The following is a 57,671-nucleotide window of genomic DNA, read 5'->3' as shown; positions in this document are numbered from 1 at the left end:
TCGCTGCGAACAGTTTGCCGACGCCGTTGCGCTTCTGCGTCGTTTTCTCGAACAGGAAAATATCGGTACGCCTGCCGGCTAAGCGGCGTTGCCGAATCATTGTCTGCTTCGTTGAAGCGTCGCGGCATCACTGCTCGCACCGCTCGTGGTGGTACTGAGAGCGGCGAAAAACCCAGCCGTCATCGCCAGGTCGTCGAGCGTCCCACGCGTCGCCAGCCGGTTTCGGCAAACTGCTTATCCGCTTCGAGCGGAGTGTCGATACTTATATGTCGCGTGCTCACATTGGCTTGTGCCGTTATTTGCTCGCGCTTTATGCAGCAGTCTTGTCAGCGAATCCAGGTAGCTCGTTCAAGTACGCCGCCCCTTGCCGCAGCGTGGGTCTTCATTCCCACGACTCATTTCCGGCTTGCGCACCTATCACGACGCGTAGCCCGGCCGACCCAGTTCGACCGGCGGCACCACACCGTTGAGCGGCACGTCCGGCAACTCGCCGGACGCCTCAACGGGCTCGGTGCCCGAGACCACATCGTTCTGCTGCCACAGCAGTTCGAGCGTGCGCCGCAACCGCGCCGGCGTGACCGGCTTGTGCAGCACCGGAATGCCCTGCGCCGCGAGCGCTTCCAGTTCGAGCGACGACATGTCGCCGGTAATCAGCAGCGTAACGACGTTCACGCGACCGCGCCGGGCCATCGCATCTCGCACCGCTGCAAGCGCCTGCGCGCCGGTCCGGTGATTCGCGAGCTGGTAGTCGCACAGCACCGCATCGGGTTCGAAGCCGGACTCGAGCACGCGCAGCGCATCCGCCTCGTCGCGCACGCCGCGCACGACGCAGCCCCAGCGACCGAGCAGGCTCGCGAGGCCATCGAGTATCGACGGTTCGTCGTCGATACACAGGATGTGCCGCCCCTGCGTGGACGACACGACCGGCGGCACATCGCCGAGCCCCGCGACGATCCGCGACACGTCGCCCAGCTGCACGCCGAAGCGGAACACCGAGCCGCGTCCCGGTGTCGAGCGCAGTTGCACTTCGCTGCCGAGCAGGCCGATCAGCCGCTTCACGGTCGGCAGGCCGAGCCCGTGTCCCTGGCGCGCATCGCGCTGCGGATTCGCGACCTGATAGAACTCCTCGAAGATGTGGTCCCGCTCTTCCAGCGGAATGCCGATGCCCGAATCGCGCACCTCGATCACGCCGCCCGCGCGCCGGCCCGCCCGACGAAAGCCCATCCAGATCGCACCGTGTTCGGTGTAGCGCACCGCGTTCGACAGCAGGTTGCTCAGCACGCGCTCGAGCAGCACCGGATCGTCGTGCAGCACGATCGACGTCGGCGCGATCCGCAGCGCGAGCCCCTTCGCGGCGGCCTGCGGCCAGTACTGGTTGCCGACCCGCTCGAACAGCTCGGACAGCCGGAAGTGCATGCGGATCACCTGCGTGACGCCGCTCTCGATCCGCGCGAGGTCGAGCACCTGGTTGAACAGCTGGTTCAGCGCATCGACGTTGTTGACGATGTGCGCGGCCGTCTTCTCGTGCTGTTCGGTCGACGCGGCCGGATCGTTCAGCGATGCGGCGAGCAGCCCGATCGCGTGCAGCGGCTGGCGCAGGTCGTGGCTCGCGGCCGCGAAGAAGCGCGTCTTCGCGAGGCTCGCTTCTTCGGCGACCTGCTTCTGCTCGGCAAGCGATTCGGCGAGATGCTGCTGATCCACCCGCGCCTCGACCACCTGATGAAACAGCTTCCGGTAGCTGATCGCATACACGTTGATCGCGCAGAAGAAAAACGCGAGGACGATCGCGAGCACGGTGCGATCGAACGTGTGACTGCCGAAGTGCAGGACGATCGCCGGCACCAGCAGCAGCGGCACCGAGGTCGTGAAATTGAGCCGGTCGAAACCGTTCGACATGAACACGCCCGCCGCCAGCGTGACCAGCAGCACCGTGTGCAGCAGCGGCAGTTCGGGCTGGTGAGTCTGGAACGCGAACCAGATCGCGAAGCCCGGCGCGCTGTACAGCAGCACGCTGCGCAGCGCATGCAGCTGGATCCAGCCGCGCGACGTGAGCGCGAGCGGCTGGCGCCGGTTCCAGATCCACATCGCGAGGCCCGCGCAGTTCGCGAAGCCGTAGAACGTGAAGCACGCGGCGAACAGCCGAGGCTCGGGCATCTCGCGCCAGTAGACGGCGACGAAGACGGCAATCGAAAACCAGTGGCTGAAAAAGGCGATCGGGTCCTGCGCGTACAGCACGCGGACGAGATCTTCGTCGACCGCGCGCTGGATAGGATCGGCCCGCATCATGCGGTCTCCTTGTCGGGTCCGGCAGTGTTCATTGTTGGTCGTGGTAGCGCCGGACGGTGCGGCAGTGGGTCGACGGGAGCGGGCGCCGCCGCGCCGGATGACGTCGTGACCGACGGCGAGGCATGACAGCAAGGCCCGGCGGCGGGTAGGACGTCGAGGTACGACGGTTTACCCGACAGTTTACCCGTCAGCTATCACTTAATCCATATAGGCGCGGGCGCAACCAAAAACCATACTGGGTGCACTTTCAGCGCGGCATACGGCCCTTGGCGGGGCCGGTCTCCTGCCACCTCGCCTGCTTCCCGGCGACCGGCTCCCAGGCGGATTTTCCGCTCACCGCGCTCTTTGCCCTGACCAACACGGAGGTTTTTATGGGCGCAGTTCCGAGCCGCGAGTTCGCGCGCAATCTCGACGACGCAATCCTGCCCGAACTATGGCGACGCCGTACCCGCCTGTCGGACGACGAGATGGTGTCGATGGTCGAACTCGTGCAGCGCGCGCTGCGTGCGTACCACCCCCAGGAGCTGTCGGCGCTCGGCGAGGACAAGGACGAACTGGTTGCCCAGTTCATCTATACCAAGGTGCTGCGGCTCGCGCCGGGTCACACCGAATCCAACGCCTGCGCCGAAAGCGCACCGTCCAACGGCTATGCGCTGTGCGCTTACTTCAGACGTTATCTGATCGACTGCCTGCGCAGCGCGAGCCATCAGCGCAACGTATCGATGGAAGACGAAGGCATGGCGCAGGAAATCGACCTGCAGGCGCATGCGCTCGAAGACCCGGTGGAAAGCGTGCTGATGCAGTACGGCCTCGACGAACGGCGCGTGCGGCACGCCGCGCGGACGTTCATCGCCGGGCTCGACGAGCCGGAGCGCATCGTGCTGGGCGGCAGCCTCGGCTGGTGCTCGGGCTGCAAGGGCGGACTGTCGGCAGTGGCGGCTCGCCATCGGGTACCTTCGTATCATTACCGTGCCGTGAAACTCGGCGTTACGATGAAGAAGACGGCCGACGCCGACGATTTTTCCAACACCAAGATCGGGCGCTGGCTGATCGACGTGCTCGGCATCGACATCGACAGCGACAACCGGAAAGTCATTCTTATCGCGCTGAACCTGCTCGCCGCCGAATCAAGCGAAGACGAAATGATCGAAGCCGCTGCCTGAATGTCTGCACGGCGTGGCGGCACCGCACGACGGTTCGGCGACCAGGCCGTGATCCTGGCCAACGACGCCTGATTACCCACCGCCCGCCGTTCGTTGCACGCCCATCCGGATCCGCACGCGATACTTGCTTTTGCCCGGTCCCGCACGTCACGATAAGCAGATCAGACAGACTGCGGGGCGCCGCGTCTGTCCCATTCCAGGACTTTCAGGGTTTCCCCCGCCCTGACCTACTACAAAGGTGGTCGAATGAACCGCTTATCGAGTGCCGTCGATACGATGAAGCCTCACTACGAAATCGTCGTGGTCGGCTCGGGGTACGGAGGCGCCATCGCCGCGAGCCGGATGGCGCGCGCGGGGCGCGACGTGTGTCTGCTCGAACGCGGCCGCGAATTCATGGCCGGCGAGTATCCCGCGACGCCGCTCGAAGGCTTGACTCAGGTGCAGTACAACACCGGCCTCGCGCAGATCGGCTCGCCGCTCGCGCTGCTCGAGGTGCACGTCAATCCGGACGTGAACGTGGTGGTGGGCTGCGGACTCGGCGGCACGTCGCTGATCAATGCGAACGTCGCGCTGCCGCCCGATGCGCGGCTATGGGACGATCCGCGCTGGCCCGCCGCGCTGCGCGCCGACCAGGCGGGCCGCGACACGGGCTACGCGCGCGCGACCGCGATGCTGCAGCCGTCGCCGGTGCCCGCCGATTTTCCGCGTCTGCCGAAACTCGACGCGCTCGAATTCGCGGCGGCCAGGCTCGGCATGGAAGACCGCTTCTACCGGCCGCCCATCACCGTCACGTTCAAGGACGGCCCGAACGCGGCCGGCGTCGTGCAGAAAGCGTGCAATGGATGCGGCGACTGCAACTCCGGCTGCAATCACGATGCGAAGAACTCCACGCACATGAACTATCTGCCGGACGCCGTCTCGCACGGCGCGCAGATTTTCACGGGCGTCTCAGTGCATTCGGTCGTACGCGACGAAGCGACGCAGCGCTGGCGCATCCGCTATCAGCCGGTCGGGTTCGGCCGCGACATCTACGATGCGCCCGATCTGTTCGTCACCGCCGACGTCGTGATCCTGTCGGCGGGTACGCTCGGCTCGACCGCGATCCTGCTGCGTTCGCAGGAAGCCGGGTTGCCGGTCTCGACGCAGGTCGGCCAGCACCTCACCGGCAACGGCGACGTGCTCGCGTTCGCGGTCAACACCGATCACGATATCAACGGCGTCGGCTGGGGCAAGGAGACCGACATTCCGCCGGTCGGTCCGACCATCGCAGGCATCATCGATCATCGCAACACACCCAACGTGCGCGACGGTTTCGTGATCGAGGAAGGGACGCTCGCAGCGCCGATCGGCGCCGCGTTGATGGCGGTGCTCGGCATTGCTGCGCCGGTCGAAGGGATCGAGATTCCCCAACTGCGCGCGGCTGCGCCGGATGCGGACGCCGACGATAAAGCGCCGCTCGCACCCGAAGCGCGCATCGTCGACAGCGTGCTGCGCGGTCCGTATCGCGGCGCGATGCGCAACACGCAGACTTACCTCGTGATGGCGCACGACGACGAGAGCGGACAGATCGTCGTCGAGAACGAGCGGCCGCGCATTCACTGGCCGAACGCAGGCAAGCAGCCGATCTATGCGACCGTCGAGAAGACGCTCGATGCGGCATCGACCGCGCTCGGCGGCACCTACGTGCGCAATCCGATGTCGACCGAGCTGCTCGGCAACGGCCTCGTCACCGTGCATCCGCTCGGTGGCTGCGCGATGGCCGATGATGCCGCGCAAGGCGTCGTCGATCAGGCGGGTCGCGTGTTCTCGGGCACGTCGGGCAACGCGGTTCACACCGGCCTCTACGTGATGGACGGCGCGGTGATGCCGATCTCGCTCGGCGTGAATCCGCTGTTGACCATCTCCGCGCTCGCCGAACGCAACTGCGCGCTGCTCGCGGCTTCGCGCGGCTGGCAGATCGACTATGAATCGGCCGGACATGCGGACACGCCGCCCGCGCCGAAGATTGGCCTGCGTTTCACTGAAACGATGGTCGGCACCTACACGCCAGCAAACGGCGAGGCCGCCGCAAGCCCGATGAGCTTCACGCTGACCGTCGAGTCCGACGATCTCGAACACATGCTCGCCGATCCGCAGCACGAAGCGCGGATGGTCGGCACGCTCACGGCGCCCGCGCTGTCGGCGGAACCGATGATGATCGCTGACGGCCGCTTCAACCTGTTCGTCGACAACGAGGAAGAAGTCGACGTGCGCAACATGAACTACCGGATGACGCTCGTCACGGTCGAGGGCAAACAGTTCTATCTGTTCGGCCAGAAGATCGTCACGCATTCGTCGCCGCTCAACCTGTGGGCGCAGACGAATACGCTGTACGTGCAGCTGCGCGATTCGCCCGCAGCCGACGCGCAACCGATCGGCCTCGCCACGCTGATCATCACGCCGGAAAATTTCCTGCGACAGACGCGCACGATGGAAGTGACGAACGCGCCCGACCTCGAAACGCGTCTCGCGTGGCTGCTGAAGTTCGGGCGGTTTTTCGCGGGTGTGCTGTTCACCGAATACGGCGGTGTCGCGGCACCGTTGCAGTATTTCGACCCGGACGCGCCGCTGCGTGCGCGTCGCGCGTTACGCGCGCCCGCGCCGGAAATCGCGTTCTTCAAGACCGGCGACGACAAGACGCTGAAGCTCACGCGCTATCGTGGCGGCGACAAGGGACCAGTGCTGCTGATCCACGGCTCGGGTGTATCGAGCCGGATTTTCTCGACCGATCTCGTCGCGACGAATCTCGTCGAGTATCTGTGTGCCGCGAATTACGACGTATGGCTCGTCGATCTGCGCGTCAGCATCGAACTGCCGAGCGCGGCCGAGTCGACAACCGCCGACCTGGTCGCACGCGAGGACATTCCGGCCGCGGTCGCGAAGGTGCTCGAACTGACCGGCGCTCCTGACCTCCAGGTAGTCGCGCATTGCCTCGGCGCGCTGACTTTGTCGATGTCGCTGATGCTCGGATTGAGCGGCGTGCGCTCGGCGGTGCTGTCGCAGGTGTCGGCGCATCCGGTGCCCGGCGAGTTGCAGAAGGTCAAGGCGGGTTTGCACATGCCGGACATTCTCGGCCATCTCGGCGTGAAATCGCTGACTGCGTTCACGCGCAGCGAGAAGTGGCCGAAGAACCTGCTCGACGAAGCGCTGCGGCTGTTCCCGGTCGGACACGAGGAAGGCTGCAACAGCCCGGTCTGTCATCGCGCGACCTTCATGTACGGGCTGCTGTACGAACACTCGCAACTCGACGATCCGCTGCACGACAACCTGCACGAACTGTTCGGCGTGCACGACGTCGAGCTGTTCGATCAGTTGGCGGCGATGGTGCGTGTAGGTCACGTCGTCGATGCGCAGGGGCGCGACGCGTACCTGCCGAATCTCGACGCGCTGCAACTGCCGCTGACGTTCATCCACGGCAGCGAAAACCGCTGCTATCTGCCGACGAGTACCGAGCGCACGTTCGATCTGCTGGTCGAGCGGTTCGGTGCACAGCATTACGCGCGGCATGTGATCGATGGGTATGGGCATATCGACTGCATCTTCGGCAAGAATGCGGCACTCGATGTGTACCCGGCGATTGCGCGGCATCTGGACGCTTATTGAGGGGTTCGGTTTTCGGTGGACGCATGGCGTGCGCCGGTCACGCCGGCTTCCACCGATACATGATCACCTTCGCCCGCGCGTCCTCTTCGACGAAGATCAGATACTCGCCGTCCGCGCGCCGAAACGCGCTCACGCCGTTCGCCACATCGACCCAACCGGACGCGCGACCGACCTCGGGCCCCGGCTTCATCACGCCGATTTCCGCACCAGTGTTTTTGTCGTAGACGTGCACCGTACCCACCGGCTCCACCGCGAACACATATTTGCCTTCGACCGTCACGCCGATGATCGTCGCAATCGGCTTCGACGTCGTATTCCATGGCAACGCGATCACATAGCGTTGCACGGGCTTGCCGGTCGACCATCTGTCGTAGCGCACCAGCACGCGCCCCGCTTCCTTCCAGAAACTGCGGTCGGCCGCTGCCTGTGCGGTGTAGCCGGTCACGTAGAGCGTATCGGTCGACGGCTCGTAGATCGCGCGACGTGCATCGGTGAACGGCTGCGGCAATGTGTAAGCCGTCATGTTCGACCACGCGTAGACCGGATTGCCGCGCGCATCGAGCCCACCGAAACGCAGACGGTAGATGCCGTCCGAATTGTGCGTGCGCCAGATGTCGCCCGCGCTGTCGACCCAATAGCCCCAACCGCCAGCCAGCATCTTGCCGGTTGAGTTAACGGCAAATTCGTCGCCGTCAAATTTGCCGTTGCCGTTCGCGTCGCGCCAGATCCAGTCGCCGTCGGGTGGTGCGTTCGGTATCGTCTCGACTGCCCGTCCACTGCCCGCGATGAAGCCCGATGGAATCGCAGTCTCGCCGTCGTGCTGCGCGTCGAAGCGATAGATCTTCAGATGGTCCGCGTACATGTCGGTCGAGAACAGAAACGTTTTCCCCTTCAATCTGCGCGCGATCGGTAGACCCGGTGGCCAGCGGTCGGTGTGAAAGACCGGGTCGTCGGGATACTTGAAACGGTTCGACAGGAAACCCGCGTACGTCCACTGCTGCCCCGCCGGTTTCGACAGATCGAGCGTGAAGCGTTTGTTGCCGGTGTAGACGCTGTCCGGTCGCGACGGGTCCATCCATGCCCCGTCGACGAACAGCAGCCCTTGTACCTGCCAGAGTGGGTGGCCATCGGGTGCATAACTTTCCAGTGTTGCACCCATCGTCGCGCCGGCCGAGTCGTCGCGTGGACCGATGCCGTTGGTCGACACATAGACATTGCCGTGCGCATCGACACCGACGCCCGTTAGTCCGTTGAAGCGTTGCGGTCCCGGCCGGCCTGCGACGCCGGCAAAAATGCCACCGCGCTCGCCGAGTGTGCCGGATGCGACGTAGCGTCCATCTTTTCTGATGAAAGACAGTACCTGCTGACGCGGCCCGTTGTCGGCGATCAGCACACGCCCCTGCGGATCGACGGCGATGTCGGTCGCGATGGTATCGGGCGGTAGCGGCAACGTGTCGTCGAGGCGCTGACCGTTCGCCGCGTAGTGCGTAACGCGCGGCGTGCTGCCTGTACGGGTATCGGTGAGCACCCATAGCGTGCCGTCGGGCGCCAATGCGATGCGCCCAGGTTCGTGGACGGTCCACGTCGTCTTGCGCATCAGCGATTGCGCGTCGTAGACCTCGATGCGCTGTTGCGCGGGGTTCGACACGTACAGCAGCGTATCGCTCGCCGCGAGACCGCTGACCTCGGCACGCTTGCCGTCAGGCATGTCGTTGATCATCAGGAAACTCGCGGCGAGTCGCGCGCGTGGATCGGCGGCGTTCGCTGGAGGCTCGAACGGCGCGCTGCGTTTCGTATCGCCGATCTCGCGCCGCGACACGCCGAACCACTGATGCCCTTTCGCCGGCCAGATGCCCTGCGCGACCAGATGACCGCGTTCGTTATTGACCGACACCGCGATAAACGCGTAACGACGATTGATCGCGATCGCGTTACCGCCGCCGTTGCCCCAGCCGTGCGTGCCGCCCGCGAAGCCGAGCACCTTGCCGTCCTTGTAGACGCTCGCTTCCGCGCCGCTCTCGTCCCACGGCGCATTCGTATAGACGGTGCCGTCGGGTGCCACCGCCAGTGCGGTGATGTTGTTTTGCGTCCATGTTCCGTTGCTGAAACCGAAGGTGTTGCCGATCCACGATGTCTGCACGTTTAGCGCGGTTTCGGTTTCGGTTTTGGCTGACACAGCGGTGGTTGCAATGCAGGCAAGAACGCAGAGCATTCCGGCGAACGTGCGAGGGATCAAGATTTTTCTCCGGGCGAAGGCGCTATAAAGGCGCAATTCGATTTGCGCTTTTCATTAACGAATTTCGCTCTACGTTACGCGTTAAATTCGATCCGTCGAAAGCATAATTATTTCTAAAATATTCCGCGATTCCCGTTCCCCGATTAGACAATCCGCAATACCCGTCGGACCCTTTTCTTATCGATCGACACAGGTCAATCGTTCCACCTCTGTGGATAGATCGGACAATACGACCGGCATCCGGCGCGCGTTGCGGATGAACAACCGGCGGATCGCAACCGCAAGAAACGGACCTCGGAGGCTCAATCGGTTCATACAAAAATATAAAAAAAAGAAGTTGTTAGCAATTGATACAACTCTTCACGCACCCCGGGTAAACGCCCAATCATTTTGTGACCGAACCGATTGGCACAGCGCGGTGCTTCGCCCCGTCTCCGCTTGTGACGCTTGTCAATCATCAAGACTACGAGGCACTTATCGGATGAAAGAGCTGAGCGTTTCTCACGGCCAGTATTATCCGCAACTCGATGCACTGCGGGGCGTCGCGGCATTGATGGTGGTCATCAATCACTTTGTTCTGCTGGGTCCTTTAGCGTGGGTTCCTAAAACGCCTTTACGCGTTATTGCGCTAGGGCATGAAGCCGTTATCCTTTTCTTTGCATTAAGCGGATTCGTCCTGACGCTCCAGTTACGATCGCGCCGGGGAATTTCCTATCGGGACTATCTGGTCAAGCGGATTTGCCGGATTTACCTTCCGTATCTCGTGGTGCTGATCGCTACATTCTCGATCGTCAATGCACTGGTGATTCGCCCCGTGAATTGGGCTGGAGGGTGGTTCAATGCCGTATGGAGCGGGCCATTCACCGGCACTGAAATTGTCGACCATCTATTGTTTATCGGCCAGTACAAGGCCGGTCAGATGATCCCGGTGATCTGGTCGTTAATTTACGAAATGCGAATTTCGCTGATCATGCCGCTCGTCGTGTTCTGCATGGCCCGTGCGCCGGCTGCCGGATGCATCGCGTCGGCGCTGGCCGTGTCGATACTCGGCTTCGCGCTGGTGCCGGCGGGCACCGCAAGCAGCGCGAACTTCGAAGGCGACTGGGCGATGACCGCGCACTATCTGGGCATCTTCATCGCGGGCGCGACGCTGGCGATTCATCAGCGAGCGTGGCGGCAGTGGCTTGCGAAAGGCCGGCGCACCGAGGCCGTGCTGGCCGGCTCAGTGGTGCTCTACTTCGTGTCGCGCTCGACGATGTCGATCACGTCGGGCACCGTCGGCCAGTTTATTTTCGACTGGTGCGTCGCAGCCGGTTCAGCGGGCATCCTCTGCACAGCAATCGCTTCTTCGCGTTTCGCGGCGTTGCTGGCGATGCGTCCCATCGCGTTCCTCGGCACGATCTCGTACAGCCTCTACCTGACGCATGCGGTCGTGCTGATCGGCGTCATCCATCTGATGCCCGCGCAGGAATCGATGTGGCATGCGATCGTGCTGGCCGCTGTGCTTGTCATTCCTGTGGCGACCGTCGTTCACTTCGTGGTGGAACGGCGCACGATCGCGCTTGGGCAGTTCTTGACGGGACGTACGGACACGGCGGCGGCGCGTGCTAGGCAGCAGCCGTTCTGATTCGATGATTCGACGCGCGTTGTTTCGCGATGCGGCTACGCGGCTGTGACACCAGGAAGCCCGTGCGGATCGGGCGTGCCCGATCGTCGTCATCGCTGCGAGTTCGTATGTGTGACTGTTCGATCAGCGACGGTGGAATGCCGTGTGTGATCGGCTAGCGAACATAAGCCGATCACACACACCCGGATGGTGCCGAAGCACCATCCGGATCACCTGTCAGTCATCTTCTCTCTTCACGAAAACTCACGTCGCAGAGTTTGTCCGGACGATCGCCAGCGCTGGGCAATAATGCGTCGCGCTCAAGTACGGTGTTTGCTGCGAACGGACACCCGCAGCGCTCGACGTCGGCGGATCGATAAACACCGATGCATTGTTCGATCCAGCGGGCGCCGTGAAGGTCATCGTCACCTTCCACCAGTTGCCCGACTTCACCGCGCTCAGCGAGGTAGCCTGTCCACCGCCCCATGTCCCTCTGACGACAGCGCCCGTGTTCGTGTTGACCACCCAGCCGAACTCGGTGCCGCTCGAATCGTCGGTCTGGATCGATCCGCCCGGGAACGCAGTCGCGTTGGTGGTGGCAAGAACATAGTCGGTGAAGCTATACGACTGCCCGCCCTGGACTCTAATGACGCTGTGAATGTTCGACACGGCGGAACCGTTGGTGCTGGTCACCGCTGCGGCGCCCTTGTTGACCTTCGATATATCGGTTGCGGGCACGGCGGTACCGCCGTTTTGCTGGAACCATGCATCGGGGGCTGCGAGGCTCAGCGGCGAATTGACCAGATTGTTTGCGTAGCAGGCGGCTGCGGCTTTATCGGCCGGCGGTCCATAGAAGCCTGCGATGCTCGCCTGGATCGTGTTATCGGTTGCGTCGGACGTCGCCTTGGTAATCACCGCGCCTTCGAAGAACTGGATCGGCGCACCGCTACCATCGCCGCCTTCGCCAAGCGAAAGACCGCCTTGCCACTGACCGTTAAACGCATGCCCCGCATCGCGCCCGAAGATATAAGCCTCAGGAGGTGCGCCGTCATACGACGCGGTCAGGATCCCTTGCGAAGCAGAACCGCCTTTGACCGCAAAGATATTCGACGCATTCACCGGCGAGTATTTGGACAGCACCGTGACGAACTTCTCTTTAGCCGGCTGCTGTGGACCGTAGAGATACACACCCGCCTCTGCATCGACGCCCGGCCAGTTGGTATCGAGCGCAGCGCACACAGGATCTTTCACCGTGGGCGACTGGTTCGAATCGCCGTCGCAGTAACCAAAGGTGGCCGCGTTGCCGTTCGAGAATGCCAACGCGAACATCTCGCCTTCGATTTCTCCGTGCACATACGTGCCCGGGTCGGCGCTGCTTTCCATGTTGCCGTACGTACCGCAGCACGTCGACGACTGGCTATAGTGCGCACCCGCCACCATGTACTCGGCGATGTCGGTGTCGCCGATCGACTGATTCACCGTGCCGAAGCGATTGCGATACGCCTGTCCTGCAAGCGTGCCCAAAGCCGGAATCTGCACACCCTGCAGCGGCACGAAGGCCAGTTTCGCAGGCGTGCCGGGAAGCGCCGGCAGATCGTTGCCGATCGACAGCTGAAGCGTCGGTGCCTGCGCGGTCAGTTTGGTAGGCGGCTGGAGCAGCTGCACGGTCAGCACGTTACCGGCGCCGGGTAGCGTGATCGTCGCAAAGCCGTTGAGGACGGGAACCGTCGTTGTCTTATGCGATCCCGATGTACCGTTCGGCACGGTCAGCGATTCGGTCCCGTCCAGGTTGAGCGTGAGCGTAGCCGGCACATTGCCGAACGCACCACCCTTGAGCGCAGCGACGAGATCGATCTGGTCATAGATGTACGTGACGGAACAGGTCGTGTTGCGGCAGAACGCGTTCGCGCTCTTGACGTTGGTCGAGCCGATCATCGAACGGTCGGAGCCGTTCGGCAAGCTGCCCGATGTGTACGGATAGATATTTTGCGTGGTGTTGTCGGATGCGCGTTGAATCTGGAACAACGGTCCCCGATAGTTTTTCGTCAGCAGGCGCGTCACGCTGTGAGCTGCGGAGCACGGCGTGCTGGCTGCGGCGGCGGCATCGCATGGCAGAGGCGATGCCTTCGCGTCTACCGACGCGGCACTGTCGTTCGACTGTGCATTCGACTGCGCAGCGTCGTTTGACTGGGCTGCGGTATTCGCCGGTAACGCACTCGAGTTCGACACACCGGCCGCTTGAGCGCCTGGCGCGCCGCTGTCGCCATTGCACGCGGCAAGACCAACGGACATCGCCAGCAACACGGCGACGAAGCCAATTCCTCTGGACTTCATGACATCCTCCTGAGCGACCCCGCATCGGGTTCGCTGCAAATAATTTAGTTATCCAAATTGAACTACCGGGAATCGTCACGAGTCGAGCGGGTGTTTCCGGAACTATCGCTCACGCGCGACGTGCATGGAAAGCGCTACGGGGTAATACAACGTGCTTCGGTGATGCGACAGGCGAACGGCCGCAGCCAGGCAGCAAGCATCGACATGCTGCGCGGCGTCGGTTCATTGAACGGGATTGGCTGGCCGTCAGGGACGGCTTTGATGAGTAATAATATTACTCATTGGGAAGGATTTATCGCCTCGGGATAATCCCTTATATGCCCACGAAGGACGGGGCGCTCACGTCCACATAGTGGAGCGATCTGGTTGAGGCCAGCTACGTCACAGAATATTAACTAATATTACCTAACATGGGGCACGCCCGACCTTCGCCCGTTCGCTCGCCTCGCCTTGACCCGGACGCAACAACCGAAGGACGGACCGCACCACGCAATCCGTCCTTCATCACATCAGTGCTTCGGCTGAAACCCAGCCTCGCCCATCTGCCACAGCGCAAACGACCATTCATCCGCGAGCTGGTTTGCGCGTTGCGACACGCTGGAGCCGATACCGTGACCCGCGTCATAGTCGATGCGCAACAGCACCGGCCGGCCGCTGCTCGTCGCAGCCTGGACTCGCGCGGTCATCTTCAGCATGTGCCACGGCGCCACACGAGGATCGTTCGCACCGGTCGTGAACATCACTGCCGGGTACGGCGTGCCGTCGTGCACGTGTGCATACGCGCTCATCGCATAGAGGCCATGAAAGCCGGCTTCGTTCGAACTCGAACCCATCTCGGGCACGTTAGGAGGCCCGTTGGGTTCGGTTTCGAAACGCAGCGCATCGGACAGCCCGACGTCGTCGAGGATCACGCGGAACAACCCCGGATCGATCTCCATCGCGCCGCCCATCACGATGCCACCCGCGCTCGCGCTATTCGCCGCGAGGTATTTCGACTGCGTGTAGTGCTGGTCGATCATGTGCTGCGCGGACGCGACGAAGTCGAGCATCGTGTTGATCTTCGTGAGCTTCTGACCTGCGCGGTGCCAAGCGTCGCCGTATTCACCGCCGCCGCGCATGTGCGACATCGCAATGATGCCGCCATGATCGATCCACGCCTGCCACTGCGGACGATAGACAGGGTCCATCGAAAGGCCGTAGCTACCGTAGCCCATCACGATCACAGGATGCGATCCGTCGCGCGTCACGCCCTTCTTCGCGATGATCGACACGGGGATACGCGTGCCGTCGTAACTGGTCGCGAATTCATCGTGCGCTTCGACATCGTCGGATTCGGTTTTCGACGGCGGGACGAGGCCCGTGTCGGTCGCTGCGTTGGCGCCTGCACCGACAATCAGTTCGCGCGGCGCCTTGACCCAGCCCTGAAGGCTGAACAGCAGGCCCGGCGAACGCGGATCGGTCGTCAGATCGCGTACCGTGCCGGCAAACGGCAGCGCGATTGCTCCGCTATCCTTACCGTCGAACGACACGCGCTTCAACTGGAAGCTCGCACCCGCACGTTCGCCGATGTACATCCCGTCGCTCGCGACGTCGAATGAATCGATGACGTTCTCGCCCTCAGGCACGACCACGTCCGCATGCGCGACGTCGGGATTCGCAAGAGGCGTCGACAGGATCTGGAAGCGCGATGCGCCCTTGTCGGACAGCAGATAAAGACGATCGCCGCGCAGTTGCACGTCGGTCACACCATCGTCGGGCACGGCGATTTTCTTCCACGGCGTTTGCGCGCCGTGAATCCGGTTGAGCGGCACAACGTAGAAAGTGTTCGGGTTGTTGTCCATGTTGTGATTCGCAACCGCCACGGCAAACGGCGAGTCGGGTGCGAGCAGCACATAGGTGCCCTGCCCTTCGGGCACATCGAGCGACGCAGACACACCGCGCCCAAACACCGCTTCATCGCCTTCGCCGTCGGCATGCTCGCCCAGTACGTGCACGTAGGTGACCGCGTTGTACTCGCTTAGCGCGGGTGGCGTGTCGGGTCCGGCCTTCGGATAGCGCAGGTAGAAGAACGAGCGGTTGTCGTTGCGCCACGAGACGACGCAGTCGCTCGTGCGATCGATGGTTTCTTCGAGCTGCTTGCCGGTCTGCAGATCGACGACGTGCAGCACGCTCTTTTCCGAACCGCCTTCAGAAACGCCGTACGCGACATAACGGCCATCCCACGACGGCGAGTACCAGTCGAGTGCGAAATGATGCGCACTGTCGCTGGAGAGCTTCGCCGGGTCGACCAGCACATGCTCTTCGCCCTTCACGCCATCGCGATACGCAAGCTTCGGCAGATTCGTACCCGGCTCGAGCACGCGATAGAAAATCCGCTCGCCACGGCGCGTGAATTCATCGCGAACCAGATCGTTACCCATCAGCCCCTGGATGCGCTTCGCCATTGCAGCGCGGCCCGGAATACTGTCGAGGACCTTACGCGTGTAGCTGGCCTGCGCCTTCATCCAGCTCTGGACCTCTGGGTCGCCCAGCTTCTCCATGTAGCGATAGTTGTCGACCACCGGTGTGCCGAAGTACGTCGTGGTCACAGGACGCACAGGTGCCACCGGTTGACCATCAGCCGACCACGACACACCTGGAACGCCGGCGAAAATCAAAGCGAGTGTCGCAGCGAGTAAACCTTTTGTTGGTTTCATGAGGACTCTTCGAGTAACGAGGCGACGCAAGACTAACGCGACCGGCGTGCTCGCCACAAGAGAGTGCAGTTGAATTCAATGCGTGAAGACGCGGACTGCAGAGCGCAGTCGATGAGGATCATTGAGGATTGCCGTCGCCGTCTGCGCGAAAAGCGTGGACGGGCTACGTCCTTCGCTTTCTTTTAGCATTTCGAAGGAAGAAGCTGCGCATATCTCGCTTCGCGTCAGCCTCCCCCGTCAAACATTCCCCGCCAGATGAAACCGCGAAGCCGGATGCCACAACTGCACCGAAGTCGCGACCGCCTCGCCGACCCACGTCCGACGCCAAAGCATCAAGCAAGGCTCGCCGATCTCCATCATCAGATGCCGCCGCACATGCGCATCGGGCTTCTGCGCATAGATCCGGAACTCAGCGCGCTGAATGGGCGCGAGTCGCACCATGTAGTGATTCGGTGTCTCGACCGTGAAGTCCTGATCGAGGTAAGCGGGAAACACCTTCGGATTCACATACCGATCCTCGTATTGAATCGGTTCGCCCTCCTCGCTATGCACGATCCTCGAATGAAACGCGGGACCGGCTGCGAGCCCTAACGCATCGAGTGCGAGTGGATCGTCGCTGGGCTCGAGCGTCAGCACGTGAGCCGTATGCAGATGACCCCGCGCGGCGATTTCATCGGCGATATTGCGGATCTCGAGCACCGTCGATTCATAGCGTTGCGGCGCGACGAACGTGCCCGACCCTTGCACGCGTGTCAGCACGCGTTCGGCAGTCAGCTCGCGCAGCGCGCGCGACACGGTCATCCGCGCGACGCCGAATTCCTTGACCAGTTCGGTCTCCGATGGAATCAGACCGCCCGGCTTCCACACGCCCTCGCTAATCCGCTCGACCACGTAGCGCTTGATCTGCTCGTACGCCGGCACCGGCCGCACGAGCGTCTTCGCTGCGGGCGTTACAGTCGAAGTCGCAGTCGAAGTCGGCGTGGCGCCGTGCGTCGCATCGCTGCGCACAGCGGGCTTCGGATCGGTAATCGCATCAGTGTTCATGTTCGTGCCCAGACTTGTGTTCACGTCGACCTCGTGGGTGATGCACAACAACGCCGCAAGCCGGCGGATAAACCGGCCGCAGCCTATTCGTTCGACACGGCACGCAACGCGCCCGTCAGCGACCCGCCAGCGCAGCCGGTCGCGGATCGTTCGCAGCGGACCCCGTCGCGATCGGCACGCCGCCAGTCGTCGGGCTCTGCGCGTCAGCGTCGCGCAGCGGATGCACATTGCCCGGATTCGGCAGCGGCGGCGGCGCAGTGTCGGCGATCAAACGGAACGCGGTCGCCATGTCGTCCGCGAGCGGCCGGTCGTCGCGATACGTCGGCACGAGACCGCGCACACGACGCCACAGTTGCTCGGTGTGCGGCGCGCGCGTCGCATCGGCGGCCTGCAGGTCGTACGCCTGCGCAGCCGCCAGCAGTTCGATCGCGACGATACGCCCGGCATTATCGATGATTTCCAAAGCCTTCAATGCTGCCGGCGTTGCGTGACACAAATGGTCTTCCTGCAGACCCGACGTAATGCCGCCGTCGAGACTCGCGGGCGCCGCGAGCCGACGATTCTGTGCAACCAGCGACGCCGCCGTGTACTGCGCGATCATGAAACCGGAGCACGTGCCGCCCGGCTCCGCGAGAAACGCAGGCAGCCCGCTGACGAGCGGATTGACGAGCCGGTCGAGACGTCGCTCGGCCATCGCGGCAACCTGCGCGATCGCGTTCGCGAGGCTGTCCATCGCGAGCGCGATCGATGCGCCGACCGCGTGTGCCTGCGAATACACGCGCGGCGCGTCGGGCGTGCCGGCGACGATCGGGTTGTCGGTGATCGACGCGAGTTCGCGATTCACGACGTCGGCGGTTGCGGTCAACACGTCGCGCGCCGCGCCGTGTACATGCGGAATCGTGCGCATGCTGAGCGGATCCTGTGTGCGCTGTCCGACGAACGACGCGAGGATCCCGCTGTCCGCCAGCGACGCACGCAGTTTAGAACCGACCAGGTTCAGCCCCGGCGAGATGCGCAGCGCAAGCGATTCTTCGTCGAATGCGGCGAGCTGGCCATGCAGATTCTCGAAGCTCATCGCAGCGACCGCATCGGTCCAGTCGAGCCATCGTTCCGCACGCGCCAGCGCGAGTGCGGCGAGCCCAGTGACACACGGCGTACCGTTGATCAGACTCAAGCCTTCCTTCGCTTCGAGCACGAGCGGTTCGAGTCCGAGCCGTCGCAGCGCGTCGGCGCCGCTAAGGCGCTCGCCGCGATAACGTGCGTGCCCTTCGCCGATGCACACCAGCGCGATATGCGCCATGTGACTCAGATAGCCGACCGAGCCGAACGCCGGCACTTCCGGCAAGCAATCGGCAGCGAGCAACGCGACGAGGCGTTCGGCCACTTCGAGTCGAATGCCCGAATGGCCGTGCGCGAAATTGTTGACGGCAGCCGCGACGATCGCGCGCGTTTCGGCGGCACCGAGCGGCGCACCGACGCCGACCGCGTGACTCATCAGGATGTTGCGCGACAACGTGCGTTGCTCGGACGGCGACACGACGACGTCACACAGCGCACCCACGCCGGTATTCACGCCATACGCGCGAATCCCGCGTGCGACGATCTGTTCGACAAGCACGTGTGCCGCGTCGATACGCGCGGCTGCCCCTGCGGACAGTTCGAGTGTTTCGCCCGCGGCGACGGCCGCGACCTGGTGCCAGTCCAGAGGACGATCGGAACGGATGACGGCCATGATGGTGCTCGCTCGCCTGGTTGGCGGATTAGTTCGCGGTACGGTGGTGATGGCTCGACACGAACTGGCGGAAACGCTCCGACTTCAGTTCGCCGAACACTTCGTCGGGCGTGCCGTCCGCTTCGACCTGCCCTTGATGCAGAAACATCACGCGATTCGACACGTGTCGCGCGAAACCCATCTCATGCGTGACGACGAGCATCGTGCGTCCCTCTTCCGCGAGCGAGCGCATCACGCGCAGCACTTCGCCGACGAGTTCGGGATCGAGCGCGGAAGTGGGTTCGTCGAACAGCATCACTTTCGGATGCATCGCGAGCGCGCGCGCAATCGCCACGCGCTGCTGCTGACCGCCCGACAGATGCGCCGGATAGTGACCACGCTTCTCCGCGAGGCCGACCTTCGCGAGTAGCGCCTCGGCCTCTTCGACTGCTTCCGCGCGGCTGCGCTTCTGCACGCGCATCGGACCTTCGATCAGGTTTTCGATCACGGTCATGTGCGACCACAGGTTGAAGTTCTGGAAAACCATGCCGAGCTGCGAGCGGATGCGATCCACCTGACGACGATCGCCCGGCTGCAGCCTGCCGTCGCCGCGACGCTTCATCTTCAGTTCTTCGCCGGCGAGCGCGACGCTGCCGTCGTCAGGCGTTTCCAGCAGATTCAGGCAGCGCAGGAACGTGCTCTTGCCCGAGCCGCTCGCGCCGAGGATCGAGATCACGTCGCCCTCGTGCGCATCGAGCGAAATGCCTTTCAGGACGTGGTGGTCGCCGAACGACTTGTGGATGTTCTTGACCGACAGTGCGACTGGAGCCGTAGCGTTCATGAGGTTCTCCGCAACTCTATAAAGGGGTTCGCGTGGGGCGACGCTTAGGGTGCCGCGCGACGGGCTTCAGTACCCGCCGCATCGACAGGCGACGCAACCGCAACCGACGGTGCCGCACGCAGATGCCGCGACAGCCGCCATTCGAGCGCGCCCAGCACACGCACGACGACAAAATTCAGGAACAGATAGATCAGCGCCGCACAGATGAACACTTCGGTCGTGCGATACGTCTGCTGGATGATCTGCTGCGCGACACCGGTCACTTCCCACACGGTGACGAGACTCGCGAGCGCAGTGGACTTGACGAGCAGCACCGCTTCCGTCGAATACGCGGGCAGACATTGACGCAACGCGATCGGCCCGATCACGCGACGCAGCAGCGAGAAGCCCGACAGACCGATCGCATAACCCGCTTCGATCTGTCCGACCGGCACGGCCATCAGGCCGCCGCGAATGATCTCGGCGGTATAGCCCGCGGTACACAGCGCAAGCGACAGCACCGCGCACATATACGGCTCGCGCAGCAGCGGCCACATGAAGCTCTCGCGAATCACACCGAACTGGCCGAGCCCGTAGTACACGAGGAACATCTGGATCAGCAGCGGCGAGCCGCGAAACACGAGGATGTACGCGCGCGCGAAGCGGTTCGGCAACCAGTGCGACGACACGCGCATCGTCACGATCACGAGCGACAGCAAACCGCCCAGCACGATCGACGCGAAGAACAGCCCGAGCGTAGTCGGCACGGCGGCGATCAGTTGCCGCATCGTGTCGAGCAGAAAGTCGAAATCCAAATGCATGATGAAGGCGTCCTCGTCAGTTGCGCGCGAAGTTGCGCCGGAACGACCGCGCGATCCGCGCTTCGGCATGATTGAACACGCGGTTCGAAATGCCGGTCATCACGAGATACAGCGCGCCGCCCACGACGAAGAAAACGAAGTACTGATGCGTCGAACCGGCTGCGATCTGGCTCGTGCGCAGCAGTTCGGCGAGCCCGGTTACGGAGATCAGCGCGGAGTCCTTCAAGCTCAGCTGCCACACGTTGCCGATGCCCGGCAACGCGAAGCGCAGCACCTGCGGAATCAAAATACGTCGGAACATCGTGAAGGTCGGCATGCCGACCGAGCGTGCCGCTTCGAGTTCGCCACGCGACACCGCGAGCACCGCCGAGCGATACACCTCAGCCTGGTACGCGCCGGAGATCATCCCGACCGCGAGCGCGCCGACCACGAACGGCGGCACGCCGACGAAACCTTCGGCGCCGAACCACTGGCCGACGGTCGTCACGAGCGTCGAGCCGCCGAAGTAGAACAGATAGATGACGAGCAGTTCGGGCACGCCGCGAAACACCGTCGTGTACAGATCGCCGATCACGCGCGCCGCGCGCCAGCGCGACAGTTTCGCTGCGGCGATGAGCGCGCCGAACACCGCGCCTACGGCAAGCGCGGCGAGCGTCAGCGCCACCGTCATCAACGCCGCGAGCAGCAGCACGCCACCCCAGCCATCCGGCCCGAAGCCGAGTATTCCGATCAGACTCATGCGTGCTCCTCCTTCTACCTGTCCTGCCTGCGTTGCTTATTGCGGTGCTGCTGCGACGGCGACGAGCGCCGTCGTTACGTCACGTCACATCAAGGCGTCACGTCGGTCTTGAACCACTTGTCGGCGAGCTTCTTCACGGTGCCGTCGGCAAGCGCCGCGCCGATCGCGGTGTCGAACTTCGCCTTCAGGTCGGCGTCCTGCTTGCGGAACGCGAGCCCTTCGCCCGGGCCCCAGATCGGGCCGCCGATCTTCGGTCCGGCCAGCACGATCGACGCGTTCTCTTTCTTGTCCATGTTCGCGGCGTAGTACGTCACGTCGTCGAACGATGCGTCGATACGGCCCGCGACCAGATCGAGATCGCGTTCGGGCGACGTCTTGTACACGCGGATCGTCGCGATGTCCTTGAAGCTGTCGTTGATGAACTTCGTATAGACGGTGCCCGACTGGATGCCGATCGTCTTACCCTTCAGCTGCTTACGCAGTGCATCGACGGTCGGCTGGTCGGTCTTTGGATCGCCGGTCAGTTTGACGGCGGGTGCCGTCGGCGACGACTTCGGCAGGATCTTCGTGTCGGTGACCGCGAAGGTCGCCGGGGTCGCGGCGTAGGGTCGCGAGAACGCGATGATCTTTTCGCGCTCGGGCGTGATCGAGATCGCGTCCATCAACACGTCGAACTTGCCGGCCTGCAGACCCGGAATCATCCCGTCCCAGTCCTGCGCGACGAGATTGCATTGCAGCTTGATGCGCGTGCACAGGTTCGCGACCAGCTCCGGCTCGAAGCCGCCGAGCTTGCCGCCGGGCAGTGTCAGATTCCACGGCGCGTAACCGCCTTCGAGCGCGATCGTCACCGTCTTCCAGTCTTTCGCCTGCACCGGTGCCGAGAGAATTGCGACGGCGCCGACCATCGCGCCGATCCATGCCTTTGCCAACGTGCTGCGCTTGCCCATCGAACCTCTCCTTGAGATTGAGAATGCCGCTGCCGACACGTCGATCACTGTGTCGCTGAATTTGACTAGACAAGCTTGCCCGAGCTAAAAAATCGATGCAAGGGAAAACTGTTAAATTGGCGGTGAAGCTCGGGTAAGCCCTAAGAAACCCCTATAAATAAGGATGTTCGTGGAGCCTCGAATCTTTCCAAGAGGTTTCGGACAGGGACGATCGATGTGCACCAGCGGTGCATTTTGTCTAGACAGGTTAGAAGGTGGTGCGTCGTGCACCGATGCTGCGCGGAAATGCGGAAAGTGGGAAAGGAATCACCAGATACCGGGAATCAACCGGTAGCGGACGCGGGCTGCGTAGGCCGCATAGCCGTCGAGTTGCTCGATCAGCATCCGCTCTTCCAGCACCGCGCGCACGGCGAGCGCGGCGACGACAAACGGCATGCACGCGAAGCCCCACCACGAGCCGAGCAGCAGCGGCGTACCGGCGAGGAACGGAATCGCGCCGGCGTACATCGGATGACGCACGTACGCGTACGGCCCGGTGTCGGCGACCTTGTGACCGCGCTCGCTCTGCAGCTTCACGACCGGCGACGCGTAGCTGTTCGCGCGAAACACGAAACGCGTCACGACGATGCTGACAAGAATACCGAGCGACCCGAGCGCGGCCAGCGAACGCGGCATCGTCGACCAGTGGAAGCGCCGCGCATCGAGCGCGATCAGCACGAGCCACGCGCACCAGATCATCGCGGCACACAGCATGAAGACCCGGTCCCACGGCTTCTGCTGTTTCTGCACGAGCGAGCCGAGGCGTTCGGCGAGCAGCGCCGGATCGACACGCGCGAGCCAGAGGCCGAGCCACAAACCCAGCGCACCGAGCTCGATCAGAAAGCACCACGCCGCCGGCCACATGACCGTGCCCGCCGCGCCGAACAGCAGCACGCCCATCACGGCAAGCGAACCGAAGGTCTGGACGTACAGGCGGGTCTGCATCGTGGGCTCCATGGCATCAATGGTTTTACACGCCGGCCGCGACTTCGCTGACGCGCGCGTAGATCGACTCGACGTCGATGCCGGTGAGGTCGAGACCGAACGCATCGCGCAGACACAGCGCAAGTTCGCGCGCGTTGCCGAGCGTGCGCTCGGTGCCGTGGCCGTCCTGCCTGCGTTCGGTAAAGCGGTCGTTGAAGAGCGTCAGCCGCGCCTCCGGCGTCACGCGACACACCACCAGTTGCGTGACGAACAGCGACTCGGGATACGTCGACGTGTACCAGTTCGCCGCTTCGTAATCGGCAGGCTCGGCGCGCTGCAGATCGAAGCGATAGATCTTCTTTGACTTGTCCAGTGCATCGCCGGTCAGCACTTCGAGATCGAATGCGCCGTTCGGTGCATTCACGAGACGAAACGTTTCGTGCGGCGTCTGTTGAAGTTCGTCCGCGACGAGCCGCAGCGGCGCGGTGACCGTGACCACGCCAAAGCCGACGTCCGCCATCCATGAGCCGCCGTCGAGATCGATGCGCAGGATCATGTGCGTGCGCGCGCCGACGGTGCCGGGCTCGCGGTCCCACATCACGCGACCGATCAGCGGCGTCACGCGAAAACCGAGTTGCGTCAGCACCTGCGCGAACAGCGCGTTCTGCTCGAAGCAGTAGCCGCCGCGACGACGCGCGACCAGTTTGTCCGCGACCGCCGATGGCTCGAGCCGCACGCGTTGGCCGGTCAGCGGATCGAGGTTTTCGAAAGGGATCGTATAAGGATGCAGCTGGTGCAGTTCGCGCAGTACGTCGAGCGTCGGCGTACGCGGTCCCGAGTAACCGATACGTGCGAAGTAGGCATCCAGGTCAAACGTATAGGGCATCGAGGTGTCCGGTTCTGTCGATGCGCTTCGTCGGCATGACGCGCATCGCGATGATGAATCCGATGATAGCGCCGCGCCTTTGCGAGCGCCCCTTTCTGAGATGCATTTGTCTTACGTGAAGGCGTCTTTTCGGCGACTTTTAACGATGACCGACAGCCTTCCGTAATGCCCGAGTTTACACACAGTAAAGTTGTTGCGAATCGTTCTCATTTATATTGACTCGCATATTGGGCCTGCGTACGATGCGCCCATCGACGCCCCGGAAGTCGCCAACCCGGCGCGGCGATCCTGTACCGGACGACGGTGCCCGAACGCGGCGGATGCGGACCGGCACGGTCAATAAAACAACACAAGGATTCACATGACCTTCGCCCTCTTGACAGGACGCGCATCGACTCGCGCGCGGCACCTGCCGTCGTCGATGCGCAAGGCGGCGCTGTGTACCGCGCTGTACTCCGTCTTCGCGTGCACGGCCTTCACCGCGCAGACGTCGTTTGCCGAAACGAATCCCGACGCCGCACCCGAAGCGCCGGAAGCCGACCTGAAAATCCAGGCCCAGCAGACCAACCAGTGGACCGGTGTCATGACGCGGCAGAACCTGCTCGGCGATATCGGCGGGCTGCGTCCGTGGCTCGGCAAATACGGCGTCACGTTCAGCCTGACCGAGACCAGCGAGTACCTCGCGAACCTGCGCGGCGGTCTGCACACCGGCGGCGATTACGACGGTCTGACGACAGCGACCGTTCAGGTCGACACGCAGAAAGCGTTCGGTCTGCCCGGCGGTCTCTTCAACGTGAGCGCGCTGAACATTCACGGCCAGAACCTGAGCGCGAACAAGCTCGGTACGTTGAACACCGCGTCCGGCATCGAGGCACAGGACACGACGCGTCTGTGGGAGCTGTGGTACCAGCAGTCGTTCCTGAACAAACGGGTCGACGTGAAGGTCGGTCAGCAGAGCATCGATCAGGAATTCATCACGAGCCAGTACTCGGCCACGTTCATCAACACGATGTTCGGCTGGCCCGCGCTGCCGTCGTACGACATGCCGTCGGGTGGCCCCGCTTATCCGCTCGCGGATCTCGGCATCCGCGTGCGCGGCCAGATCACGCCGTCGTTGACTGCGCTCGCGGGCGTGTTCGACGGCGATCCGCTTGGCAACAATCCGAACAACATCAGCGGGACGAACTTCAACCTGCACACCGGCGCGCTGTATATCGGCGAGTTGCAGTACGCGATCAACCAGCCGGCCGACGGGGAAATGGTCGGCACGGGTTCGAACGGTCTGCCGGGCACCTACAAGATCGGCCTCTGGTACAACAACGGCCGCTTCGCCGATCAGCGTTACGACAACACAGGACTGTCGCTCGCGAACCCGGCCACGACCGGCAACGCGAGTCAGCATCACGGCGATTACAGCATCTATGCCGTCGCCGACCAGATGATCTGGCGTCCCGACCCCGACGAGCCGCGCAGCATCGGCGTGTTCGCGCGTGTGATGGGCGCACCGGGCGACCGCAATCTCGTGAGCCTGGCAGCGAACGTCGGCGTCGTGATGAAAGCGCCGTTCGCCGGACGCGACAACGACAGCGTCGGTCTCGCCGCGACCTACATCAAGGTCGGCAACGGCATTCACGGACTCGATCAGGACGCGGCTGCGGTTGCCGCCGGCCCGTACGGCATCCGCACGAGCGAAACGACGCTGGAAGCCACCTACATCTATCAGGCGACGCCTTGGTGGCAGATCCAGGCCGACGCGCAGTACACGTTCAACGCGGGCGCGGGCCAGAACCCGAGCGACGCGACGCAGCCGCTGCGCAACACGTTCGTTGTCGGCGTGCGGACCAACATCACGTTCTGAGCGCCCCGTCATCCGCTACTTCCATTCAGCCTCGATCATGACCGCACTCAACGCTTTGTGCGCAGGCACGGAGAATCACATGAAACATCTGACGCGCAGACTTTCGTCGCGCACCGTTCGCACCACGCTCGCTGTCGCAGCCGGCGCATTCGCGCTTGCCTCGGCCACCGTCGCGCAGGCCGAGCCGCAAGGCTTCCTCGAAACGCTGCACCATCACACCACCTTGATCAACACGGTGCCCGACAACGGCGACCAGAACCCGTACGCGATCGTCGTGGCGCCGGTGTCGTCGGGCACGGTGAAGCAAGGCGACGTGCTCGTCGACAACTTCAACAACTCGACCAACCTGCAAGGCACCGGCAGCACGATCGTCGACTACCACCCCGACACGAAGCAGATGTCGCTGTTCGCGTCGATCCCGCGCGACCTCAAGGAATGCCCGGGCGGCATCGGCCTGTCGACGGCGATGACGATGCTGAAGTCGGGCTGGGTGATCGTCGGCAGCACGCCGAGCAATGACGGCACGACCGGCACGAAAGGCGCCGGCTGTCTGATCGTGCTGGATAGCCAGGGCAAGATCGCGTCGACGATCGTCAGCCAGAACATCAACGACCCGTGGGGCAACATGGCGGTCGTCGACAACGGCACGAGCGCGACGCTGTTCGTCAGCAACGCGGGCTTCGGTGTCGGTTCGGCCGCGGGCGATCCGCCGGTCTTCAAGCAGGCCACCGTGCTGCGTCTCGACCTCGATATTCCGCAGGGCAAGCCGCCCGTCGTGAAGAAGGAAACCGTCGTGGGCAGCGGCTTCGGCGCGCAGGCCGACAAGGGCGTGTTCCTCGTCGGGCCGACCGGGCTCGCATTGTCCGCCGATCAGAAGCTGCTGTATGTGTCGGATGCGATCGGCAATCGCGTGAACGAAATCGACGATCCGATGACGCGCGACAGCAGCGCGGGCGTCGGCCGTCAACTGACCGCCGACGGGCTGCTGCATCGCCCACTCGCGATGGTCACCGCGCCGAACGGTCACCTGCTCGTGACCAACGCGCTGAACGGCCAGGTCGTCGAGATCGATCCGGCAACCAGCAAGCAGCTGTACGCGCGCTGGATCGACACCGACAAGGCACAATCGCCGCCGGGCAACGGCGATCTGTTCGGGATCGCGTTGACGCCCGAAGGCGACGGCTTCTATTACGTGCAGGACGACGTGAACACGCTGGTGCTCGCGAAATAACGGCAACGGCAACAGTAACGGTAACGGTGACAGTCATGGCCAACGATCCATCCTCTCCCTCGCAGCCCGCGCGGCGCGGTTTCCTGAAAGCGGGCGGCGCGGCAGTTGCAGCCGGCGCCGCAGCAGGACTCGCGCCCACCGCGCAGGCCGCGCTCGCTAAAACCGCGCATGCGCCGACGGACCCGACGCAAGCCGTCGAGCCGTTTTTCGGCGCGCATCAAGGCGGCATCGTCACGCCGCAGCAGAGCCACGCGTACGTCGCCGCGCTCGATCTTACGACCGAGAAACGCGACGACGTAATCGCGCTGCTGCGCGCGTGGACCGACGCCGCCGCGAAGATGACACAAGGCGCGACCGCGACTTCGCTGCAAACAGCAGACGACAAACCTGCAGGCGATTCCGGCGACGTGCTCGGCATCGGCGCATCGGGTTTGACGGTGACGTTCGGCTTCGGTCCGGGTCTCTTCACGCACGAAGGCAAGGACCGCTACGGCCTCGCACAGAAACGCCCCGCTGCGCTCGTCGATCTGCCGCGCTTCAACGGCGATCAACTGATCGCGGAGAAGACCGGCGGCGATCTGTTCATCCAGGCCTGCGCGAACGATCCACAGGTCGCGTTTCACGCGGTACGTCAGCTCGCGCGAATGGCGTACGGCAGCGCGCAGATGCGCTGGGGCCAGGCGGGCTTCCTGTCGGGCGCACGCGACCAGACGCCGCGCAATCTGATGGGCTTCAAGGACGGCACCAACAATCCGTCGACGAAGCAGCCGTCGCTGATGAACGAATTCGTCTGGGCGAATGCCGCCGACGCGCCGTGGATGCAAGGCGGTACATACACGGTCGTGCGCCGCATCCGTATCACGCTCGAACACTGGGACCAGATGGAACTCGGCTTCCAGGAGCAGGTGTTCGGCCGCCACAAGTACAGCGGCGCACCGATCGGCTCGAAGAACGAGTTCGACGCGGTCAATCTCGACGCGCAGGACAAGGACGGCAATCCGGTGATCCCGGACAATTCGCACGTCCGTCTGTCGAACCATGCATCGAACAACGGCTCGCAAATCTTGCGACGTTCGTATTCGTACAACGACGGCACGAACTTCTACATCGAGCGCTGGCCGCCATGGCGCCAGGAAACCGAGTACGACGCGGGGCTGATTTTTATCGCTCACCAGGGCGACCCGCGTACCGGCTTTATTCCGATCAACGAGAAGCTGTCGAAGTTCGACCTGATGAACCAGTTCACGACGCACGTCGGCAGCGCGATCTTCGCGTGTCCGCCGGGCACGCGACAAGGCTCGTTCATCGGTGCGGAACTGTTCGACGCCTGAGTCTCTGTCGATCCACGCTCATTCAACGGCTTAAAAGAAAGAAGGACACGCTACGACCATGACCCACTCCTCGTTCCGCACGCGTCTGCGCGTGCTCGGCGCTGCCGCCTCATTCGCTGTTGCGACGTTCGGCACGCTGCCGTCCGCGCACGCCGCGTCGATCGTGCTGTACAACGCGCAGCACGAGCAGGTCGTCAACATGCTGACGAAGGACTTCGAGAAGCAGACCGGCATCTCCGTGAAGGTCCGCAGCGGCGAAGGCCCGGCACTCGCCGCGCAGATCGTCGCGGAAGGCGCGGCGTCGCCGGCCGACGTCTACTTCACCGAGAACTCGCCCGAGCTGATGCTGCTCGAAGAAAAAGGCCTGCTCGGCAAGGTCGATCCGACGACGCTCGCCACCGTCCCCGCCCGCTTTAGTTCGCCGACCGGCGCATGGGTCGGCGTGACGGCGCGCGAGAACGTGCTCGCGTACAACACGGCAAAGGTGCAGCCGTCGCAACTGCCGCAGTCGCTGTTCGATCTCGCGAAGCCGGAATGGAAAGGCCGCGTCGGCATCGCGCCAAGCGACGGCGATTTTCTGCCGCTCGTGAGCGCCGTGCTCGCCTTGAAGGGCGAAGCGCAAACGCTCGAATGGCTCAAGGGATTGAAGACCAACGCGCAGATTTTCGACGACGACGAAGGCGTGGTGGCCGCGGTCAATCGCGGCGGGGTCGCGACCGGTCTGATCAATAACTACTACTGGGCGCGTCTGCACGCTGAAATCGGCGACAAGGCGACACGTAGCGCGATCTATCACTTCGGTCATGGCGATGCGGGCGCGCTCGTTAACGTGTCGGGTGCGGCCGTATTGAAGACTGCGCACAACGCTGACGGTGCGCAGAAATTCCTCGCATATCTGGTCAGTGAGCGTGCGCAGACGCTGGTTGCGCAAAGCCATGTCGAGTTCGAATATCCGCTGCACGCGGGCGTCGCACCGGACCCGATCCTGAAGCCGTTCAACGAACTGAACCCGCCGACGCTGACGATCCAGCAACTCGGCGACGACAGCCAGGCCGGCAAGCTGCTGCGCCAGGCAGGCCTGCTGTAAATGAGCGACGCGTCGTCAGCCGGTTTGCCCGTCGCGCTGCCTGGCGGCGCAGCGGCTGTGCGCACGCGCGTGCGCGCGCCGCGCGGGTTGCTGGCCACGGCTGCGTTGAGCGCGCTGCTGGTGCTGCTGCCGATTGCGCTGACGTTCTGGCGCGCAGCGAGCTTCGGCGCCGCCGACGCGGTCGACCTCGTGTTCCGGCCGCTGGTCGGCGAGTTGCTCGTCAACACGCTGATGATCACCGGTGCGGCGACGCTCGCGTCCGCCGTGATCGGCACGGCCGCCGCGTGGTTCGTCGAACGCACGCATCTGCCGGGACGCCGCGTGTGGGCCGTGCTCAGCGCGGCGCCGCTCGCGATGCCCGCGTTCATCACCAGCTATGCGTGGGTGTCGTTCAGTCTCGATCTGCAGGATTTCGCCGGCGCGCTGCTGGTGATCACATCGACGTATTTCCCGCTCGTCTATCTGCCGGTCGCTGCCGCGCTACGCAACATGGATCCGGCGCTTGAAGAAAGTGCGCGCGCGCTCGGCTGCGGCCGGCTCTCGACATTCGTGCGCGTCGTGCTGCCCCAGTTAAGACCTGCGCTGCTCGGCGGCATGCTGCTGGTCGCGCTCGGCGTGCTGTCCGAATTCGGCGCGTTCACGCTGCTGCGCTTTCACACGTTCACGACCGAAATCTACGCGGAGTACCGCACCAGTTTCGACGGCGGCGGCGCATCGCTGCTGGCGTGTCTGCTGATCGTGATGTGCCTCGTGTGTCTCGCGTTCGAATTCCGCGTGCGCGGTGCGGCGCGTTACGAGCGCGTCGATCGCGGCACGCGTCGCGCGGTGCTGCGCTACGACCTCGGCGCGTGGCGCTGGCTCGTCGTCGCGGGCTTCGCCGCGCTCGCGATTGCGACGCTCGGCGTGCCGCTCGGGATGATCGGCTTCTGGCTCACACAACCGGGCGCCGCTGCCGTCACGCCCGCCGACGTGTCGCCCGAACTGCTGCTGAACGCGACACTGTCGTCGCTTGGTTTCGGTGTCGCGGCCGCCGCGCTGACCACCGCGCTCGCGATTCCGCTCGCATTCCTGCTCGTGCGCTACCCCAGCCGTCTCGCGACGTTGTTCGAGCGCACCGTGTTCATCGCGCAGGGCGTGCCGGGTCTCGTGATCGCGCTCGCGATCGTGTCGCTCGCAGTGCACGCGTTGCAGCCGCTGTATCAGAGTGCGACGCTGCTCGTCATCGTGTATGCGATTTTATTTTTACCACTCGCGCTCGTCAGCGTGCGTGCGGCGCTGATGCAGGCGCAGCCGCGGCTCGAAGAAACTGCGCGCTCGCTCGGCCTCGGCTGGATGCAAACCCTGCTGCGCGTGTTGCTGCCGCTCGCCGGTCCGGGACTCGGTGCGGCGGCAGCGATGGTCTTCATCTCGGTCGTCACCGAACTCAACGCAACGCTGCTACTCTCGCCGATCGACACGCGTACGCTCGCCACTCAGGTCTGGGCCGACACATCGACGATGGCGTTCGCCGCCGCCGCGCCGTATGCCGCGCTGCTGACCGGCATCTCGCTGTGCGCGTCAGGGCTGCTGTTCGCGCTGCTTGGGCGCTCAGCGTTGCGCGGCGAGCGCACGTGAGCGTTCGACACGTGCGTTGAACGCGAGCGTTGAACGCGAGCGTTAAGTCTTCCACTGGAATTTCATGAGCGAATTACGTATCGGCGGTCTGCGCAAAGCGTTCGACGGTCATCCGGTGCTGCACGGCATCGATCTGTCGGTCGAGCGCGGCACGCTGCTCGCGCTGTTGGGCCCGTCGGGTAGTGGCAAGACAACGCTGCTGCGTGTGCTGTGCGGCTTCGAGCGCGCGGACGGAGGCACGGTCGAGATCGACGGGCGGCGCGTCGCGGGCGAAGGACTGCATCTGCCGTCCGAACAGCGACGCATCGGCTACGTACCGCAGGAAGGCGCGCTGTTTCCGCATCTGTCGGTCGCCGACAACATCGTGTTCGGGTTGCCGCGCGCGCAGCGGCGCGTACGCCATCGCGTCGCGGAACTGCTCGAACTGGTCGGCCTGCCCGCTGCGTTCGCGACGCGCGCGCCGCAGCAGTTGTCCGGCGGTCAGCAGCAGCGTGTTGCACTGGCGCGCGCGCTCGCGCCGTCGCCGACGCTCGTGATGCTCGACGAGCCGTTCTCGTCGCTCGATGCCGCACTGCGCATCGAAACGAGACAAGCGGTTGCGCAGGCGCTGGCGGCGGCAGGATCGACCGCTGTGCTCGTCACGCACGATCAATCGGAAGCGCTGTCGCTCGGTCATGAAGTCGCGGTGCTGTGGCAAGGCAAGCTGATCCAGACCGCGACGCCGCAGACGCTGTATCGCGAGCCGGCGACGCGCGAACTCGCGGCGTTCGTCGGTGAAGCGGTGCTGCTCGCGGGAGAAGTACGTGACGGGATTGCGACGTGCGAGCTAGGTGCATTGCGTCTGTGGAAACCGGTCGCCGATGGTCCCGTCGATGTGATGGTGCGGCCCGAACAGATCCGCGTGCTGCATGCGAACGAAGCTTCGCCGGTCGGTGCGCCGCTGCTTGAAGCAGTCGTGCAGGCGCGCGTGTTCCAGGGGCAGGACGCGACCGTCGATCTGCAATTGCAATCGGCTTCGCGCACTGTGGTGCGGGCGCGTGTGCCGGGGTATCGCAGTCCGGAGCCGGGTGAGCGGGTGATGCTGGCTGTCGACGGTGCTGCGGTTGCTTATCCGCGGGCTTAGTTTGTGGGCTTGATCAAGCCTGCGCCGACGCCCCCTCCGCCGCAGATGCAGACGAAGCTCTAGCCGGCACCCGCACCCCAAGATCCTGCACCATCTGCGCAGCAAGATAGTCGCAGGTAGGTCGATCCGATTTAGCACTGCGCGCGACGACGATCTCAAGCGGCTCGATCGCAGGCAAGCCCTGCGCTTCGCCGAGTATCGACAGCCGCGACGGCACGCTGCAACGCGCGAGCGCAATCACCGCGAGCCCCGCATCGACTGTCGCGACAAGACCCAGCAAACTCGCACTGCTGTACGCGGCGCGATAGCGAATCTTCGCGGCATCGAGCGCGGCGAGCGTGTGCTGACGCGCAACGCAACCCGGCTCGTACAGACCGACCGGCAACGGCGACGCCGCGAGCACGGCCGTATCCTCCGATGACCCAACCCACACCATCGGCTCACGCCGCACGAATTCGCCGCGCAGCTTGCGGTCGCGCGTGACGAACGCGAGATCGATCTTGTTGTCGGCGAGCATCGGCGCAAGCGACGTGCTCTGCGCGCAGACGATCTCGATCTCCACATGCGGGTACAGATTCGAGAAGCGCCGCAACACCGGCGACAGCAACGACGCGACGTAATCGTCCGGCGCGCCGAGCACCACGCGCCCGGTCACCTCCGGTCGCACGATCGCAGACCACGCCTCGTGATGCAGATCGATCACACGTCGCGCGTATTCGAGCAGCGTGTTGCCGGGCCGGGTCAGTGCGAGGTTGCGTGTGTCGCGCGCAAACAGCGTCGTGCCGAGCATCCGCTCGAGCCGCTTGATCTGCATGCTCACCGCCGCCTGCGACCGATGCACCGCCACCGCCGCCTTCGTGAAACTGCCCGTCTCCACCACCGCGACAAACGTGCGCAGCAGATCGATGTCGAATTCCGGGTGCATGATTTATCAATCTATCTTATGGAATTTCTAAATTTAATTCGTTTGTAGCGAGCTTACAAGTCGCCGATACTCGATTTCATCATCGTTTACGGAGTCGCTTCGGCATGTCATTCACCGACCGTCAACAAGGCGCGGTCACGCTCGCCGCGGGCGGACTGCTGATGGGCACGCTCGGCGTATTCGTCGAGGAAGCGCGGCTCGGCGCGCTGACGATGGTGTTTTTCCGCTGCCTGTTCGGCTTCTTCGCACTCGCCGGGTACTGTGCGTGGAAAGGCTTTTTCGCGCGCCGCCATTTCACGCGACGCACGGTCGCGCTCGCGTTCGTGTCCGGCGTGCTGATGGTCACGCAGTGGGTCGTCTTCTTCGATTCGATCCATCGCACCAGCATCGCGGTGTCGACTGTCGTGTTTCATGTGCAGCCGTTCTGGGTCGTGCTGATCGGCGCGGCGCTGTTTCGCGAGCCGCTCGGTATCGACCGGCTGAGCTGGATCGCGACGGCCTTCGTCGGGCTCGTGCTCGCGTCGGGTGTCGCGGCGGCCGGCAACCTGCAGGGGCATACGAGCTACCTGATCGGTATCGCCGAAGCGCTCGCCGGCTCGGTGCTGTATGCGGCCGTCACGCTGATCGCGAAAAGTCTCGGCGATCTGCGCCCTCATCTGCTGACGCTCGCGCAATGTCTGGTCGGCGTGGTGTGTCTGCCGGTGATCGCGTCGTTCACGGCGCCGCTCGACGCCGTGCATATCCAGCCGCAACAGTGGTTCTGGCTCGTCGGCATGGGCGTGCTGCACACCGGGCTGTCGTACGTGCTGATCTACGGCGCGCTGCCGAAGCTCACGACGCCGGTCATCGCCGTGCTGCTGTTCGTCTATCCGCTGACCGCGATTGCCGTCGATGCGATCGTCTATCACCGTGCGCTGTCGGTTCCGCAACTGGCGGGGATGGTGTTGATTGTCGTCGCGAGTCTGGGGGTGAATCTCGGGTGGCCGATGGTGTCGGTGCTGCGGCATGGGGTACGGCGCAGGCAGGCGGAGTGAGTCGGGGCGACTTCTTTCGCGAGCCGCTCATCGCCGCTCGCGATTATGCGTCGATGGCAGTTGACGCTATGTTTCAATCCCCCTTCAACCAACCCGACCATTCGCCTTCAAATATCTTTCCCGCATATAATTTCCAAATCTTACGAGCTGGGCGACTGACCCAGCATCGGTGACGCGACGATCCATCCGGCGCGCACATACACAACCTCCCATCCCCACATCGACATGCCGTCCGCGGCAGCCGATGTCGTGCGTCCGCACTTTTGCGCGACCGCCTCTTCGGCTCCCCGGCCGGTTCGATTTCATCACGTTCGCAGCACCGGCAGTTAATCGATCAACCACAGGGGAATCGCTCACCTCGCTCACCTCGCTTTCCGCCCCCGCGCGCCGCGCGCAGGCATCGCTATGTCAACGCTCGTCCCATTCCATCCACGCCTGCTCACGCATCACGCTTCATGAAGAACAGAAAGAAGACCTACCGCGCCCTGCTCGTCGCCACTGCCTCCCTCGCCGCCGCCAAACCGCTGCTCGCACAGCAGGCTCCCGCCGATCCAGCCGCTGCAGCTACAGCCACCGCCGGCACGACGTTGCCCGCGATCTCGGTCACCTCGACCGTCGACCGCCGCTCATACGACGCAGGCAAATCGAACACGGCGACGAAGACCAGCATGTCGTTGATCGAAGTCCCGCAGACCGTCAACGTGATCCCGCGCGCGCTGCTCGACGAACAGAACGCGACGTCGTTGCAGGACGCGTTGCGCAACGTGCCGGGTCTCGGCTTCTCGGTCGGCGACGGTCAGCGCGATCAGGTGACGATCCGTGGCTTCAACGCGATCACGGACCAGTACGTCGACGGCATTCGCGACGATGCGCTCTACTATCGCGATCTGTCGAACGTCGAACGCATCGACGTGCTGAAGGGGCCGGCCGCCGTGCTGTATGGTCGCGGCTCGGCGGGCGGCATTATCAACCGTGTGCTGAAGAAGCCGCAGGCGAATCCGGAGCAGTCGGTCGGCGTGTCGCTCGGCACCGAAGGCGAGCGGCGCGGCGATTTCGATCTCGGCTGGAACGCGAACGACGCTGCGCGCTTCCGCATCACCGGCGCAGCAGAAAACTCGAACAGCTTCCGCAACCAGTTCCAGTTGAACCGCCAGGCGATCGCACCGTCCGCGCAGTTCCGCATCGATCGCGATACGACGATCAATCTCGAGTTCGATTATCTGCACGATCGTCGAACATCGGATCAGGGGCTGCCCGCGTACCTGGGCCGTCCGGTGAACGTGCCGATCCAGACGTACTACGGTTCCGCCGACGCAGCGAGCTCCTCGTACAACGACATCAGCGCAAAGAGCGCGACGGCGTCGCTCGATCATCGTTTCAACGATTCGCTGTCGTTCCACGCGGCCGTGCGTGCGTACGACTTTTCGCTCGAACGCAAAAACTACGCGACCTACGAGCCGATCAAGACGGCCGTGAACCCGGTCGTCACGCTCGACCAGTCGACGCGTTTTCGTCAGGACCACGGCGTCGACAGTCTGTTCGAACTGACGCAGAAAACCACGCTGTTCGGGATGAAGCACGAACTGCTGTACGGCGTCGAGTTGTCGCAGCAGCAGAAGTTCGACACGCTGTATTCCCGCACGAAGGTCGCGACCTACGACCTGTTCAATCCGCAACTCGTGACGATCCCCGGCATGCCCGCAGGGTTGACACCGAAGACCAATGCATCGACGGTGCTTGGCCTTGCAGGCGTCTACGCACAGGATCTGATCTCGCTGACCGAGCACTGGAAGGTGCTGGCCGGCGTGCGCTTCGATTATCTGCAGCAGACGCGGCGCGACTACACGGCCGCGCAAATCAACCTCGACCGTACGGACCGCAACTGGAGCCCACGCGTCGGGCTGATCTACGAACCGCTCGACTGGGTGTCGTTGTACGCGTCGTACAGCCAGTCGTTCTCGCCGCTCGCCGACACACTGATCTCGAACGGCGCGGTCGCGAACGGCTCCACGCTCGCGCCGCAAAAAACCTCGGCGTTCGAGATCGGTTCGAAGTTCGACATCGCCGGGCGCGCGAGCGCGAGCGTCGCGCTCTTCGACATGAAGCAGACCAACCAGCAGATCGCCGATCCGAGTAACCCGAGCTTCTCGCTGCCGATCGGCACGCAGCGCTCGCGCGGCCTCGAACTCGGACTGACCGGCGAGATCGCGCCGAAGTGGTCGGTGTACGCGGGCTACACGTACATGAACGGGAGCGTCGACGGTTCACCGCAGGCCTCCGCATCGGGACTCATCCTGAAGGACAACACGCCGGGCCTGATGCCGCGTCACAGCGCGAGCATCTGGCTCAAGCGCGATCTGCCGTACGGTTTCTATGCAGCGGGCGGCGCGCAGTTCCAGTCGGCGCGCTACACGTCCGCGAGCGACGCGGTGACGCTGCCGTCGTTCGTCACGTTCGATCTCGGCGCGGGCTATCACGGCAAGAAGGTCGACGTGACGCTCACGCTCGACAACCTGTTCGACCGCAAGTACTTCATCGCTGCTCACGGCAACGCGGATATGTTCAACATGCCGGGTGCTCCGCGTACGCTGACGGCGACTGCGCGCTGGCATATGTAGCCTCATCGTCGCTCACTCGACACGCAGCGTGGCAAAGCCGCCGCGACCCTTCCGGGTCCGGCGGCTTTTTTGCGACTACGAATCTTCGGGACACGCGATCCTTGACATGTGACTTTATGGTCACCTATTATCCGCTCCATGGACGACGTATTCCGAGCCCTCTCCGATCCGACCCGCCGCAGCCTGCTCGACGAGCTGTTCAGGGAGGATGGCCAGACGCTGGGCGCGCTCGAGGCACGCCTGCCGATGACGCGCTTCGGCGTGATGAAGCATCTGAAGGTGCTGGAAGAAGCGGGCCTCGTCGTGACCCGGCGACGCGGCCGCGAAAAGCTGCACTTCCTGAATGCCGTCCCGATCAGGCTTATCCACGACCGCTGGGTGAGCAAATTTGCCGAGCCGTGGGTCACGGCGCTGAGCGATCTGAAGGACCAACTGGAGAAGACAATGGAGAAGGTGTACGAGATCTATATCAAGACGACGCCCGAACGTCTGTGGGAGGCGATCACCAGCACGGAGCTGCGCGCGAAGTACACGTTCGGTCTGCGCGTCGTGTCGGACTACACGCCCGGTTCGCGTCACGAAGCGCGGCCCGGCGCGCCTGCGGGTGCGAGTCAGTCGGACATGCCAGTCATCGCCGATGGCGAGAATCTGGAGGTCGATCCGCCGCGCCGTCTCGTGCAGAGTTTTCATGCGCGCTGGAGCGACGACGTGAGCGTGGAAGGCACGTCGCGTGTGACGTGGGAAATCGAACCGGTCGGCGACTCGTGCCGGCTCACCGTGACGCACGATCAACTGCGAGAAGGCGCGAACCCGGAACTGTACGGCGGCTGGCCGATGGTGCTGTCGGGTCTCAAGACGCTGCTCGAAACGGGTGGTCTGCTGACCACGCCTGGGTCGCTGCAATACGGAACGGGCAGCTAGGCGACGCGCGCGACAAAGCAGCGTCAAAAGACAAACGGGGATGGCATGCCATCCCCGTCTGCTTTGTGCTCTACACCTCTAGTGCTGTTACTGCGGCAACACTTCCCCTTTGGTCTCCGGTGCAAACGGAATGAGGAACAGCCCGACGACAAACGCGATCGCCGTCAGTGCGACCGGCACGCCGAGCGTATGCATGTGCAGCACTGCCGCGCCGAGCAGGAAGTTCACGCCCGCGCCGACGAAGCGGCCGAACGACGTGCAGAACGCAAACGCCGTCGCGCGCACGCGGGTTTCGAACTGCTCGGGCAACCACAGGCTGAACAGCGCGAAGTTGCCGCCGAAGAAACCCAGCACGACGAGCCACGCGATAAACGGCGCGAGCCCGTTCGGCAGATAGAACGCCCAGCCGAACGCACCGACGATCGAGATCGCCATCCCGGCGAAGTAGATCGCGAGCGTCTTGCGTCGGCCGATACGTTCCGCGAGCGGCGGCAACGCGAGACAGCCGATGATCGTTGCGATCGACAGCAAGGCGGTAGCCAGCGACGCCATCTTGATCGCCTCGCCCTTCCCCATGCCGGCGCGCGTCGCGAGCTGGATCACCGCCGACGGTTCGTACACGGCACCGGCCCACAGCCCGATGATCGCGATCGTCAGCAGCGCGCACGCGATCCATGTGCGACGCCGGTACGTGGGTCCGAGAATCTCCCGCATCGGCCGCGTGCGTGCCGCGCCCGCTTCGGCCTTCTGCCACTTCTCCGATTCCTTCACGCGCAGCAGCACGACGATCGCGACGACGACCGGCACGGCGCCGGTGAGGAACATCGCGCGCCAGCCGAAATGCACGCCGACCGTGTAGTTCAACGCCGCCGCGAGAAAGAAGCCCGCGTAGTAACCAGTCTGCAGATAACCCGCGCCCATCTTGCGGCGATCCTCCGGCCACGCTTCCGCGACGTAGGTGCCCGCGAGCGCCCATTCGCCGCCGATACCGATGCCCGCGATGAAGCGATAGATGCCCAGCTCCCACACGTTGTGCGACGTCGCGGCAAGTCCGGTGAAAATCGCGAACGTGAAAATCGTGCCGGCGAGCACGCGCGTGCGGCCGAAGCGATCGGCGAGCGGCCCCCAGATGAACGACAGCCCCCAGCCGACGAGAAACAGCGCGAACAGGATCGAGCCCGCGAGCCCGACGTTGGCGGGCGTCGCCGCATAGCCCGAGCGCGGCAGCAGTTCGGTCAGCGCGGGCGTGAGCACGAGCGCGTAGATGAACGAGTCCATCCCGTCGAGCGTCCAGCCTGCCCACGCGCCCCAGAACCCCGTGATCTGCGAGCGATTGAGCGGCGTGCGTTTCCGCGCGACCCGCGCGCGGTCCGTCATTGAATCCATCATCTCCTCCGGTCGGTCATACATTTGGAATTACGTCGGAACGGAACGGCGCCGCGCGGCACGTGTGACGGTCTGCGTCTACGCGGTGCGCCGCCTGTGCGCTTTGTTCAGCGGGCCCCAGGGTGTCGCGAGAGAACCGGGTTTGCCCTGCTGGAATGTGCGTCTTTTTATATATAATATGTGATCCTATGAGCGACGCAACAGATGGTTTTCCCCTGGCCGGCGCCAAGCGCACGGCCCTGCCGTCGGTGCCCACGGTCCCGCGGGCCAGCACCGCGCGGATGATCGCGGACGCGCTGCGCACGTCGATCGTCGACGGCACGCTGGCGCCGGGCGCCCCGCTGCGGCAGGACGCGCTCGCGCGTCATTTCTCGGTCAGCGCGATTCCGGTGCGCGAAGCGCTGCGTCAGCTGGAGAGCGAAGGCTGGGCCAAGGTCGAGGTGCACAAGGGCGCGACAGTTGCGCCGCTGTCGGCGAGCGAGGCACGCGAGATCTACGAGATCCGTTCCGCGCTCGAAAGCCTTGCGTTGAGTCTCGCGATTCCGCTGCACACTCCCGCTACGCTGCGTGCCGCCGAAAAGCTGTGCCGCGCCGCCGAACGCGAGCCGAATCCATCGCTGTACGTTGCGCGTAACGAAGCGTTCCACATGAGCCTGTACGCGCCCGCCGCGCGTCCGCAGTTGAACGACATGCTCGAGATGCTGCATCGGCGTGGCGAACGTTATCTACGTCTGAAGCTGGACGTGCCGACGCACAAGGGCTCGTCGGATCACGAGCACACTGAGCTGCTCGATGCGGTCGTCCGGCGCGACATCGCGGCCGCACAGGCGCTGGTGGTTTCGCATCTGCTCGACACCGGCGATTTGCTGTACCGTTTCCTCAATGAGCGCGCGGCGACCGAAGCTGCGGCGGTTTCGTCACAGCGCCCACGCACACGACGCTCACGCACCACCCAATCCGGGAGTTGAATCCTCCGATGAAGCCCTCCACCGCCGCGCCCGTCGCCCGCTCATGGACCACCCGTCGCGATGAAAAAGCGCGTCGCCTCGCTGCGATTGCGCCGTGGCTCGAAGACGGCGTGCTGCCTTCTGCGCGCATCGTCGATGCGCTCGAAACGCTGATCTGCCCCGGCGACCGCGTCGCGCTCGAAGGCGACAACCAGAAGCAGGCCGACTTTCTGTCGCGCTCGCTCGCGCAGGTCGATCCGCAGAAAATTCACGACGTGCATCTGCTGATCTCCAGCATTAGCCGCCCCGAACATCTGACGCTGTTCGAGCGCGGCATCGCGCACAAGGTCGACTTTTCGTTCGCCGGTCCGCAGAGTCTGCGCGTCGCGCAACTGCTCGAAGACGGCCAGCTTGAGATCGGTGCGATCTACACGTACGTCGAGCTGTACGCGCGGATGTTCGTCGATCTGAGCCCGCAGGTCGCGCTGCTGTGCGCGGAGAAAGCCGACCGGCACGGCAATCTGTACACCGGTCCGAATACCGAAGACACGCCGACGATCGCCGAAGCCGCCGCGTTCCGTCACGGCATCGTGATCGTGCAGGTCAACGAGATCGTCGACGAATTGCCGCGTGTCGACATCCCGGGTTCGTGGGTCGACGTGGTCGTGCAGGCGGACCGTCCGTTCGCGGTCGAACCGCTCTTCACGCGCGATCCGCGTCACATCGGCGACCTGCAGGTGCTGACCGCGATGATGGTGATCCGCGGCATCTACGAGCCGTACAACATCACGTCGCTGAATCACGGCATCGGCTTCGACACCGCTGCGATCGAACTGCTGCTACCGACTTACGGCGAAGCGCTCGGCTTGAAAGGCAAGATCTGCCGCAACTGGACACTCAATCCGCACCCGACGCTGATCCCCGCGATCGAGTCGGGCTGGGTCGACAGCGTGCACTGCTTCGGCAGCGAGGTCGGCATGGAGGCGTACATCGAAGCGCGGCCCGATGTGTTCTTCACCGGCAGCGACGGCACCCTGCGCTCGAATCGCGTGCTGTGCCAGCTTGCCGGACAGTACGGTGTCGATCTGTTTATCGGCTCGACGCTGCAGATCGACGCCGACGCGAATTCATCGACGGTCACGCGCGGCCGGCTCGCGGGCTTCGGCGGTGCGCCGAACATGGGCCACGATCCGCGCGGCCGACGTCATTCGAGCGCAGCGTGGTTGAAGCTGCTGAAAAACGAAGGTCCGGTATCGCGCGGCCACAAGCTCGTCGTGCAGATGGCGGAAACGTACAAGAAAGGCGGCGAGCCGACCTTCGTCGATGAACTCGACGCGATCGCGGTCGGCGCGAAAAACGGCATGCCGATCGCCCCGGTGATGATCTACGGCGACGATGTGAGCCACGTCGTCACAGAAGAAGGCATCGCGCATCTGCACAAGGCCGAAGGCATCGACGAACGGCGCGCGGCGATCGCGGCGGTAGCCGGCGTGACGCCGGTCGGTCTGCGTGCGCGGCCCGAGAAAACGGCCGAGTTGCGCCGGCGCGGCATCGTCGCGTATCCAGAAGACCTCGGCATCCGGCGCGGCGAAGCGAAGCGCTCGCTGCTCGCGGCGCGCAGTATCGACGATCTCGTCACGTGGTCTGGCGGGCTGTACGCGCCGCCCGCGCGTTTCCGCAGCTGGTGATGCGATGAGCGTGACTGCCGCGTTACCTGTTCGCTATATCGATACCGATGGTCGCTGCGGTCGTGGCGCTGCGGTCGTCGCGTTGTCGGATGCGCAGCTTGGCGCGCTCGCCGTCGATGCACTGATCGACGAGGTCGAACTCACGCCGAAGCCCGCGCTTGTCGACGGTCGCGGCAGCGGTGCACATCGCGATCTCGATCTCGCGACGATGCTGCGTTCTGCGCGCACGCTCGAACCGACTTTTGCGGCGCTCGCGCGCGCCGCACGTGGCCGCGTACCGTCGGCGACGCTGCGCACCGAACTCGCGCAAATCGGTCGCGACGGCGAACAGGCGATGCTCGCGGCCACCGACGGCAGCAATGCGCATCGTGGCGCGATCTGGATCGTCGGATTGCTCGTCGCGGGTGCAGCGATCTGCGCCGATGCAGCCGATGCCGCCGACGCGTGTGCGACGACCTCCTCCGGTAACTTGAATAACGCCGCGAATATCTGCGCACTGGCCGCGCAGATTGCGTGTTTCCCCGACCGCTTTGCGGCACCCGCGAACAGTCACGGCGAACGCGTGCGAGCGCGCTATCAGGTAGGTGGCGCGCGCGGCGAAGCGCAGGACGGCTTCCCGCATGTGATCGACGTCGGCCTGCCTACACTGCACGCGGCACGCCATCGCGGTATCGACGAAACGTCCGCACGTCTCGATGCGCTGCTCGCGATCATGGCGTCGCTCGACGACACCTGTCTGCTGCATCGCGCGGGTCTGCCGGGACTGCGAGCGGGTCGCGATGGTGCGCAACGCGTGCTGGCGCTCGGCGGCAGTTCGACGGTCGCGGGTTGTGCGGCACTCTCCGAACTCGACAGCGCGTTACTCGCGCTCAATGCATCGCCGGGCGGTGCGGCCGATCTGCTCGCCGCGACCCTTTTCATCGACAGCCTGCAATTGCAGAGCAACGCATTGCAGTAAGCGTCTCCACCACGGAGCACAACACCATGGAACATCTGACCTTCGACTACCCCGCGCAACGCGCCGTGACGACGCGCGCGCACGTCGGCGTGGTCGGCTCCGGCGATCTCGAAGTGTTGCTGTCGCCGGCCGACGCGATGCGCGCGCAGGTGATCGTGCGCACGAGCGTCGACGGCTACGGCCACATCTGGAAGAGCGTGCTCGATCGCTTCTTCACGCGCTACGACGGCGCCGCGCAGATCGAGATCAACGACTTCGGCGCGACGCCGGGCGTCGTCGCGCTGCGCCTCGCCGAAGCGATCGAAGCCGCCGAACCGGAGCGCAGCGTATGACGACCACGGCTCCTTTCTCGCCGATGCTGCGCGAGAGTTTCATCGAACTGTCGGCACGCGACCGCGCAAGCGCCCTGCTCGACGCCGGCACGTTCCGCGAACTGCTCGGCCCGTTCGACCGGCTCGAATCGCCGTGGCTGCCGCTGCAGGGCGTCGTGTGCCAGGCGGACGACGGCGTCGTGATCGCGCGTGGGACGATCGACGGCGCGCCCGCGGTGATCGCCGCGATCGAACCCGCGTTCCAGGGCGGTAGCATCGGCGAAGTGTCGGGCAGCAAGATCGCCGGAGCGCTCGAACTCGCGCTGCGCGACTGCGAACGCGGTCATATCGTGCGCCCGATCGTGCTGTTCGAAACCGGTGGCGTGCGTCTGCAGGAAGCGAACCTCGGGCTCGCGGTGATCGCCGAGATTCAGGCTGCGATCGTCGCGTTGCGACGGCATGTGCCTGTTGTCGGTGTAATCGCGGGGATGGTCGGATGCTTCGGCGGGATGTCGCTTGCTGCCGCGCTGTGCTCGCATCTGATCGTCACGAAGCAGGGGCGGCTCGGGATGAACGGCCCCGAAGTGATCGAACAGGAAGCCGGTATAGATGAACTCGATTCGAGCGATCGACGTCGCGTGTGGCAGTTGATTGGTGGCGAGCAGCGCGCGGCGACGGGTTTCGCGGATGCGCTCGTCGATGATGATCTTTCGGCGATTCGCGAAGCTGTGCGATTTGCTAGCGCGCAACCGGCGCCTGTGTCGGCGCGCAGCGAACAGGTCGATGCGACGCTTGCACGGCTGGCGCTGATCGATCCGTCGACGATCACGCCCGACACGATGCGCGCAGTCTTCCACGCGAACGATGCGGCGACGCCGCGCAAGGAGCACGCATGAACGCACCTGAACATCGCAGCCGCGGTGCGCGCTGGTTGAACGCACTAGCCGGTGCGTCTCGCAGCGATGCGCCCGTGTGGTACGCGGATGCCGCACTCGGTAGCGATACCGCACGCTTCATCGCGGTCGTGCCCGATCCGGACAACCGCTTTCCGCGTGCAGTCGATAACGTCGTCGGCCTCGAACAGGGCTGGCTGCTCGCACGCGCGGTGCGCGACGCGATCGCGCAGGATGCACAGGCGGCGACAAAGCGGCCGATCGTCGCGATCGTCGATGTGAAAAGCCAGGCGTATGGATATCGCGAGGAAATGCTCGGCGTTCATCTCGCGTGCGCGGCGGCCGTCGATGCATACGCATGCGCACGCGACGCGGGACATCCGGTCGTCGCGCTGATCGTCGGGCCTGCGATGTCGGGCGCGTTTCTCGCGCACGGCTATCAGGCGAACCGCATCGTCGCACTCGACGCGCCCGGCACGATGGTCCACGCGATGGGCAAGGAAGCGGCTGCACGCGTCACGCGCCGCAGCGTCGAAGCGCTCGACGAACTCGGCGAGACGATCGTGCCGATGTCGTACACGATGGCCTCGTTCGCGAAGCTCGGTCTGCTCGATACGCTGATCGACGGCGTCGATGCCGATGCGCCCGATGACGCGCAGATCGATCGTGTGCGGCATGTGTTGATCGATTCCGTTGCGAGTGCGCGTGCGGGTACGCGTGATCTGTCGCATCGGTTGCAGTCGGAGAATGCGAAGAAGACACGCGCGGCGTCGATCGAAGTGCGTCGCAGGCTTACCGAACAGTGGGATGCCGTGTGATGCGCGATAGCGCCGTCGCTTCGTTTGCAGCAGACGTGCGCTGTCGTGCGCACGATCTGCTGCGGCTGCGACGGCTGGCGCATACGGATGATGAGCCTGCGTGGCTGCGTGACGCGTGGAGTCGTGCGCCGTTCGCGGTCGTGCGGCGTGCGTTGGCGAAAGACGGTTTCGTTGCGATCGGTGTGCGTGGGACGACGCGCGCGCAACGCTATGGCATGTGGGCTGCGAGTGTCGATATCGAGCAACGGCTCGCGCCGGAAGACCTCGTGAATGAAGCGGTTCTTACGCCCGGGCGAGACCTGCCCGCCTTCGCTGCACTCGCACTGCTGCTTCGCGATGCGACGTGTCTGCGGCAATTCGCATGGGGACCGACGGGCAGCGCAGGCTTCGAACTTGCGACGCGTCAACCGACAGTCACTGCATCGAGCGATCTCGATCTGCTGATTCGCACACCACAGCCGTTATCGCTTGCAGACGCGCAGTGTCTCGTCGACGAATTGCAGCATCCGGCGCTGGCCGCCGGCACGCGCATCGACGCACAACTGGAAACACCGGCCGGCGGTGTCGCGCTCGCCGAATACGCTGCCAGCAAATCGCGCGTGCTCGCACGCAGTGAGCATGGCCCGCAACTCGTCGACGATCCGTGGCATCACGCATGGAGTGCAGCGTAATGCTCGCGCTGCTCTTCCCCGGCCAGGGCGCGCAAAGCGAAGGCTTCCTGCATCGGCTGCCGCATCACGCGTGCGTCGATGCGACACTCGCGGAAGCGTCCCGCGTGCTTGGCCTCGATGTGCTCACGCTCGATACACAGGACGCGCTGCGCTCTACCGTCGCTGTGCAGATCGGGCTCGTCGTCGCGGGCGTCGCCACTGCGCGTGCGCTTGCCGACGCGAATCTGCAGCCGCAGTTCAGCGCGGGGTTGTCGGTCGGCGCATATGCGGCGGCGGTCAGTTGCGGCGCGCTCGCATTCGACGATGCGCTGCGTCTCGTACGTCGCCGCGCGGAATTGATGGAAGCGGCCTATCCGTCGGGCTATGGACTCGCGGCCATATCAGGACTCGACGAAGCGCAGATCGAACGGCTCGCCGACGATCATGCGCGCGCAGGTTTGCCGAGCGTCTACATCGGCAACGTGAATGCGCCGCGGCAGATCGTGATGGCGGGCGCCGATGCGGCACTCGACGCGTTCATCGAACGCTCGCTCGCGGCAGGCGCGCGCAAGGCGACGCGCCTCGCGGTAAGCGTGCCGTCGCACTGCGAACTGCTCGCGCCGGCTGCCGACGCGCTGTGCGCGTACGCACGAACTATCGAGTTCCATGCGCCGCGCAGCACGTATGTTGGCAATCGCGGCGGTCGCCCGCTCCACACCGCCGACGGGATCCGCGACGATCTCGCGCTCAATATGCGCGACACCGTGCGATGGTTCGATGCTTTAACGGCCTTGTACGAGATGGGCGCGCGCGTTTTCGTCGAGGCGTCGCCCGGTCAGGTGCTCACCGACATCGCGCGCGAGCAGTTTCCGACGACCAGCGCGCTAGCCGCTAGCGCGCTTGGGTTTGATGCACTGGTGGCGACGGTTCGTCGACGGCTCGATGCGCTGGGTTAAAGGGCGATCGCCGATCGTTATGCGCATAAACCAATTAAAACTTTTATATTTCTTATAAAAATTCAACCATCACGTGGGCTAACCCACCGAAACGTCAGATTGACCCGCTCCCCCATCACGCGTGGTTCACGCGGCACCCGATGACGCCATTCCGCCTGCGTACGCCCACGCATCACAAGCAGGCTTCCACCCTTCAACAGAAACGATTGCGTGACGCCGGTGTGGTTGTGCCGCAGATCGAAGCGGCGCGCGACGCCGAGGCTCACCGATGCGATCACCGGCTCAGCGCCCAGCTCAGGCTCGTGATCCGCGTGCCAGCCCATGCTGTCCAGTCCATGACGGTAGCGATTGAGCAGCACGCTGTTAAAACGCGTGTCGCTTGCGGCTTCAGCGGCGGATTTCAGTTCGGCGACGGCTGGCGTCCACGGTGCGGGCAGATTGCGGATGCCCGAATAGATATAGATCGCGTCCGGTTCACCCTGCCACGCAGTGAGGCGCGGTAGCGGCACGCGACCGGCCGGTGTGCCCATCGTGTCCTGCTTCCAGGCGACTTCATTCACGACGCGCTCGAGTAGCGCTGCGGCATCGCTGGCGGCGAGCCAGTCGGGGAACCACGCGACGTCGGGCGTGGGTAAATCGTCGAACAGATCGGGCATCGGCAAGCCATGCCATCACGCGAAATTGCGCGACGACACATGGAAAGAAAGGTCAGTGAGGACATTATCGCGCCGGCCGTCGCACAGCGCGTGCAGGAACTTGCGCTTTCATTGATCGCGCGTTGTGCGCTGTGTGTCGTGCAACCCGCCCGACAAAACCGGCTCAACTATTGAGCAACGCAACGTAGAACACGATCGCGCCGATCAGCGCGCCGACGAAGCAGAACCCTTCGTCCATCTCGTCCCCTCGCGACCGCAGCCATCCGCCGACGAAGCCGAACAGCCCCACGACGCCGAACGCAACGAACACCATCACGACGTAAAACAGCGCGGTGCGTCCCAGTTCCGAGAAGTTGATATTGCGCACGCCTACATAGACGCCTATCGCCATCAGCGACAGCGCGACCAGCGGCAGCATCACGTGGCTGCCTTCGTGTCCGATGTGATGCGCGTGGCGCATCAGCTTGTCCGCTTTCATTATCTGTCTCCCCCTTCGCTCATTGAACCGGCGACGAATCAAACCACGCGAACCATGAACGTCGCGCGTCCGTGCGGCAGGCGGACTCCAGCGGGATGAAGCGCTGCCGCACCGTGCGACGACAGGATTCACTTTGAGAATAGTCCACCGGGAAGCACAATTCAAAGCCCATTTAATTTGGCTTCGGAGCGATCTGCGGTGGCCGGAAAAGCAGCAGCCAAGGCCGCGTCAGGACGCGTTATTGCACCTCCGGCAGCCGTCCGGAACTGTCGGTAGAATGGGACAGCCGATGCCGCTTCACGCATTTCACGCACACCGGCTCATCTCCGTAGCAACCGCGCGTCCATCACGCGCCAACGTATCACCGCCCTTCTCTATCGCCTCTATGCGTCGTTTCTCGCAGTTCTTCATCCGCATGATCATCATCGGCGTGCTGTTCCATCTGTACGTCGGTTTCCGGCTGATTCACGATCTGCCCATCAGCAGCACGGGCCACTGGCTTGCCGGACTGTATCTCGTACTCTCGTGCCTGCTGATTCCGCTCGGCATGCTGGCGCGGACCATCCAGCGGCAGCCGCTCGGCGACCGCATCGCGTGGGTCGGTTTGCTCGCGATGGGCTTCTTTTCGTCGCTGCTCGTGCTGACTTTTATACGCGACGTGGTACTCGCATCGCTGCTGACCGTCGACGCGATCTGGCCGCATACGATCGTGCTCGCGCGCTGGCGCACCGACAGCGCAGTTGCGGTCGTCGCGCTCGCGGTGCTGTCCACCGTGATCGGCTTCATCAACGCGCGGCGTCGCGCACGCGTCGTCACGATCGACATTCCGATCGACGATCTGCCACGCGAACTCGACGGCTTCACGATCGTGCAGATCAGCGATATCCACGTCGGGCCGACGATCAAGCGCTCGTACGTCGACGCAATCGTCGATGCGGTCAATCGCCTGAAGCCGGATCTGATCGCGGTGACCGGCGACGTCGTCGATGGCAGCGTCGCGCAGTTGCGCGAGCACACGCATCCGCTGTCGCGTCTCACCGCGCGGCACGGCGCGTATCTGGTCACCGGCAATCACGAGTACTACTCGGGCGCGGACGAATGGATCGCCGAATTCCGTCGACTCGGATTGCGCGTGTTGATGAACGAACATGAAGTCATCGCGCACAACGACGCGCAGCTCGTGATCGCCGGCGTCACCGACTACACCGCGGATCACTTCGATCCCACGCATCGCAGCGATCCGGCAGCGGCGCTGTCCGGTGCGCCGGTCGACGTCCGCATCAAGGTGCTGCTCGCGCATCAACCGCGCACCGCCGATGCCGCCGCCGACGCGGGCTTCACGCTGCAGTTGTCCGGCCACACGCACGGCGGCCAGTTCTTCCCGTGGAATTTCTTCGTGCGGCTCCAGCAGCCGTTCACTGCCGGGCTCGCACGGCTGAACGGACTGTGGGTCTACACGAGCCGCGGCACCGGCTACTGGGGCCCGCCGAAGCGTCTCGGCGCGCCGTCGGAAATCACGCGGGTGCGGCTCGTTTCCGCAGGCATCGTGTGATGACCGGACGCGCGCGTTGCATCAGGACTTCCACGCCGAACCGAGAATGATCGAGCAGAAGTTGCCACGGTGATAGTGCGGGTCCTTCAACGCGAGCACGTCGGCTTTCACGTTGCCGAACGTCGTTTCGGGCTTGTGAATCGTGCCTTTCGCGAATGCGTCGATGATGCCTTCCTTGAAGGCCGGCCCGCGCGGATGCGCATGCGTCACCTGCTCGCGTTGCTCGTCGGTGAAGTCGTGATACGCGAGGCCGAGCACGTCCATTTCGACGCCTGCGGTCACCAGCGCAACCACCGGCTTCTTGTGCTTCGGAATGCCGGGCGTCGTGTGCAGCGCAATCGAGTCCCACACCTGCTCGATGTCCGCTTCGCCGATTCCGTGACGACGCAGGAAATCCTGCGCGGCGTTCGCGCCGTCCACTTCGAAGCGCTCGTCCTTGCTGCTGTACGGTGCGACGAGCCCCATGTCGTGAAACATCGCGCCGATATACAGCAGCTCGGGATCGTACTGAAGCTGCCTGCGTTCACCGGTGAGTGCGCCGAACAGAAACACACGACGCGAGTGATGAAACAGCAGATCCGTTTCGGTGTCGCGCACGAGATCGGTGGCCTCGCGCGCCATCGCGCTGTCGGGAATCTTGATGCCTGCAATGGTCGTTGCCATGAGAGTGTCCTCGAGAAGAAAAAAGAGCGACGCGCGCTGCGGACGCGCAACGCCGCCCGTCAATCGACGTAGCCGTGCGAAATCGGATCGCTGGCCGGAAAGGTTTCGGCGAGCGCATCGTCGAGCAATGCCTCCCTATGCGTGTAGGTATCGAGCGCAACGGGATTGCGGTCGTCGGCGGCACCAGGCGCGGCTGCTTTGCTATGCTGTTTCATCGCGTGTCTCCGTGAAGTGGATGACCACCAGTATTGGCAATCGGCGGCCTGCGGACAACGCCGGCACGCCATGCAACACTGCCAACCGCACTGCATACACTGCCGTGGCACGCCGGCCTCTTTCTATCGTTCATTCACCGCTTATCGACGAGAGCATCGAATGCGCAGCGTAGCGATCGCGATTTTTCCAGGCGTGCAGGCACTCGACGTCGCCGGCCCGCTCGACGTATTCAGCGAGGCCAACGGCTTCCTGCCTGCCGACGAGCACTATGCGGTGACGGTCGTCGGCCCCGAGCGAGGCGCACTGCGTGCGTCGAACGGCCTTGCGTTCGTCGCCGATCAGACCTTCGACGATGCGCCCCACCGCTTCGATCTGATGCTCGTCGCCGGTGGCCCGGCGCTGCCGGTCGAACCGCCGGATATGCGGCTCATCAAGTGGCTCGGCGCGGCGGCCGCAGACAGCGCGCGCTACGGGTCGGTCTGCACCGGCGCGTTCGCGCTCGGCCATGCCGGGCTGCTCGACGGCAAACGCGTGACAACACACTGGCAGCACGCGCGCCAGCTCGCGGATCAGTTCCCGCTCGCGCAGGTCGACTTCGATCGCATCTATCTGCGCGACGAGCGGCTCGTGACGTCGGCGGGCGTGACGGCCGGCATCGATCTTTCGCTTGCGCTGGTCACCGAGGATCACGGACCGCGACTCGCGCTCGCGGTCGCGAAGCGGCTCGTGGTGTTCGCGCAGCGTCAGGGCGGCCAGTCGCAATTCAGCCCCTACCTGACCGCCCCCACCGACGACACCGCACCGGTCGCCAAAGTCCAGGCGCACGTGATGGCCCATATTCAGGAGCGCTTCACCGTGAGCCAGCTCGCCGACGTCGCCGGTATGAGTGCACGGAACTTCGCCCGCGTGTTCGTGCAGGAAACCGGCGTGACGCCGCATGAGTTCGTCGAACGGGCGCGGATGGACACGGCGCGCAAGCTGCTGGAAAGCAGCGACGCGGCGTTGAAGGCAGTGGCTTACGACTGCGGTTTTGGCAGTGCCGACCGGATGCGCGTAGTCTTTATGAAGCGGATCGGCGCGACGCCCGTGCAGTATCGCGAGCGGTTTCGTCAACCGATGGTGGACTGACAGGTGGTTACTGATACCATCGAGCGCCGGATCTCCGGCACGCGCACATTCACAGCCGGTTGCCGCATGAGGCACGAAGTTTCAGGCCGCTGAGCAGGATTCAAACGGTCTTTCATTTACAGCGTCGACGTCGACATGGAATACACGGCGAGAAAAGGCAAACGCTTCGTCGAGCGCATCTATCGCCTGCGGGTGACGGGGCTCGCGCTCGGCTTTCTTTGCGTCGCGTCCGTGTTCCTGCAACTGCATCGCGGGCCGCTGCTGTGGACGCTGCTGGTGTTTCATGGTTTCGTGTGGGCGCATCTCGCACGACGCGCGGCACTCGCGGGCGCGATCCCCTATCGCGGCGAACAGCTCAACCTGATGGTCGACGCAGCACTCGGCGGCTTCTGGATCGCCGCGATGCACTTCAACGTGCTGCCGAGCGTACTGATCGTGACGATGTTCAGCATGAACAACATTGCGTCCGGCGGCCCGCCTCTGTTCCTGCGCGGCCTCGTCGCGCATGCAGCGGGCATCGCGATCGGCGTCGTCACGTTGGGTTTCGTCTTCGAACCGTACTCGAACATGCGCGTGATGGCCGCGTGCCTGCCGGTGATGCTCGTCTATCCGGTTGCAGTCGGCTGGACGATCTACCGGATGTCGCGCAAGCTCGCCGAACAGACGCGCACGCTCGAGCACCTGAGCCGCACCGACGGCCTGACCGGCCTGCTCAATCGGCGCTGCTGGGAAGACCGGCTCGCGGATGAATTTACGCGTTGCAACGCGAACCGCTATGCGTCGAGCCTGCTGCTGATCGACCTCGATCACTTCAAGCAGATCAACGATACGCTCGGTCACCTTGCCGGCGACGCTGCGCTGAAGGCGTTCGCGAATCTGCTGCGCGAGCATTTCAAGGACAGCGACAGTATCGGGCGCTACGGCGGCGAGGAGTTCGGCGTCGTGCTCACGGGTGCGACGCTCGCCGAAGCACGCAATGTCGCGGGGCGGCTGCTGCTCGCGGTACGCGCGAAGACCACGCAGGAAAACACCGACTGTCCTTGCACGATCAGCATCGGCGTCGCGCCGTGCATGCCCGGCATGTCGGGCTATCACGCGTGGCTGCTCGAAGCGGATCGCAGCCTGTATCGCGCGAAGCTGCTCGGGCGCGACCGGATCGCGTTCGTCGGCGATACGTCGGTTGAAGATGCCGTCGACGGTGAAAGCGCGTCAGACGGCGCCGCGGTGTAGCGCTTCGTGCTGCAGGTCGAGCACTAACGCTTTCAACGCCAGTTGCTGCGCGGGGTCGAGCGGATCGAATTCGAGACCGTGCATCGTCAGATCGGGATTCGCCGGATCGGCGTAGACGTTGCGGATGACCGCGACGGCCTGCAGTTCGGTGTCGGTGTGGGCGACGCCTGTCTGTTGCTCCGTGTGCAGACCGAACGACACGCACAACCGCTCGCCGGGACGGCCGAGCACACTCGCCGCAGCCAGCGACATCCCCTGCGCACTGAGGTCGTGGCCCAGCCCAAGACCTTCGAACTGGCCACCCGTCAGATCGACCCCGTAGCGCACGGCGAGATGACTGCGCACGCGAATCTGTCGACGGGTGCGCAGTTGACGGATCACGCCGGGCGCGGAAAACACCAGGTAATCGAACGGCGCGCGACACACCGCTTCAACCGTGCACACGAACCACACCACCGCCTGACCGGACAGCACGACGAGTTCGACCTGTTCACCCGGATTGACCGGCAACGGCTCGCGTCCGACAACCGGCAGCGTCGCGAACAGCATGCGGTTCGGCGCCATGCCGATCAGACGCCCCGGATGCATCGCGCGTCCCATTCCGAGTTGCGGCCGCATGCCGATGCGCGCACCGACGGTCAGATCGAGATCTTCGGCACGCAGGTTCTGCGATGTGGCGGGATCGTCGGTTTGTCCGGGGTCGTCGTGTGCGGGATGCGACGTCGTGTTGCCCACACGATGCGGCGAAAAATGCGTGAACAGAAACGAGCGCGCCGCGGTATCCGGCAGAATCGCGCCGGCGGCGAGCAGCAATGCACCGCCTGCATCGACGAGCGGTTCGGCAAGCGGCTCGCCAACGGGGACATCGTCTTCGCGGAGTGCGGCGCCGGCATGCCGTGTGTCGGGCGACGGCGTCTGATTGTGTTCGTCCATAGGCGTCTCTCCATCGGTCGTGCAAGGCCGCACATGACGGCCTCTCTACACGGGCTATCGGCGCAGGCCGCTCGCGACTTGAGTGGCGACGTGTATCGAATGACCCATGTCGCCGAAGCGGTTGACTTGATTCGACGGCGCCGCCTAAAATCCGCCCATCCGTCGAACAGGAATCCGTATTTTGGACAGTAGCAGTAACCGGGCTTCGCCCTTCACGCTCGCCTGATCGCAAGACCGCGTCTCTCTCATTGCCGCCGTCTTGCTTTCCTGCAAGCGGTGCGCGCCCCTCGCTTCCGCACCCGCCCGATGCTGTCGACATGCAGCGCATGTCGTCGTGAGCCTGCGCGTGTGTGCGTTCGTGCGTATGTGTATGCGCGCGAAAATTTCGCGCCCCTGACCGCCTATGCATCACGTCACGCGGTCGCGACGCATCGCGCATGACCGCGTATCGATGACCGCTTTCGTGCGGCTGTCATGCACATCGATCAACCTGTGCGTCTGCACTTTTTTTGTTTATACCCATGACGTTCGAATTCGCTCTGCGGCTCTTCGCCGCCTTCGCTTGCGGTGTCGCCATCGGCCTCGAGCGGCAGATGCGGCAGCGCAACGCCGGCCTGCGCACGATCACGCTCGTCGCGAGCGGCGCGTGCCTGTTCGTCACGCTCGGTGTACTGACCGGCAATGGCTCCGCGGGGGTCACGCAGATCGCCGCGTACGTCGTGTCCGGCGTCGGCTTTCTCGGCGGCGGCGTGATCATGCGCGACAAAGGTTCGATCCAGGGGATCAACACAGCGGCGACGCTGTGGTGCTCCGCAGCAGTCGGCGTGCTGTGCGGCGCGGGACACTATGGCCCGGCGCTGGCCGGCACCTGTGTCGTACTGCTGACGAACACGGTGCTGCGCGAAGTCAGTCACCTGATCAACGCGACGCCTGTTTCAAACGCCGACCTCGTGCGCGAGTACGTGCTGAGTGTGGTGTGTCGCGAGGAAGACGAAATCCATATCCGGACCGCGCTGTCGAACGCGATGTCTTCGTCGCCGCTGTCGTTTCAAAGCCTGACGAGCGAAGACGTCGATGGTCAACCAGGACGCATTCTCGTCACCGCGACGTTGAAGCTGCATCCGAAAGACCAGCCGAAGCTCGAATGGATGGCCAGCCGGATCAGCATGGAGACGAGCGTGTCGAGCGTCAGCTGGAGCGCGCAGGCCGCCGAACCGACGCCCGAATAACGCGTTCATGCTGCGTTGCCGAATGCCCCGCGCATCGGATTTTTAGAGCGTTGCCACGCAAAACCTTACGTTCAATCATTGTTAATTCAGTATCCTGACGATGGACGGAGCAGCAACGTTCGACTAAGCTCTGGCCGTTGATCCCTTTACGCTCAACCATGGAGTCTCGATTATGGAACACGGCATCATTGCATGGCTCATCATCGGCGCGATCGCCGGCTGGCTGGCAGGTGTGCTGGTCAAAGGCGGCGGCTTCGGATTGATCGTCGACATCATCGTCGGCATTGTCGGTGCGTTCATCGGCGGGTGGCTGGCCGGCGTCCTGGGCATCACGCTCGGCGGCGGCTGGATCGGCTCGATCATCACCGCGGTAATCGGTGCGGTCATTCTGCTGTTCATCATCCGGCTCTTCCGACGAGGCTCGTAGTGTTGCCAGCGTCGGGCGACCTTGTGTTGCCCGACGCTTTTCGCTGGTCTTGCGCTTCGTTGTCGTCCTCATTGTTGTTGCCTTGATTCCGCTTCATCGGGCTTCACGTCCATTCTCAACCGGCAGATGCGTCTCGACTTGAACGTCGAAGAGAATGCTTCTGTTCTCGTTGCTCTCGCTGTTCTCGTTGTTCGATACGCGTCGCCCTTCTCTTGTTTCCCACAGATTGCTCACACGTCTTGCGTGTTGCGTGTTGCGTGTTGCGTGTTGCGTGTTGCGTGTTGCGTGTTGCGTGTTGCGTGTTGCGTGTTGCGTGTTGCGTGTTGCGTGTTGCGTGTTGCGTCGCGCAGCATCGATGTCGTTTGCGGTCGCCGTGGCGAAACGCAATGCACATGCCGCGCGCTCATTTGCTTATTCCACATCGAGCTTTGAGCATCGGCTGAAGCGACTACAGTTCATGATGCGTTGTCCCCGCCATCTCTCACGATCGCGATACGGAGGAACATCATGGGCATCTGGAAACCGGACCCCAGCTTCTATCCATCGCCGCGCCTCGCTGCGCAGGCTCCGCCGGAACGCTTTGCATACGTCGCCGCGTTCGATCCCGAACGAAAGCAGCCCGATGAAATTGCGGTCGTCGATGTCGATCCATCGTCGTCGCAGTACGCGAACATCGTGAGCCGTCTGCCGATGCCGAACGTCGGCGACGAGCTTCATCACTTCGGATGGAACGCGTGCTCGTCGTGCCTCTGTCCGAACGCACCGCATCCTCATACCGAGCGCCGCTATCTCGTGGTGCCGGGGCTACGCTCGTCGCGCATCTATATTCTCGATACGCGGCCGGATCCGCTCAAACCGTCGATCGCGAAGATCATCGAGCCGGAGACGATCGCAAAACGTACCGGCTATACGCGTCCACACACCGTGCACTGCGGACCGGGAGGGATCTATGTCACCGCGCTCGGTAACGCAGAAGGCGGTGCGCCCGGCGGCATCTTCCTGCTCGATCCGGATAGTTTCGAGCCGCTGGGTCAGTGGGAGGTCGATCGCGGACCCCAGCAGCTCGCGTATGACGGCTGGTGGCATCTGGGCTACGACACGCTCGTCACCAGCGAATGGGGCACCCCCGATACGTTCGAGAACGGTCTGATCGCCGAACATCTGCTCGGCGCGAAATACGGCCACAAGCTGCACTTCTGGGACCTTACCCGACGCAAGCATCTGCAGGAAATCGACTTCGGCGCGGAGTATCAACTCGTGTTCGAATTACGGCCCGCACACGACCCGACGAAGGCATACGGCTTCGTCAACTGCGTGTTGAGCCTGAAGGACCTGTCTTCGTCGATCTGGGTGTGGTATCGCGACGGTAACCGTTGGGGCGCACGCAAGATTATCGACATCCCCGCCGAGCCCGCTGCCGCAGAGCAATTGCCGCCAATGCTCAAGTCGTTCGGCGCAGTGCCGCCGCTCGTGTCCGATATCGATCTGTCGATGGACGACCGCTTCCTGTACGTCTCGTGCTGGGGTACCGGCGATCTGCTGCAATACGACGTGTCGGATCCGTTCGCGCCGAAACTCGCCGGCAAGGTGCGTATCGGCGGCATCGTGTCGCGCGCGACGCATCCTGGGGCATCGAATGGTGCACTGAACGGCGGTCCGCAGATGGTCGAGGTTAGTCGCGACGGCAAGCGTGTCTACTTCACGAACTCGCTGTATGGCGCAGTGGATGCACAGTTCTACCCGGAAGGAATCGATGGCTGGATGGTGAAGCTCGATGTCGCGGCTAACGGCGGTGTCGCGTTTGATCCGAAGTTTTTTCTCGAGTGGCCGGCCGGCCATCGTCCACATCAGATCAGGCTCGACGGTGGCGACTGCTCATCGGATTCGTACTGCTATCCATGACTTCCGGAAACCCTTTGGCGGGCTCCGCGTGGATGTGGCTCGCAATTGCTGGGCTAGGTGTTTTTCACGGCATCAATCCGGCGATGGGCTGGCTGTTCGCTGTTGCGCTGGGGCTTTATCGGCGCAGTAGCCGCGTGGTCGCGCTGTCACTCATACCGATTGCGCTTGGGCATATGATCGCGGCGGGTCTGATGCTCGCAGCCGGGCTTTCGTTGAGCAGGGTCATCGATCACACGATGCTCAGTCGACTGTGTGGGGCCGTGCTGATCGGCTGGGCGGCGTGGCATATGTTCCGAAAACACCGGATGCGCACTCGAGTCGGGATGCAAACGGGCTTCGTGGGTCTCGCTGGGTGGTCGTTTGCGATGGCAGGATCGCATGGTGCTGGGCTGATGCTGATTCCGGTGCTGATGCCGATATGCAATGCGTACGGCGTTGCGAGTCGGGGAGTGGGTGCTGCCGGCGCCTCTGCTTCCACGTGGATCGCGTTCGCAGCGCTTCTCGTGCACAGCATCGCCATGCTTCTGACGATCGCCATGATCTCGTTCGCCGTATTTGGCTGGTTTGGCCTTGCTGGCCTGCGAACGAAATGGGTGAACTTCGATTTATTGTGGGGGTTATCGCTGGGGGTGTGCGGGGCAGTGCAGGTGTTGAGCCGATGATCGATGAGGGGGTGAACCAGGAGAGGACAGCGGGAGGCTGGAATCGGGGAGCGCAAACACAAAGCCCCCAACCGGGGTTGAAGCGGTTGGGGGCTTTGAGCTGGAGCATAAGGAGCCTGACGATTACCTACTTTCACACGGGCAATCCGCACTATCATCGGCGTGGAGTCGTTTCACGGTCCTGTTCGGGATGGGAAGGGGTGGTACCGACACGCTATGGTCATCAGGCATGACTTGTTGTCGTGTTGAGGGATACTCAACACAACCAATCGGGAAGAAGTAGCTGAGAGGATGCCTCTCGTGTGGGTTGTGATGGTTGAGGCACAACACTGATCTCAACCGTGCGTCTGCC

The 57,671-nt window shown here is 63.8% G+C and carries 47 protein-coding genes, 1 rRNA gene and 1 pseudogene (1 of these 49 running past the window's edge); 29 read left to right on the top strand and 20 right to left on the bottom strand.

Annotated elements, in window-relative coordinates:
- A protein-coding gene (locus E1748_RS00240) for a MarR family winged helix-turn-helix transcriptional regulator (protein WP_133645156.1) crosses the window boundary here: on the top strand, positions 1-82 show its end. It extends 383 nt beyond the left edge of the window; the window shows 82 of its 465 coding nt (coding positions 384-465); its start codon lies off the left edge, out of view; its stop codon occupies positions 80-82.
- Between the two features lie 335 nt (positions 83-417).
- On the opposite strand, the gene E1748_RS00235 is transcribed toward E1748_RS00240, so the two are convergent.
- Positions 418-2,283, bottom strand: coding sequence for a hybrid sensor histidine kinase/response regulator (locus E1748_RS00235; RefSeq protein ID WP_133647172.1), 1,866 nt, complete (start codon positions 2,281-2,283; stop codon positions 418-420).
- Between the two features lie 374 nt (positions 2,284-2,657).
- On the opposite strand from E1748_RS00235, the gene E1748_RS00230 reads away from it, so the two are divergent.
- On the top strand, positions 2,658-3,449 hold the full coding sequence (locus tag E1748_RS00230) for a hypothetical protein (protein WP_133647171.1): 792 nt from the start codon (positions 2,658-2,660) through the stop codon (positions 3,447-3,449).
- 246 nt (positions 3,450-3,695) lie between these two features.
- A complete protein-coding gene (locus tag E1748_RS00225; RefSeq protein WP_133645155.1) occupies positions 3,696-7,091 on the top strand; it encodes an alpha/beta fold hydrolase in 3,396 nt (1,131 codons plus the stop codon).
- 37 nt (positions 7,092-7,128) lie between these two features.
- On the opposite strand, the gene E1748_RS00220 is transcribed toward E1748_RS00225, so the two are convergent.
- Positions 7,129-9,303, bottom strand: coding sequence for an NHL repeat-containing protein (locus E1748_RS00220; protein WP_420819303.1), 2,175 nt, complete (start codon positions 9,301-9,303; stop codon positions 7,129-7,131).
- Positions 9,304-9,808: 505 nt separating this feature from the next.
- Between E1748_RS00220 and E1748_RS00215 the strand changes: the two genes are divergently transcribed.
- A complete protein-coding gene (locus E1748_RS00215; protein WP_166653485.1) occupies positions 9,809-10,954 on the top strand; it encodes an acyltransferase family protein in 1,146 nt (381 codons plus the stop codon).
- A gap of 243 nt (positions 10,955-11,197) precedes the next feature.
- On the opposite strand, the gene E1748_RS00210 is transcribed toward E1748_RS00215, so the two are convergent.
- The 10 genes from E1748_RS00210 to E1748_RS00165 all read right to left on the bottom strand — a co-directional run bounded on the left by E1748_RS00210 (position 11,198) and on the right by E1748_RS00165 (position 23,894).
- Complete coding sequence (locus E1748_RS00210; protein WP_133645153.1) at positions 11,198-13,267, bottom strand: arabinofuranosidase catalytic domain-containing protein; 2,070 nt, start codon at positions 13,265-13,267, stop codon at positions 11,198-11,200.
- A gap of 509 nt (positions 13,268-13,776) precedes the next feature.
- Positions 13,777-15,963, bottom strand: a complete 2,187-nt coding sequence (locus tag E1748_RS00205; RefSeq protein WP_133645152.1) for a prolyl oligopeptidase family serine peptidase — start codon at positions 15,961-15,963, stop codon at positions 13,777-13,779.
- A 237-nt stretch (positions 15,964-16,200) separates the two neighbouring features.
- Positions 16,201-17,007: a histidine utilization repressor gene (gene hutC / locus E1748_RS00200; RefSeq protein WP_420819302.1), complete on the bottom strand. Its 807-nt coding sequence runs from the start codon at positions 17,005-17,007 to the stop codon at positions 16,201-16,203.
- A gap of 115 nt (positions 17,008-17,122) precedes the next feature.
- Positions 17,123-18,739 (bottom strand): HAL/PAL/TAL family ammonia-lyase, encoded by a 1,617-nt coding sequence (locus tag E1748_RS00195; protein ID WP_133645151.1) that lies wholly within the window; start codon positions 18,737-18,739, stop codon positions 17,123-17,125.
- 28 nt (positions 18,740-18,767) lie between these two features.
- Complete coding sequence (locus E1748_RS00190) at positions 18,768-19,559, bottom strand: ABC transporter ATP-binding protein (RefSeq protein WP_133645150.1); 792 nt, start codon at positions 19,557-19,559, stop codon at positions 18,768-18,770.
- Between the two features lie 44 nt (positions 19,560-19,603).
- Positions 19,604-20,359, bottom strand: a complete 756-nt coding sequence (locus tag E1748_RS00185; RefSeq protein ID WP_133645149.1) for an ABC transporter permease — start codon at positions 20,357-20,359, stop codon at positions 19,604-19,606.
- A gap of 16 nt (positions 20,360-20,375) precedes the next feature.
- Positions 20,376-21,098, bottom strand: a complete 723-nt coding sequence (locus tag E1748_RS00180) for an ABC transporter permease (protein ID WP_133645148.1) — start codon at positions 21,096-21,098, stop codon at positions 20,376-20,378.
- 89 nt (positions 21,099-21,187) lie between these two features.
- The gene (locus E1748_RS00175) at positions 21,188-22,045 is read right to left on the bottom strand and encodes a transporter substrate-binding domain-containing protein (protein ID WP_133645147.1); all 858 of its coding nucleotides are present in this window, start codon (positions 22,043-22,045) and stop codon (positions 21,188-21,190) included.
- Positions 22,046-22,351: 306 nt separating this feature from the next.
- Positions 22,352-23,029 carry a methyltransferase family protein gene (locus tag E1748_RS00170; RefSeq protein WP_133645146.1) on the bottom strand — a complete coding sequence of 226 codons (678 nt, stop codon included), beginning with the start codon at positions 23,027-23,029 and terminating at the stop codon, positions 22,352-22,354.
- Positions 23,030-23,054: 25 nt separating this feature from the next.
- Positions 23,055-23,894: an arylamine N-acetyltransferase family protein gene (locus E1748_RS00165; protein WP_133645145.1), complete on the bottom strand. Its 840-nt coding sequence runs from the start codon at positions 23,892-23,894 to the stop codon at positions 23,055-23,057.
- Between the two features lie 361 nt (positions 23,895-24,255).
- On the opposite strand from E1748_RS00165, the gene E1748_RS00160 reads away from it, so the two are divergent.
- The 6 genes from E1748_RS00160 to E1748_RS00135 all read left to right on the top strand — a co-directional run bounded on the left by E1748_RS00160 (position 24,256) and on the right by E1748_RS00135 (position 32,138).
- Positions 24,256-25,752 carry a carbohydrate porin gene (locus E1748_RS00160; RefSeq protein ID WP_133645144.1) on the top strand — a complete coding sequence of 499 codons (1,497 nt, stop codon included), beginning with the start codon at positions 24,256-24,258 and terminating at the stop codon, positions 25,750-25,752.
- A 79-nt stretch (positions 25,753-25,831) separates the two neighbouring features.
- The gene (locus tag E1748_RS00155; RefSeq protein ID WP_133645143.1) at positions 25,832-26,983 is read left to right on the top strand and encodes an NHL repeat-containing protein; all 1,152 of its coding nucleotides are present in this window, start codon (positions 25,832-25,834) and stop codon (positions 26,981-26,983) included.
- Between the two features lie 35 nt (positions 26,984-27,018).
- Positions 27,019-28,314: an iron uptake transporter deferrochelatase/peroxidase subunit gene (gene efeB / locus E1748_RS00150; RefSeq protein WP_133645142.1), complete on the top strand. Its 1,296-nt coding sequence runs from the start codon at positions 27,019-27,021 to the stop codon at positions 28,312-28,314.
- A 58-nt stretch (positions 28,315-28,372) separates the two neighbouring features.
- Positions 28,373-29,401: an iron ABC transporter substrate-binding protein gene (locus E1748_RS00145; protein WP_133645141.1), complete on the top strand. Its 1,029-nt coding sequence runs from the start codon at positions 28,373-28,375 to the stop codon at positions 29,399-29,401.
- The gene (locus tag E1748_RS00140) at positions 29,402-31,015 is read left to right on the top strand and encodes an ABC transporter permease (RefSeq protein ID WP_133645140.1); all 1,614 of its coding nucleotides are present in this window, start codon (positions 29,402-29,404) and stop codon (positions 31,013-31,015) included. It abuts the gene before it with no gap.
- 64 nt (positions 31,016-31,079) lie between these two features.
- Entirely contained in the window at positions 31,080-32,138 is a 1,059-nt protein-coding gene (locus tag E1748_RS00135; protein ID WP_133645139.1) for an ABC transporter ATP-binding protein, read from the top strand.
- A gap of 13 nt (positions 32,139-32,151) precedes the next feature.
- Here E1748_RS00135 and E1748_RS00130 read toward each other — a convergent pair whose 3' ends face one another.
- Positions 32,152-33,063, bottom strand: a complete 912-nt coding sequence (locus E1748_RS00130) for a LysR family transcriptional regulator (RefSeq protein WP_133645138.1) — start codon at positions 33,061-33,063, stop codon at positions 32,152-32,154.
- Positions 33,064-33,167: 104 nt separating this feature from the next.
- On the opposite strand from E1748_RS00130, the gene E1748_RS00125 reads away from it, so the two are divergent.
- The 4 genes and pseudogenes from E1748_RS00125 (at position 33,168) to E1748_RS31660 (ending at position 37,636) form a co-directional block, all read left to right on the top strand.
- Entirely contained in the window at positions 33,168-34,097 is a 930-nt protein-coding gene (locus E1748_RS00125; RefSeq protein ID WP_133645137.1) for a DMT family transporter, read from the top strand.
- Between the two features lie 455 nt (positions 34,098-34,552).
- Positions 34,553-36,715, top strand: coding sequence for a TonB-dependent receptor (locus E1748_RS00120; RefSeq protein ID WP_133645136.1), 2,163 nt, complete (start codon positions 34,553-34,555; stop codon positions 36,713-36,715).
- Between the two features lie 138 nt (positions 36,716-36,853).
- Positions 36,854-37,156: pseudogene (locus tag E1748_RS31665) on the top strand (ArsR/SmtB family transcription factor); the annotation flags it as partial.
- A 3-nt stretch (positions 37,157-37,159) separates the two neighbouring features.
- Positions 37,160-37,636: an SRPBCC family protein gene (locus E1748_RS31660; RefSeq protein ID WP_240766458.1), complete on the top strand. Its 477-nt coding sequence runs from the start codon at positions 37,160-37,162 to the stop codon at positions 37,634-37,636.
- An 87-nt stretch (positions 37,637-37,723) separates the two neighbouring features.
- Here the strand turns inward: E1748_RS31660 and E1748_RS00110 are convergent, their stop codons facing one another.
- Positions 37,724-39,022: an MFS transporter gene (locus E1748_RS00110; protein WP_133645134.1), complete on the bottom strand. Its 1,299-nt coding sequence runs from the start codon at positions 39,020-39,022 to the stop codon at positions 37,724-37,726.
- 188 nt (positions 39,023-39,210) lie between these two features.
- Here E1748_RS00110 and E1748_RS00105 point away from each other — a divergent pair, with 188 nt between their 5' ends.
- From E1748_RS00105 to mdcH, 8 genes are read left to right on the top strand one after another with little or no spacing between them, the layout of a single operon-like run.
- The gene (locus E1748_RS00105) at positions 39,211-39,990 is read left to right on the top strand and encodes a GntR family transcriptional regulator (protein ID WP_133645133.1); all 780 of its coding nucleotides are present in this window, start codon (positions 39,211-39,213) and stop codon (positions 39,988-39,990) included.
- 8 nt (positions 39,991-39,998) lie between these two features.
- Positions 39,999-41,657, top strand: coding sequence for a malonate decarboxylase subunit alpha (mdcA, locus tag E1748_RS00100; RefSeq protein WP_133645132.1), 1,659 nt, complete (start codon positions 39,999-40,001; stop codon positions 41,655-41,657).
- A 4-nt stretch (positions 41,658-41,661) separates the two neighbouring features.
- Positions 41,662-42,615 (top strand): triphosphoribosyl-dephospho-CoA synthase, encoded by a 954-nt coding sequence (locus E1748_RS00095; RefSeq protein WP_133645131.1) that lies wholly within the window; start codon positions 41,662-41,664, stop codon positions 42,613-42,615.
- 26 nt (positions 42,616-42,641) lie between these two features.
- Positions 42,642-42,947, top strand: coding sequence for a malonate decarboxylase subunit delta (locus tag E1748_RS00090; protein ID WP_133645130.1), 306 nt, complete (start codon positions 42,642-42,644; stop codon positions 42,945-42,947).
- A complete protein-coding gene (locus E1748_RS00085; RefSeq protein WP_133645129.1) occupies positions 42,944-43,822 on the top strand; it encodes a biotin-independent malonate decarboxylase subunit beta in 879 nt (292 codons plus the stop codon). The genes E1748_RS00090 and E1748_RS00085 overlap by 4 nt, the downstream gene beginning before the upstream one ends.
- Positions 43,819-44,637 carry a biotin-independent malonate decarboxylase subunit gamma gene (gene mdcE / locus E1748_RS00080; protein WP_133645128.1) on the top strand — a complete coding sequence of 273 codons (819 nt, stop codon included), beginning with the start codon at positions 43,819-43,821 and terminating at the stop codon, positions 44,635-44,637. The genes E1748_RS00085 and mdcE overlap by 4 nt, the downstream gene beginning before the upstream one ends.
- Positions 44,637-45,308, top strand: coding sequence for a malonate decarboxylase holo-ACP synthase (locus tag E1748_RS00075; protein WP_133645127.1), 672 nt, complete (start codon positions 44,637-44,639; stop codon positions 45,306-45,308). Before mdcE ends, E1748_RS00075 begins: the two co-directional genes overlap by 1 nt.
- Positions 45,308-46,243 (top strand): malonate decarboxylase subunit epsilon, encoded by a 936-nt coding sequence (gene mdcH / locus E1748_RS00070; RefSeq protein WP_133645126.1) that lies wholly within the window; start codon positions 45,308-45,310, stop codon positions 46,241-46,243. Before E1748_RS00075 ends, mdcH begins: the two co-directional genes overlap by 1 nt.
- A gap of 62 nt (positions 46,244-46,305) precedes the next feature.
- On the opposite strand, the gene E1748_RS00065 is transcribed toward mdcH, so the two are convergent.
- Together E1748_RS00065 and E1748_RS00060 are read right to left on the bottom strand one after the other, a co-directional pair.
- Complete coding sequence (locus E1748_RS00065) at positions 46,306-46,899, bottom strand: alpha-ketoglutarate-dependent dioxygenase AlkB family protein (RefSeq protein ID WP_133645125.1); 594 nt, start codon at positions 46,897-46,899, stop codon at positions 46,306-46,308.
- 163 nt (positions 46,900-47,062) lie between these two features.
- Positions 47,063-47,377 (bottom strand): hypothetical protein, encoded by a 315-nt coding sequence (locus E1748_RS00060; protein WP_133645124.1) that lies wholly within the window; start codon positions 47,375-47,377, stop codon positions 47,063-47,065.
- 385 nt (positions 47,378-47,762) lie between these two features.
- Here E1748_RS00060 and E1748_RS00055 point away from each other — a divergent pair, with 385 nt between their 5' ends.
- The gene (locus tag E1748_RS00055) at positions 47,763-48,929 is read left to right on the top strand and encodes a metallophosphoesterase (protein ID WP_133645123.1); all 1,167 of its coding nucleotides are present in this window, start codon (positions 47,763-47,765) and stop codon (positions 48,927-48,929) included.
- A 21-nt stretch (positions 48,930-48,950) separates the two neighbouring features.
- Here the strand turns inward: E1748_RS00055 and E1748_RS00050 are convergent, their stop codons facing one another.
- Both E1748_RS00050 and E1748_RS31390 read right to left on the bottom strand, forming a co-directional pair.
- Positions 48,951-49,592, bottom strand: a complete 642-nt coding sequence (locus tag E1748_RS00050; RefSeq protein ID WP_133645122.1) for an HD domain-containing protein — start codon at positions 49,590-49,592, stop codon at positions 48,951-48,953.
- Between the two features lie 59 nt (positions 49,593-49,651).
- Complete coding sequence (locus tag E1748_RS31390; RefSeq protein WP_166653484.1) at positions 49,652-49,807, bottom strand: hypothetical protein; 156 nt, start codon at positions 49,805-49,807, stop codon at positions 49,652-49,654.
- Between the two features lie 160 nt (positions 49,808-49,967).
- Between E1748_RS31390 and E1748_RS00045 the strand changes: the two genes are divergently transcribed.
- Together E1748_RS00045 and E1748_RS00040 are read left to right on the top strand one after the other, a co-directional pair.
- The gene (locus E1748_RS00045; RefSeq protein ID WP_133645121.1) at positions 49,968-50,936 is read left to right on the top strand and encodes a GlxA family transcriptional regulator; all 969 of its coding nucleotides are present in this window, start codon (positions 49,968-49,970) and stop codon (positions 50,934-50,936) included.
- 135 nt (positions 50,937-51,071) lie between these two features.
- The gene (locus E1748_RS00040; RefSeq protein ID WP_133645120.1) at positions 51,072-52,166 is read left to right on the top strand and encodes a diguanylate cyclase; all 1,095 of its coding nucleotides are present in this window, start codon (positions 51,072-51,074) and stop codon (positions 52,164-52,166) included.
- Here the strand turns inward: E1748_RS00040 and E1748_RS00035 are convergent.
- Positions 52,146-53,099, bottom strand: coding sequence for a flagellar brake protein (locus E1748_RS00035; protein WP_133645119.1), 954 nt, complete (start codon positions 53,097-53,099; stop codon positions 52,146-52,148). The two genes, E1748_RS00040 and E1748_RS00035, sit on opposite strands and share 21 nt — an antisense overlap.
- A gap of 521 nt (positions 53,100-53,620) precedes the next feature.
- Between E1748_RS00035 and E1748_RS00030 the strand changes: the two genes are divergently transcribed.
- The 4 genes from E1748_RS00030 (at position 53,621) to E1748_RS00010 (ending at position 57,319) form a co-directional block, all read left to right on the top strand.
- A complete protein-coding gene (locus E1748_RS00030) occupies positions 53,621-54,328 on the top strand; it encodes an MgtC/SapB family protein (RefSeq protein WP_133645118.1) in 708 nt (235 codons plus the stop codon).
- Positions 54,329-54,500: 172 nt separating this feature from the next.
- The gene (locus E1748_RS00025) at positions 54,501-54,755 is read left to right on the top strand and encodes a GlsB/YeaQ/YmgE family stress response membrane protein (protein ID WP_133645117.1); all 255 of its coding nucleotides are present in this window, start codon (positions 54,501-54,503) and stop codon (positions 54,753-54,755) included.
- Between the two features lie 507 nt (positions 54,756-55,262).
- Entirely contained in the window at positions 55,263-56,657 is a 1,395-nt protein-coding gene (locus E1748_RS00015; protein WP_133645116.1) for a selenium-binding family protein, read from the top strand.
- Positions 56,658-56,689: 32 nt separating this feature from the next.
- Positions 56,690-57,319, top strand: coding sequence for a hypothetical protein (locus tag E1748_RS00010; RefSeq protein WP_240766206.1), 630 nt, complete (start codon positions 56,690-56,692; stop codon positions 57,317-57,319).
- Between the two features lie 114 nt (positions 57,320-57,433).
- On the opposite strand, the gene rrf is transcribed toward E1748_RS00010, so the two are convergent.
- Positions 57,434-57,547: ribosomal RNA gene (rrf, locus tag E1748_RS00005) — 5S ribosomal RNA — on the bottom strand.
- Positions 57,548-57,671 lie beyond the last annotated feature (124 nt).

It is taken from the genome of Paraburkholderia flava (genome assembly GCF_004359985.1).
Lineage (GTDB): Bacteria > Pseudomonadota > Gammaproteobacteria > Burkholderiales > Burkholderiaceae > Paraburkholderia > Paraburkholderia flava.
Note: the sequence above shows the minus strand (reverse complement) of the source record. Positions and strands in the feature narration are given on the sequence as shown.

Bases quoted from the DNA above. Each gene is read 5' to 3' on its own strand.
- E1748_RS00090 (WP_133645130.1), top strand. From the start codon at position 42,642: ATGGAACATCTGACCTTCGACTACCCCGCGCAACGCGCCGTGACGACG.
- E1748_RS00135 (WP_133645139.1), top strand. From the start codon at position 31,080: ATGAGCGAATTACGTATCGGCGGTCTGCGCAAAGCGTTCGACGGTCAT.
- E1748_RS00225 (WP_133645155.1), top strand. From the start codon at position 3,696: ATGAACCGCTTATCGAGTGCCGTCGATACGATGAAGCCTCACTACGAA.
- E1748_RS00195 (WP_133645151.1), bottom strand. From the start codon at position 18,739: ATGGCCGTCATCCGTTCCGATCGTCCTCTGGACTGGCACCAGGTCGCG.
- E1748_RS31660 (WP_240766458.1), top strand. From the start codon at position 37,160: ATGGAGAAGGTGTACGAGATCTATATCAAGACGACGCCCGAACGTCTG.
- hutC (WP_420819302.1), bottom strand. From the start codon at position 17,007: ATGAACACTGATGCGATTACCGATCCGAAGCCCGCTGTGCGCAGCGAT.
- E1748_RS00120 (WP_133645136.1), top strand. From the start codon at position 34,553: ATGAAGAACAGAAAGAAGACCTACCGCGCCCTGCTCGTCGCCACTGCC.
- E1748_RS00215 (WP_166653485.1), top strand. From the start codon at position 9,809: ATGAAAGAGCTGAGCGTTTCTCACGGCCAGTATTATCCGCAACTCGAT.
- E1748_RS31390 (WP_166653484.1), bottom strand. From the start codon at position 49,807: ATGAAACAGCATAGCAAAGCAGCCGCGCCTGGTGCCGCCGACGACCGC.
- E1748_RS00125 (WP_133645137.1), top strand. From the start codon at position 33,168: ATGTCATTCACCGACCGTCAACAAGGCGCGGTCACGCTCGCCGCGGGC.
- E1748_RS00160 (WP_133645144.1), top strand. From the start codon at position 24,256: ATGACCTTCGCCCTCTTGACAGGACGCGCATCGACTCGCGCGCGGCAC.
- E1748_RS00045 (WP_133645121.1), top strand. From the start codon at position 49,968: ATGCGCAGCGTAGCGATCGCGATTTTTCCAGGCGTGCAGGCACTCGAC.
- E1748_RS00030 (WP_133645118.1), top strand. From the start codon at position 53,621: ATGACGTTCGAATTCGCTCTGCGGCTCTTCGCCGCCTTCGCTTGCGGT.
- E1748_RS00230 (WP_133647171.1), top strand. From the start codon at position 2,658: ATGGGCGCAGTTCCGAGCCGCGAGTTCGCGCGCAATCTCGACGACGCA.
- mdcH (WP_133645126.1), top strand. From the start codon at position 45,308: ATGCTCGCGCTGCTCTTCCCCGGCCAGGGCGCGCAAAGCGAAGGCTTC.
- E1748_RS00015 (WP_133645116.1), top strand. From the start codon at position 55,263: ATGGGCATCTGGAAACCGGACCCCAGCTTCTATCCATCGCCGCGCCTC.
- E1748_RS00010 (WP_240766206.1), top strand. From the start codon at position 56,690: ATGTGGCTCGCAATTGCTGGGCTAGGTGTTTTTCACGGCATCAATCCG.
- efeB (WP_133645142.1), top strand. From the start codon at position 27,019: ATGGCCAACGATCCATCCTCTCCCTCGCAGCCCGCGCGGCGCGGTTTC.
- E1748_RS00180 (WP_133645148.1), bottom strand. From the start codon at position 21,098: ATGAGTCTGATCGGAATACTCGGCTTCGGGCCGGATGGCTGGGGTGGC.
- E1748_RS00175 (WP_133645147.1), bottom strand. From the start codon at position 22,045: ATGGGCAAGCGCAGCACGTTGGCAAAGGCATGGATCGGCGCGATGGTC.
- E1748_RS00075 (WP_133645127.1), top strand. From the start codon at position 44,637: ATGCGCGATAGCGCCGTCGCTTCGTTTGCAGCAGACGTGCGCTGTCGT.
- E1748_RS00050 (WP_133645122.1), bottom strand. From the start codon at position 49,592: ATGGCAACGACCATTGCAGGCATCAAGATTCCCGACAGCGCGATGGCG.
- E1748_RS00130 (WP_133645138.1), bottom strand. From the start codon at position 33,063: ATGCACCCGGAATTCGACATCGATCTGCTGCGCACGTTTGTCGCGGTG.
- E1748_RS00165 (WP_133645145.1), bottom strand. From the start codon at position 23,894: ATGCCCTATACGTTTGACCTGGATGCCTACTTCGCACGTATCGGTTAC.
- E1748_RS00060 (WP_133645124.1), bottom strand. From the start codon at position 47,377: ATGAAAGCGGACAAGCTGATGCGCCACGCGCATCACATCGGACACGAA.
- E1748_RS00025 (WP_133645117.1), top strand. From the start codon at position 54,501: ATGGAACACGGCATCATTGCATGGCTCATCATCGGCGCGATCGCCGGC.
- E1748_RS00210 (WP_133645153.1), bottom strand. From the start codon at position 13,267: ATGAAGTCCAGAGGAATTGGCTTCGTCGCCGTGTTGCTGGCGATGTCC.
- E1748_RS00205 (WP_133645152.1), bottom strand. From the start codon at position 15,963: ATGAAACCAACAAAAGGTTTACTCGCTGCGACACTCGCTTTGATTTTC.
- mdcE (WP_133645128.1), top strand. From the start codon at position 43,819: ATGAACGCACCTGAACATCGCAGCCGCGGTGCGCGCTGGTTGAACGCA.
- E1748_RS00085 (WP_133645129.1), top strand. From the start codon at position 42,944: ATGACGACCACGGCTCCTTTCTCGCCGATGCTGCGCGAGAGTTTCATC.
- E1748_RS00035 (WP_133645119.1), bottom strand. From the start codon at position 53,099: ATGGACGAACACAATCAGACGCCGTCGCCCGACACACGGCATGCCGGC.
- E1748_RS00145 (WP_133645141.1), top strand. From the start codon at position 28,373: ATGACCCACTCCTCGTTCCGCACGCGTCTGCGCGTGCTCGGCGCTGCC.
- E1748_RS00235 (WP_133647172.1), bottom strand. From the start codon at position 2,283: ATGCGGGCCGATCCTATCCAGCGCGCGGTCGACGAAGATCTCGTCCGC.
- E1748_RS00190 (WP_133645150.1), bottom strand. From the start codon at position 19,559: ATGAACGCTACGGCTCCAGTCGCACTGTCGGTCAAGAACATCCACAAG.
- E1748_RS00140 (WP_133645140.1), top strand. From the start codon at position 29,402: ATGAGCGACGCGTCGTCAGCCGGTTTGCCCGTCGCGCTGCCTGGCGGC.
- E1748_RS00055 (WP_133645123.1), top strand. From the start codon at position 47,763: ATGCGTCGTTTCTCGCAGTTCTTCATCCGCATGATCATCATCGGCGTG.
- E1748_RS00185 (WP_133645149.1), bottom strand. From the start codon at position 20,359: ATGCATTTGGATTTCGACTTTCTGCTCGACACGATGCGGCAACTGATC.
- E1748_RS00110 (WP_133645134.1), bottom strand. From the start codon at position 39,022: ATGGATTCAATGACGGACCGCGCGCGGGTCGCGCGGAAACGCACGCCG.
- E1748_RS00220 (WP_420819303.1), bottom strand. From the start codon at position 9,303: ATGCTCTGCGTTCTTGCCTGCATTGCAACCACCGCTGTGTCAGCCAAA.
- E1748_RS00105 (WP_133645133.1), top strand. From the start codon at position 39,211: ATGAGCGACGCAACAGATGGTTTTCCCCTGGCCGGCGCCAAGCGCACG.
- E1748_RS00095 (WP_133645131.1), top strand. From the start codon at position 41,662: ATGAGCGTGACTGCCGCGTTACCTGTTCGCTATATCGATACCGATGGT.
- E1748_RS00065 (WP_133645125.1), bottom strand. From the start codon at position 46,899: ATGCCCGATCTGTTCGACGATTTACCCACGCCCGACGTCGCGTGGTTC.
- E1748_RS00170 (WP_133645146.1), bottom strand. From the start codon at position 23,029: ATGCAGACCCGCCTGTACGTCCAGACCTTCGGTTCGCTTGCCGTGATG.
- mdcA (WP_133645132.1), top strand. From the start codon at position 39,999: ATGAAGCCCTCCACCGCCGCGCCCGTCGCCCGCTCATGGACCACCCGT.
- E1748_RS00040 (WP_133645120.1), top strand. From the start codon at position 51,072: ATGGAATACACGGCGAGAAAAGGCAAACGCTTCGTCGAGCGCATCTAT.
- E1748_RS00155 (WP_133645143.1), top strand. From the start codon at position 25,832: ATGAAACATCTGACGCGCAGACTTTCGTCGCGCACCGTTCGCACCACG.